The following is a 56,090-nucleotide window of genomic DNA, read 5'->3' on the forward strand; positions in this document are numbered from 1 at the left end:
AAGTCCCCGCAGTCGCTGGCCCGCAAGCTCCGCAAGATCGCCGGGACCGAGTTCAACAAGCTGCCGATCGAGGATGTCGTGCGTTACACGCTTGTCGTACCCGAGCCGAACGACCTGGTGCCGGCGTCTCTTGACGCGCACGACTCGCTGGAAGGCCGGGGCTGGGAGATCAACGGTGCCGTTCACTCGTACGCTGACGGAAGCAGGTACAAAGGGCTGCACCTGTTCATGCAGAAGTACGGCCAGCGCGTCGAGCTGCAACTCCACTCCCGTGAGTCGATCGACGTCAAGAACCGAACGAGGCCGCTGTACGTGATCGAACGAGACAATGAGCAGCCGCGAGACAAGCGCGCTGAAGCCCGCAACACGGCCATCGCACTGTCGGCTCAGATGCGGAAGCCCGCCGGGATCGATGATCTAACCACCCTCGGCGGGGTGCCGGTCGAGGTCAGAGTCTACGGTGGAGCAGGCCGCACACCGGCCGGACGGGGCAAGCGAACCGGGCACGTGCCGACGGCGCAGGCCGCTCCGAATCAGTCGATCGACTACAACCGGAAAGGTGGGATGGCACGATGACGCGGCTGTTTCTCGTGAGTCAGGGTGAGCGGCGGATCTGGGTAGCGGCGTTGGTGGATGAGGATGTGTGGACGTACGTCGCCAACACCGGAAAGTTCCATCGCAACGAGGGTGTGCGGGACGACTACTTCGTGAATGGCGAAGCCCAGTACGCCGACATCGGGATCGCGGAGGCCAAACGGCTGATCGCCGCCGGCGTCGGGCAGGTCGATGCCGATCAGAACCCGGACTCGGTCCGGGACTGGCAGCGGGACGAGGATGCAATGGACCCCGAAATCGTGTTCGCGTCGATGGCCGCGGACCTCGCCTGACCGCCGGCAGTCTGATGAGGCTCTACCTGGTCAAGGAAGAGGAGCGGTTGGTGTGGGTTGCGGCCTTGGCGCATGAGGTTATGTATTCGTACGTCGCGAACACTGGGAAGTTCCACAACAACAATGCCTTGCGCAACGACTTCTACATGGTGCGCGACCTCACCTACGAACCGATCGGCCCGGCGGAGGCCCGGCGACTGATCGATCAGGGAGTCGGCACGCTCGACGAGGCGCGCTCCGCGACGTCCCTCGCCAAGTGGCGCGCAGACCCGAACCCGCTCGCCCTCGCCGATGTGCTCGCCATGGCCGCCGGCTCCAACGACTAGGACCTACACGATGACGCGGTTGTTCTTGGTCAAGGATGGAGACAAGGACCTGTGGGTGGCGGCGTTGGTGGAAGAGGATGTTTGGACGTATGTCGGGAACACCGGGAAGTTCCACTACAACGAGGGCGCCCGGCATGACTACTACTTCCTCAACGGGCTGCAGTACGTCGACATCGGGATCGCGGAGGCCAAGCGCCTGATCCAGGCCGGCGTCGGCACCGTCGACGAGGACGAACTCCCGGACTCCGCCCGCCGCTGGCGCGAGGACACCAAGGGCATGGACCCCGAGGTCGTGTTCGCGTCGATGGCTGCCGATCTGGCGTAGCCGAGGACATTGGGGAGGTTTCCTGCCTGATTCGGGTAGGTGATCCTCCCCAGATGGTCGGCTCCACAGGCGCCGGCCGCTGAGGCTGGCTAGGCGGTGTTGTAGAGCTGGGTGATGACGGATTCGATGGTGGGTTCGGAGACGGAGAGGTCTACCAGGGGGTAGTTGGCGGCGATTTCGGCGAGGAGGGGGGCGGCGCTGGTGTTGGTGGGGAAGGTCAGGTGCTGGCGGGGGCCGTCGGTTTTGATGACTGTGGCTCCCGTGACCTGGATGGGGGGCAGGGTTGCGGCGAGGTCTACGACCAGGGTGCGGGGGGCGGACTGGCTGGACTTCAGGCCGTCGAGGGTGCCGTCGAAGATCTGGTGGCCGTGGTCGATGACCATGACCCGGGTGCACAGGGCCTCGATGTCGTCGAGGTCGTGGGTGGTGAGGATGATCGTCGTACGGCGCTCCGCGTTGACCTGCGCGAGGAACTCGCGGAGTCGCGCCTTGCTGATCACGTCCAGCCCGATCGTCGGCTCGTCCAGGTAGACGATCTCGGGATCGTGCAGCAGCGCGGCGGCGATGTCACCGCGCATCCGCTGCCCCAGCGAGAGCTGGCGGACGGGGACGTCCAGGAGATCGCGTAGATCGAGCAGTTCCACGAATGTCGCCAGGTTCTCCCGGTGCCGTGCGAGCGGTACGTCGTACATCTTCTGCAGCACCGCGAACGAATCCTTCAACGGCAGATCCCACCAGAGCGTGGTGCGTTGACCGAAGACGACGCCGATGCGGCGGGCGAGTTTCAGCCGGTGCCGCGACGGGTCCACCCCGGCCACGCGGATCGTGCCACCGGACGGCACCAGGATTCCGGTGAGCATCTTGATCGTGGTGGACTTCCCGGCCCCGTTCGGCCCGATGTAACCCATCACCTCCCCCGGTTCGACGCTGAACGTCATACCGTCCACCGCCCGGACTTCCCGCCGGGTACGGCGCCATCCGGACCGCGACGTCACGGTGAAGGCACGCGAGACGTCCGCCAACTCGATTACAGCCACGACCTCAACTCCCTGTACTGCGATAGCGACGAAGGCCGGCCCGCCACGCCAGCGAGGACAGCGCGACCATCACCGCCGCGACCAGCGGCGACAGCAGGCCGATCCAGGACGGCAACCCGAGCGGGGCCGGCTTCCCCAGTACGTAGAGCACCGGGTAATAGTTGACGAAGGCAAGCGGTACGACGAACGTGACGGCCCGCACGATCTCCTTGCCGAAGACCGTCAACGGGAACTGGGTCAGCGCCTGCCCGCCGTACGTGACCGAGTTCGCCAGCTCCGCCGAGTCGATCGCGACGAACTGGAACGACGCGCCGAGCACGAACAGTGCCGCGAAGATCACCGTCCCGGTGACCAGCGACACCGCCAGCATGATGCCGCGGGCAACGGTCCAGTCGATGTCGACCTTGCTCAGGGCAAAGACCAGGACGGTCCCGGCCTGCAACGGGCGACCGAGCCGGCGCAGTGCGAACCCGTCGGCCGCGGCCTGCAGGAAGGCCGGCACCGGCCGGATCAGGTACGCGTCGAACGCCCCGGTCCGGATCCGTTCGCCGACCCGTTCGATCGACCCGGTGAGCAGGTCGGCCATCCCCAGCGCCGTCGAGGATGTTGCGTACAGCAACGCCATCTCGCCGAGCGAGAACCCGCCGAACGCCGTGATGTGGCTGAACATGATCAGTACCGCGACGAAATCGGTCAGGTTGACCAGCGTCGAGCTGACCAGCATCAGCACGAACGACGCCGGGTACGCCAGCACCGACCGGATCCACATCACGATCAGCAGCCAGTACTGCGCCGGCGCCCGGATCACTCGTTCAGGTCCTGTCTGGTGATCCAGCGCCGTAGCGAGGAGGTGCTCGGTGCGGTGCATCGGCGTGCGGGGGCGAAGGTCTCGATGCGGAGCATCGTGGCCTTTGCACCCGTGCGGCGAGATGCCGTGCCGAGTGCCCCGCAGTAGGCGATGGATCACCAGACAGGGCCTAACCACCCTGGATCACCACCTTCCGGGTCGCCAGCGTGGTCGCGAGCTGCCCGGCCAGCAGCAGTACCAGCAGCCAGCCGAACTGGAACAGCAGCGCGGCGCCGGTCCCGCCCGGGTTCCGGCCGAGCCAGATGTCGATCGGTACCTGCATGGTCGCGGCCCACGGCGTCGCGCGGGCGATCACCCCGAGCCAGCCCGGGAACGCGACCAGCGGCAGGATCGTCCCGGCGAAGAACAGCGACAGCACCAGCGCGAGCTGCTCCATCCCGCGCGAGTCGGTGATCCAGAACCCGGACAGCGCGACCAGGTACCGGATCGCGAAGCTGACCATGATCCCGAGCAGCAGACCGAGCACGACCAGCGGCCACAGCGCCACGCTTGAAGGGAACTTGAGGTCGAAGACCAGCGCGCCGACCAGCAACGGCGCACCGCCGCGGGCCAGCAGCTGGAACGTTGCCCGCCCGAGGTCGACCGACAGCCACCACAGCAACAGCTGCGTCGGCCGGTAGAGATCGACCGCGATCGCGCCGCTGCGGACCCGCTCGCCCAGCTCGCTGGTCGTGCTCGCGCCGAAGATCCCGACCGGCATCAGCAGCCCCTGCTGCAACCACACGAACGTCAGCGCGTCCGAGACGTCGTACCCGCCGAGCCCGGGCCGCTCGTGCCAGAGCGTCAGGTACACGCCGCAGAGGATGAACCCGAAGACCGAGTTCGTGAAAATGCCCGACACGGTGGCGATCCGGTACGTCGAGAAGCGCCGGAACGACCGTACGGCGATCGCCCAATACACGCCCACTGCAACCTCCTCTCGAACTCCAGGTGATGTCCGAGAGGCACAGCGGCACGCAGAACCGCCCCGGATCAGGAAAGACCCGGGGGTTCGGACACCACTGTGACGGCATGGCTGAACCACACCGATTGTCAAGGCAGAAGAGGGACGGTACGCCGGGCCGCGGGACGGCGTCAACACAAATAACCGGTCCGGACGTGGGACCCCTCAGACCCACGCCCGGACCGGTGTCCGGAAGGTACAGGAACCTACAGGGTGTCGCTCTTGAGCAGATGAGCGAGGTGGGTGGCGAACGGCGCCGGGTGGCTGGAGTACCCGCCGTGCCCGCCCGGGAACATCACCACCGGCCAGCCGAGATGATCCGCGATGACCTCGATCGGCCGCCCCGGAAGATGCATGTACGACTCCAGCCCGGCCGCCGGGACGATGCGGTCGGCGACCCGCTTCAAGGCGTCCAGATCCGGCTCGTACCGCGTGAACGGCAACAGCTTGTGCTCGTAGAAGTTGGCCGCGTTCGCCTGCATCCGCTCCGCGAGTTCGCGGTACTCCGGCAGCAGGTCCTCCATCGGCGGCATCGCGTCGTCGTCCAGCCCGGTGCCCATCATGAACACCACGTCGGCCGCGGTCAGGCCCTCTGCGCGGTAGGTCTCGTACACGTCGGCGAAGAACGCCCGCGCGTCGTCCGCGTCGGATTCCGGCAGCACCTCGGTGCACGGCGGCTCGTGCGCGACCAGCATCCGCACCCGCTCGGGGTGGCGGGTGATCAGCTCGAGACCGGTGATCGCACCGGAGCTGCTGCCGAAGACGTACGCCGGTTCGCTGCCGGCGACCGTGTCGATCAGGGCCAGCGCGTCCGCGGCTGCCTGGACGAGGGTCTCGTCCGTCGCGTCACCGACGTACCCGCTGCGTGAGTTGCCCCGCGGGTCGTACGTCACCACGGTGTACTCCGCGGCGAGCTGCCCGACCATCCCGGAGAACACCCCGGCGTCGGTCCCGCCGCCCGCGATCAGCAACAGCACCGGCCCCGCGCCGGTGACCTCGTAGTGCAGCATTGCCCCCGGCACCGCCAGCTTGTTCACAGTCTTCGCACCCATCGAGCGAGCCCCTTTCATTCCCCCTCAGGCTCCACCCACCCACTGGCACCCCACGCACACGGCGCTGGCACCGATGTCAGCCGGCCTCTTCCAGGGGGATCTGTGATGGCTCGTCGAGGCCTGCCCAGGGGTCGCGGGTGGGGGCTTCGCGGCGGCCTTGGGGGCAGATTTTCGCGAAGTCGCACCAGCCGCACAGCGCGGACGGCTCCGGCGGGAAGGCCTCGTCGGCCTCCGCGGGGGTCAGTCCCTCGGCCCACTTCGCTTCGGCGGCAGCTGCGTCGTCGGCCATCGCCTCGGCGCGTTTCTGGTGCCGGCCGAGGGACGCCTCGTCGTGGTCCGCGGCCGCGACGGTGTTGGTCGGCAGGTGGTGGAGCTCGACGCGCGTGCACGGCTTGTGCAGGACGCGGCGCGCGCCGAGCACGTACAACGCCATCGCCAGCGAGGACCGGGCGTCGACAGCGGTCAGCGGGCGGCGACCGGTCTTGTAGTCGACGATCGCCAGCTCGGTCCCGCCGCTCCCGTCCCGCGCCGGTCGCTCGTCGATCCGGTCGACGCGTCCGCGCAAGGAGGCCCGTTCGGTGGTGAACGCGACAGTGCGCTCCACTCCGCGAGGTTCGTAGTACGGATCGGTGTCCCGCAGGTACCCGATCACCATCTCGGTCGACCGGTCCCGCCAGTCCAGCGACTGCTGCTCGTCGCGGAACCCCTCGCTGCGCCAGCTCGACCGCATCTTCGCGACGACCTCGTCCGGCGTACGGCGGGACGCGGGCCAGCGCCCGAAGAAGTCCGCGAGCACCTCGTGGACGATCGCACCGACCGTGTTGTGCGCCCACGGCGGGCCCTTGGGCGGCCGCGGCGTCTCCAGGTACGTGTACCGGTACTTCCGCTTGCAGTCCGCGAACGTCAGCAGTTTCGTCGGCGTCGCGACGAACAACCGCTTCGGCATCCCGGGAAGCACCGTCATCCCGCCTTGATGAAGTCGGTGACGGCGTCGGCCACGAGCTGTACGGCGATGGCGCTCAGCAGCAGGCCCGCGATCCGGGTGACGAGCAGTACGCCGTTCTCCCCGAGGATCCGCATGATGATGCCGGAGAACCGCAGCGTCAGCCACATCACCAGGTGGATCAGGATGATGCCGACCGAGATCGCGACGACGTCCGGCAGCGACCCGTTCGCCCGCTGCACGAACACCATCGTGGCGACGATCGCACCCGGGCCCGCGAGCAACGGCGTACCGAGCGGGACGAACGCGATGTTCACGTTCTTGGTCTGCACCGGGTCCTCGGCGGTGTCGGTCAGCAACTGCAGCGCGATCAGCAGGAGCAGCAGACCGCCGGCGCACTGCAGCGCGGGCAGCGTGATGCCGAGGTGGTGCAGGATCTGCTGACCGAACGCCGCGAACGCGACGATCACACCGAACGCGACCAGCACCGCCTGCCAGGCCGCCTTCTTCCGCACGGCGCGGGACTGCCCGGCGGTGAGCGAGATGAAGACCGGCACGGTGCCCGGCGGGTCCATGATCACGAACAGCGTGACCACGACCTCACTGAGCAGCCCGAGGTTGATGACGCTGTTCACGGCAGGTAGGCCTCGGGAACAGTGGCGTCGGAGGCGGCGGCGTTGGTCTTGGCAACGTCCAGCAGGCGGTCGAGCTGCTCGGGCTCGGTGGAGTTCACACCCAGGTCGTGGTCGATCTTGCCGAGGCCGTGGTGGTCGCTGGAGCCGGTGTAGATGATGCCGAGGTTCCGGGCGATGGCCCGCAGCGCGTCCCGCGACTCCGGCGAGTGGTCCTGGTGGTCGACCTCGATACCGGCGAGGCCGTGGTCAGCGACCAGACCCGCCAGGTTCTCCTCGGTCATCACCTTGTAGCTCGACCGGCCCCACGGATGCGCGATCACCGGCACACCGCCGGCCTCCCGCACCAGGTCGATCGCGTGCCCCGGCTCGAGCGCGTAGTGCGGGACGTGGCCGGCGCGGCCGTCGGCGAGGAACCGGTCGAACGCCTCACTCCGGTTGGCGACCGTCCCGTTCGCCACCAGCGCGTCCGCGACGTGCGGCCGGCCGACCGACGGCGTACCGGTCGCCTGGGCCAGCACCTCGTCGACGGTGAGCGGTACGCCGATGCTGTTCAGCCGGGCGACGATCGTCGGGATCCGGTCGGTGCGGCCCTCGCGCACCACCTGCAGGTCCTTCGCGAGCGGGGCGTACGTCGGGTCGGGGAGGTAGCCGAGCAGGTGCACGCTGATCCCGTTGAGCTTGCAGGAGATCTCCAGCCCCGGGACGAACCCGATGCCGAGCTCCTCGGCGGCCCGCCGGCCGTCCACCCAGCCGTCGGCGGTGTCGTGGTCGGTGAGCGCGATCACATCGAGCCCGGCCTGCTGCGCGTGCCTCATCAGGACGTCCACCGGGTCGGTGCCGTCCGAACGGTTCGAGTGGGTGTGCAGGTCGATGCGCACGAGCTGGCCGTGTCCTTTCCGATGGACTGTCACGGCTGATGCTATCCGCGTTCACCTCGACGGCCTGGCACTTGTGCACAGAAGCCCTATCCTCGGGGTGCATGGAGCGCGTCGACTGCGTAGGTGCCCTGGTGTACGACGAGCAGCACCGGTTGCTCGTCGTACGGAGAGCGCATGATCCCGGCCGGGGACTCTGGTCGATTCCCGGCGGCCGGGTCGAGTCCGGCGAGGACGATCCGACCGCGGTCGCGCGTGAGGTCGCGGAGGAAACCGGCCTGACCGTGAAGGTCGGCGAACTGGTGGGCGAGGTCGAACGGCCCGGTCCGCGCGGCCAGCTGTACGTGATCCGCGATTACGGGGCGACTGCCGTCGGCGGCACGCTCACGGCCGGTGACGACGCGACCGACGCCCGCTTCGTGACCCGGTCGGAGTTCGCGGCGCTCCCGACCACGACGCTGCTCGTTTCCACGTTGGAGCAGTGGAACGCCCTGCCCGGCTGACAGGTGCGGGACCTTCGCGTAAAAGCTCAAGACGCACCACACCCTGTTCAGCAAGACTCAGCAGATGGACGACGCTGATGTGGTACGCGCGATCGAGGAGAACTCGGCTGAGTTGCTGATGGCGATGGGTGCTGCGGGTGGTGGGTCGCAGCGCGTCGACGACCGCGCGGAGTGGACGATCGGTGGTTCGCCGATCGACTATCACAACGCCGTGGTGCGGGCCTCCGCGGCCGAGGTGGTGGCCGAGTCCCTGGCGGAGTTGAAGAAACACGACGTACCAGGGACCTGGCATGTCGGTCCGTCGATGCCGATCTCCGCTGACGACCTGACCGCAGCGGGGTTCGTCCCGGCCGGGAGCGAGCCGGGGATGGCGGTGCGGATCCCGGATCTGATCGCGCCCCGCGCCGTACCGGGTCTGTCGGTGACGCGGGTGCAGGACGACGAGGCGCTGGCGGTCTGGGAGGCGACGCTCGGTCAGGGATTCGGCGAGGGCGAACGCGAGGCGCGGTGGGTCGCGTCGGTCTACCGGAAGCTCGGGTACGACGACCCGTGGCAGCACTACCTCGGCCGGCTGGACGGCGTACCGGTCGCGACGGCGACGGTGTACCTCGGGGCGGGCGTCGCCGGCCTGTACTTCGTGATGACGGTGCCGGAGGCCCGCCGGCGCGGGATCGGAGCAGCAATCACGTACGACGCCCTGCGCGCGGCAACCACGGAATACGCCGTACTCGAATCCTCGTCGGCGGGCCGGCCCGTCTACGAATCCCTCGGGTTCCGCGAGCACTGCACCGTCAACCTCTACGAGTGGGCGGGCTGAACAACCTCACCGGCCTGGTTGATGTTGGCGGTGTCGCGTTCGCGGAGCAGGAGGATCGCGTCGAAGAGGACGACGAGTGCTGTGAGTCCGTGAACTCCGAGCGCCGTGGCCGCGGGGCCGTCGTGGGTGAAGACGGTGATCATGTCGATGATCGGGACGAGCGAGGTGATCGCGAGTACGACGCCCGTCGCGCGCCGCTGGCGGAGCGCGAACAGGGCCAGGATGCTCAGCCCGAGGGCGATATCGCGGATGCCCTTCACCGCGAAGTACCCGGCCGCGGTACCGGTCGGCCACGGATCGATCCCGAAGTTCGCCGCGGCGCCGTGCCCGTCGAACAACCCGTTGAACAGGAACTGGGCTCCGAACGTCAGCGGAAAGATCCCCAGCAGAACCGTCAGAACAGTGGTGAAGCGACGCATCGCATATCTCCCAACTCACAGGGCTCCGGGCACTTCCCGAGCCAGAAATCTAGCAGCGCTAGATTTCCTAGCGATGCTAACCCTAACGCCATGAGATTGTCTAGCGCCGCTAGATTGTCTAGCAATGCTAGGATCCGGGCATGCCGACTCAGTCACGCCGTGAAAGGGCCCGCGCGGAGCGTCACGAGCTGATCCTGCGCACCGCGCGCGAGCTCGCCGAGTCCATCGGCTGGGGGGCAGTCACGACCCGCCGCCTGGCCGACGCCATCGACTACAGCCAGCCGGTTCTCTACGGCCACTTCGAGAACATGAACGCGATCGCCGACGCCGTCGCCATCCAGGGCATCGAGGAACTGATCGCCGTACTGCGTGTCGCGCGCACGACCGCACCGAATCCCGCGGCCGGCCTCAGCGCACTGGCCAAGGCCTATCTCGAGTACGCGTCCAACCACCCGGCCGTGTACGAGGCGATCTTCGTCCGTCCGACCGACCTGGAATTCGCTAGCGCTGATAGCCCGCTGCTCCTGAAGACGGCCTTCGCCGAGTTCCAGGCCGCGATCGAGCCCTTCGCCGCCGGCGACGACCCCGAAACCCTCACCGAGGTCCTCTGGAGCGCCCTCCACGGCCAAGCCACCCTCGCCCACGCCCGCCGCCTACGCCCCGACCAACGTGACGGCCGGGTTGAACTCCTCGTAGCCCGTCTTTCCGGAAAGAATTCGCCACCGAGCGCGAAATAAGTTCCGGAAAGCGCCGGTCGCCGGTTCCGCGACAGCGGCGGCCGCCGGCGTCCGGCAGCGCGGGTCGCCGGGTTGTCCACAGGGGGTACGGCGGGCGCGGACGGAATCCGTCATCCTGGGGCGCGTGGAGTGGTGGTGGACGCAGCCGTTGTGCGCGAAGGGGATCGATGCGCTGATCGACGTGCAGGGCGGGATCGTCTCGCGCGCCCAACTCCTCGCGGCAGGCTGGTCCGAGCCGCGCATCAGAAGACCCTTACGCAACAGGCGCTGGCGAGCGGTGCATCCCGGCGTGTACGTCACTCACACAGGTCCGATCGGGTACACCGAGCGCCTACTGGCGGCCCTGTTGTACGCCGGCCCCGACGCGGCGTGGAGTCATTACACCGCCGCGGAGCAGCTGGGACTGATCAAGCCGGATCCGGAGCGCCGCGTCCACGTGGCCATCCCGGAACACCGTAAGGTCCGACCGCGCGCCGGCCTCGTCATCCATCGCGACGAGCACTGGGCCGCCCGTCTCGCCGCAGTCGCTCCACCGCGACGTACGCCCGCGGAAGCGGTCCTCGACATCGTGGGGATCGCGCCGTCGCTGGACGAGGCGGCCGCGGTGATCGCCGAGGCGTGTCAGAGCGGCCGCGTCGGCGCGGAGGACATCCTGAGTTCGCTGGCCGATCGTCCCAGACTGCGGCATCGCGGGAGCCTCCGGTTGATCATGAAGGATGTCGTCGCGGGATCACACTCACTGCTGGAGATCCGCTACGCACGGGACGTCGAGCGTCGCCACGGGTTGCCCAGCGGGCAACGGCAGCGCTCCGTCGACGGCGAGTTCACGGACGTGCACTACGCCGGGTTCGGCCTGAACGTGGAACTCGACGGCCGCCTTCATCTCGTGCCGCAGCAGCGGTGGCGCGACCTCGATCGGGACAATCGCGCCACGCTACGGACCGAGGCAACCCTGCGCTACGGGTGGTTCGACATCACGAACCGCTCGTGCGATGCCGCCGTACAGGTGCTTCAGGTGCTTCGTCGTACGAACCCGTTCCTCGATGCCACACCCTGCTCGCGCGGATGCCCCATCTCGGCTTTCCGGAACATTTCTGCCAGCTAGTGCAACAAATGTTCCGGAAAGTGAGTCAGCTGTTCCAGCGGTGGATGGCTGGGGAGCCTCGTTCCCAGCCGAGGGTCGAGATGGTGGCTGTGTTGAGGACGAAGTGGCGGCCTTCGGTGACGTCGAGTTCCAGCCAGCGGGCGGTGAGGCCGCGGAGCGCGTGGGAGTGGCCGAAGACGAGGACGTCTCCGGGTACGGCGGCGAGGCGGGCGTTGACGCGGTCCAGGCGGGTGGCGACGTCGGCGGCTGTTTCGCCGTGGGGTACCGGTTTGTCCCAGACCGTCCAGCCGGGGACGGTCTCGCGGATCTCGGCGGTGGTGATGCCTTCGTAATCGCCGTAGTTCCACTCGACCAGGTCGTCGTCGACCTCCGCGTCGGGGAAGCCCGCGAGTTCCGCCGTACGCCGGGCGCGCTGCCGCGGTGACGTCAGCACCAGGTCGAAGGACTCCCCCGCCAGCCGTTCCCGCAGACTCGTCGCGATCCGTTCGCCCTCGGGTGTCAGGGGGAGGTCGGTGACGGACGTGTGCCGGCCTGACCTGCTCCACTCGGTTTCCCCGTGCCGGACCAGGAAGACCCGGTCCTTCCGCTCCTGTGTGGTCACACCTGCATCCTCGCAGACCGCAGATCCGTCCGCGCCGAACCCTTGACCGTTCGATCGATCCAAGGCATCGTATCGAAACTGTAAGCGCTTCCACTTTTCCGTCAGGAGCGAACCCAGTGCCTCCCGGACCCACCGGCCGGCCGGCGACGATCTACGACGTCGCGGCCCGCGCGAAGCTGTCGATCGCGACGGTTTCGCGTGTCCTGCAAGGGACCGGCCCGGTGTCGGCGAAGGCGCGGGCGCGGGTGGACCAGGCGGCGCAGGAGCTGAACTACGTACCGCTACGGGCCGCGCGGAGTCTCGCCGTACAGCGGCACGAGGCGCACGGGCTGGTGCTGCCGGATCTCGCCGGTCCGTTCTACGGCGACCTCCTGATGGGCTACGAACGCTGGGCCGGCGAACACGGCCAGAGTGTCGTCATCACCGTCACGCACGGCAACCCGGATCCGCGACGCACCGTGATGGACCTGGCCGGGCGGGTCGACGGGATCGTTGTCCACGGCAACGCTCTCGATCTGCCCACGGTGCAGGGGCTGCGGAAGGCCGGCGTACCGGTGGTGCTGATCGCGCATCCGCCGGTCACCGGGTGCGACTCGGTGCGGAGCGAGAGCGCGGCGAGTGCCGAGCAGCTCACGACCCGACTGCTCGACCATGGGCGGGAGAAGCTGCTGTTCGTCGGTGATCCGGCCAGCTCGTACGACGTGTCCGAGCGGTACGCCGGGTTCGCGAAGGCGCATGAGCTCCGCGAACTGCAGGTGCCGAAGCCGATCCGGGTGCCCCTGACGGAGGAAGCTGGACGGACGGTCGCCGAGAAGATGCTCCAGGCAACCACCCGCTCGGGGAAGACGAGCGGGAGGCCCGATGGGTTGGTCTGTGCCAACGACGAGTTGGCGTTGGCTGCGTTGAGCGTGTTGGTCGCGAACGGGGTCGGGGTGCCTGGGGAGATTGTTGTGACCGGGTGGGACGACGTGATGGCGGCTCGGTACGTGTCGCCGGGGTTGACGACTGTGCGGCAGCCGATGGCCGAGTTGGGGCGGGTGGCCGCGGAGCGGGTGCACGAGCGGGTGACCGGAGTTCGGACCCGGGCGCGCAACGACGTACTGGCAACAGAACTGGTGCTGCGGGACAGCTGTGGCACCAACCGGGGGATGCAGAAGTAACCGAGTGAGGAGACAGCACATGTTCACCCACAGCATCCGCCGCCGGCTGGTGATCGGCAGCGCTGCACTCACCGCGACAGCGCTCGCGCTGGCCGGTTGTGGACGGTCCGAGGACACACCGAGCGGCGGGTCGCAACCGACCACCACCGTCAGCGAAGGACCCGCGACCGGGAACCTGACCGTCTGGGCGATGGGCACCGAGGGCGAGAACCTGCCCAAGCTGATGGAGCAGTTCAAGCAGGCCAACCCGGGCGTCAACGTGACCGTCACGCCGATCCCCTGGGACGCCGCGCACAACAAGTTCACCACCGCGATCACCGCGAACACGCTGCCCGACGCGGCCATGGTCGGTACCACCTGGATGGGCGAGTTCGCCGACCTCGGCGCGCTCGACCCGACACCGCAGGGCTTCGACAACTCCGGCTTCTACGAGGGCGCGCTCGACACCACGAAGGTCGGCGGAACGCAGTACGGCGTTCCCTGGTACGTCGAGACGCGGCTCGTGTTCTACCGCAAGGATCTTGCCGCGAAGGCCGGCTTCAGCACTCCCCCGACGGACTGGGACGGGCTGAAGGCGATGGCCAAGGCCATGAAGGAGAAGGCCGGCGCGAAGTACGGGATCAACCTGCAGCCGGGCGGCGACGGGTCCTGGCAGACCGTGATGCCGTTCGCGTGGTCGGCCGGCGCGAACATCACCGGGGACGACCAGAAGGAGTTCACCTTCGACACCCCGGAGATGCAGGAAGGGCTGAAGTACTACCAGAGCTTCTTCACCGAGAAGCTGGCCGGTACCGACCTGCCGCCGAACCAGACCGAGGCGCAGTTCGTGAACGGTCAGGTGCCGATGTTCATCTCCGGTCCGTGGATGGCCGGGTCGGTGGCGAAGGCCGGTGGGGACGCGATCAAGCCGAACATCGGGGTGTTCCAGATCCCGAAGAACAAGACGGCGACGTCGTTCGTCGGTGGGTCGGACTTCGTGGTGTTCAAGGCGTCGAAGAACAAGGACAGTGCCTGGAAGCTGGTCAAGTTCCTGTCGGATCCGAAGACGCAGGCCTCGTGGTTCAAGATGTCGTCGGATCTGCCCGCGGTGAAGAGTGCTTGGGAGGACCCGAGTATCGCTTCGGATCCGTTGCTGCCGGTGTTCGGTAAGCAGTTGGAGGATGCGAAGGCGCCGCCGGCGATCGTGAACTGGGAGCAGGTCGCCAAGGCGTTCGACACCGAGGTCGAGAAGATGGCGAAGTCGGGACAGTCGCCGGCCGACACCGCCAAGGCCATTCAGACCAAGGCATCCGCCATCGGCACGGGCGGTAGCTGAGCATCATGAGTCAACGGACAGCACCCGACGAGGCGCAGCGCGTTTCGTCGGGTGCAAGGAAGGGCGGACGCTCCGCACCGGCGGGTGGAGCGGGCCGGCGGTTGGATCGGCAGACTGCGGCTGCTTGGATTCTCGTGCTGCCGTTCGTGGCGTTGTTCTTGGCGTTTACTGCCGGGCCGGTGCTCGGGTCGTTCGGGATGTCGTTCACCGATATCAAGCAGCGGGATCTGCGGACGCCGTTCTCGGTGAACGGGGTGGGGTTCGACAACTATGTGAAGGCGTTGACGGACGAGACGTTCGGTAAGGCGGCGTTCAACACGGCGTACTTCGTGATTGTCGGGGTGCCGTTGACGCTGGTGGTGGCGCTGGGCGCGGCGGTGTTGCTGGATCGTGGCGTCAAGCGGTTCCAGGCGCTGTTCAAGGTCGGCTACTACCTGCCCGTGGTGACGTCGATCGTCGCGATCGCGGTGATCTGGCGGTTCGTGCTGTCACCGGACAACGGTCTGCTGAACACCGTGCTCGGCTGGGTCGGGATCGACGGACCGAACTGGCTGGCGTCCAAGACCTGGGCGATGCCGTCGCTGATCGCGATGGCGGTCTGGCGGAACTTCGGCTCCGCGATGATCATCTTCCTGGCCGGTCTGCAGGGCATCCCGGAGTCGGTCGAGGAGGCCGGCCAGATCGACGGTGCGAGCTCCTGGCAACGGTTCCGGCACCTGATCCTGCCGTTACTGCGGCCGACGATCCTGTTCACCAGCGTCACCACCGGCATCGGCTATCTGCAGTTCTTCGAGGAGCCGTTCGTGATGACGCAGGGCGGGCCGCTGGACAGCACGATCTCGGTGTCGATGGCGACGTACGACCAGTTCGGGTTCGGCAACTACGGGCTCGCGACGTCGATGGCGTACATCCTGTTCGTCGTCATCGCGGTCGTCACGTTCATCCAGTTCCGGCTGCTGAGGGAGAAGTGATGCGCCGTACCTGGTGGATCTATCTGATCGGAGTGCTCGGCCTGGTCGCCGTCGCGGCGCCGTTCCTGTGGATGGTGCTCGGCAGCTTCAAGACCCAGGGCGAACTGCTACGGGTCCCGCCGACCTGGTGGCCGAACGAGCCGACCAACCAGAACTACGCAGACCTGTTCAGCAAGGCGAACTTCCCGCGCTACTTCCTCAACTCGACGGTGGTCGCGCTGGCCGTCACGGCCGGCAACCTGATCTTCTGCTCGATGATCGGCTACGCGCTGGCGAAGCTCAACTTCAAGGGCCGCAACGCGTTGTTCGTGCTGGTGATGGCCACGCTGATGATTCCCGGCATGGTCACGTTCGTCCCGTTGTTCGTCCTCGTCACCAACGCCGGGCTCGCGAACTCGTACCCCGGCCTCATCCTGCCGTTCCTGGTCTCGCCGTTCGGGGTGTTCCTGATGCGGCAGTTCTTCCTCGGGCTGCCCGACGACCTGATCGACGCCGGCCGCGTCGACGGCACCAGCGAGCTGGGCATCTTCGCCCGGATCATGCTGCCGCTGACCCGGCCCGCGCTGGCCACGCTCGGCATCCTCACCTTCCTCGGCTCCTGGAACAACTTCCTCTGGCCGCTGGTGATCGCCCAGACCGAGGACAAGTACACGCTTCCCGTTGCCCTGGCGCTGTACTCGACCGGCCAGAACGCGCAGAACTACGGCCTGCTGATGGCCGGCGCGGTCGTGGTCGTCGTACCGGTGCTCGTCATGTTCCTGGCGTTCCAGCGGCATGTGACCAAGGGCATCGCCATTACCGGACTGAAATAGGAGACCTCAGATGACCGCCATCATCAGTCGCCGTACTGTCCTCGCCACCACCGGAGCCCTCGCGTTCGCCGGCGCCGGATCACCCGCGTACGGCGGGACGCCCGCACCTGCCGAACTACTCGAAGGCGGCTGGGTCCCGAGCCGCGCCGACAAAGCTCTGGTGGGGCGATGGGCCCGGGACACCTGGCGCAGCCTCGTGGCGATGACCGACGAAAAGACCGGGCTGCCGGCCGACAACATCGGCGAGTCGGTGACGAACCCGGTGCGCAGCAAGTACACCTCGCCCACCAACATCGGCGGCTACCTGTGGAGCACGGTCGTCGCCAAGCACCTCGGCATCATCTCGCCGCAGGAGTCGCTGCGCCGGATCACGCAGACGCTGACGACGATGAAGAACGTCGTCCATCACGAGCCGAGCGGCATGTACTTCAACTGGTACGACGAGGCGACCGGTGAAGTGCTGCGCGTCGACCCGGACGGCACCCGGCCGATCACGCCGTTCGTGTCGAGTGTCGACAACGGATGGTTCGCGTGCGCGCTGATGGTGGTCCGCAACGCCGAGCCGCGCGCCCGTGCCCTCGCGGACTCCCTGCTGAACAAGATGAACTTCAAGTTCTACTACAACCCCGCGGCCCGTCCGGGCGGGCTGATGCGCGGCGGATTCTTCGAGACCCCGCCGCCGGACGAGGAAACCGACCAGGGCAACCACGCCGGCGTCGGCCCGGACGTGTACTACCGCAAGTTCCACTACGACACCTGCAACACCGAGGCCCGGATCGCCGGGTACGTCGGGTTCGCGCTCAACCAGGTCCCGCACACGCAGTACTTCGCGACGTACCGCACGTTCCCGGACAGCTGCGACTGGTCGTGGGTGGAGCAGAAGCCGAAGGGCGTGCACCGCACGTACCTGGGGCTGGACGTCTTCGAGGGAACCTACGAGTACCGCGGGATGCGGCTGGTGCCGTCCTGGGGCGGCGACATGTTCGAGTCGCTGATGCCCGACCTGTTCGTCCCGGAGGCGACCTGGGCGCCGCGTAGTTGGGGCATCAATCACCCGCTCACCGTCCGCGCCCATATCGAGCACGGTCTCGACGACGCGAAGTACGGCTACTGGGGCTTCTCCCCCGCGTCGAACCCGAAGGGCGGGTACTCCGTCTACGGTGTCGACGCGATCGGGATGGACCCGGGCGGCTACCCGTCGGACCTGGAGGCGACCAACTACGACGCCGGCTTCGAGGGCTGCCGCGAAGGCGTCAACCCGAACCCGGCGTACGGCGACGGCGTCGTCACCCCGCACGCCGCGTTCCTGGCGATGGCGTACGCGCCGCGGCAGGCGATCGACAACCTGAGCAAGATCGAGAAGAACCTGCACGCGTACGGCGGTGGCGGGTTCTACGACTCGGTCGCGGTGAAGTCGGGGCTGATCGCCAAGCGGTACCTGTCCCTCGACCAGGCGATGGTGATGGGTGCTATCGGCAACGTGTTCGGTGAGAACCTGATCCGGCGCAGCTTCGCGAGCCGGACGGTGGAGAGCAGGATCCGGCCGCTGATCGCGATGGAACAGTTCGAATCGGGAGTCGCGTAGATGCCGGACGACGCCCCCTTGGACGCACGGACCGACTGGGACCAGCGGATCGCGCTGCGCAGCGATGAACAGCGCGAGTTCGCCTTCCCGGAGCTCGATCCGCCGAAGGAGGTCACGGCGGTCGGCGGCGTCGGCCAGGTGACGATCGACTGGTCGCCGGTGGACGGCGCGGTCGGCTACCTGATCTTCCGGGGGACCGGTGAGCGCGGTCCGCTGGAGCCGGTCGATCATCACAGCGGCGACGTGCTGTCGGTCCCGTCGCCGCCGTACGTGGACACCACGTGCACCCCGGGGACGCCGTGCCGCTACGCCGTCGCGAGTGTTCCCGAGGTGACGACGCACGGGCGGCCGAGTCCCACCGTCGGCGCGGTGCCGCTGGTCGCTGGTGGGTCTGTGCCGGGCGTGGTGGTGACCGTGGATGCGGTTGCCGAGGGCACCGAGTTGCAGCGGCCGTGGGAGCCGATGGTCGGCAGCGAGCGCTTGAGTCAGCTGCTCTGCAAGGACCTGACCGGCGGCCACGAGATCGGCAGGGAACTCGAGGACGCGCTGCGCCGGATGCACGACGAGATCGGCGTCCGCACGGTCCGCGCGCACGCGATCTTCCACGACGACACGCACGTGATCGATGGCGATACCTACGATTTTTCGACCGTCGACAAGATCTACGACAAGCTGCTGGCGATCGGGCTGCGGCCGGTGGTCGAGCTCGGGTTCATGCCGCGGGAGCTGGCGAGCGACCCGGCGAAGACGGTCTTCGAGTACGGCGCGATCATCTCGCCGCCGGCGTCGTACCAGCGCTGGCACGACCTGGTCCGCGCGCTCGTCCAGCACCTGGTCGACCGGTACGGCCTCGACGAAGTGCTGACCTGGGACTTCGAGGTCTGGAACGAGGCCAACCTCGAGGTCTTCTGGTCCGGCACCAAGACCGAATGGCTCCAGCTGTACGACGTGTCCGCTGCCGCCGTGAAGTCCGTCGACCCGCGCCTCGCGGTGGGCGGCCCGTCGTCGGCCGCGGCCGGCTGGGTGGACGATCTGCTCGCCCACGCCAAGGCCCACGGCACACCGGTCGACTTCGTGACCACGCACACGTACGGATCGCCGCCACTCGACGTGCGGGCGTCGCTGGAGCGGCACGGGTACGGCGATGCGCGCATCCTCTGGACCGAGTGGGGCGTGACGCCGCGGCACTTCAACCCGATCAACGACTCGGTGTTCTCCGGCGTGTTCCTGCTGCGCGGCATGCGGTCCGCGGCCGGGCGGATCGACGCGCTCTCGTACTGGGTCGCATCCGACCACTTCGAGGAACTCGGCCGGCCGCCGCGGTTCCTGCACGGCGGCTTCGGCCTGCAAACTGTTGGTGGGCTCGCGAAACCCCGCTACCACGCGATGACGCTGCTCAGCCGGCTCGGACCGGTCGAGCTGCCGGTCAGGTACGACGGTGACGGCGGCGGGAGCCTGGTGGAAGCCTGGGCCTCCCGAGACCGCGACCGCATCGCCGTACTGCTGTGGAATCTGACCCTCGATCAGACCAAGTCGTCGGGGGCGCCGGAACTGACCAGGACGGTCCAGGTCCGGCTGCCCGGCGTCGACCCGTCCTGGGAAGCGACGGCAACCACGCTGGCCATCGGCGCAGGTGACATTGCCACAGCCGCAGCAGGTCTCGGCGACTGGCCGACCGATGCCGAGCTCGCCGACCTGGCCGAGCGCAGCCGAATGGTCAGTACTCCACTGGAGTTGCACGCCGGAGCGGTCGAACTGTCCCTCCCGATGCCGAGCGCAGTTCTCGTGGAGCTGACTCCTCGTCGAGGTTGACCGCCTCCTGAATCCAGCGCTCCACGCCGGCGATGTGCACCGTCGCCCAGGACCTGGCCACCTCCGGCTCCCGCCCCTCGATCGCGTCGAGGATGGCCCGATGCTCGGCCAGCGTCCGGGTGACGGCGTCGCTCTGCGTCAGCCCTCGCCAGATCCGTGCCCGGTACGTCGGCTGCCGCAGACTGTCGATCATCGACGCCAGCGCCCGATTGCCGCTTCCCAGCGCCACCACCTTGTGGAACTCCACGTCGCTGGTGAGCAGATCCTCGACCGACGGCTCCGGCCCGAGATCGTCCAGCAGTTTGCGCAACGCGGTGATGTCCTCGTCGGGCATCCGCAGTGCCGCCCGGGCCGCGGCAGCAGGCTCGAGGATCCGCCGTACCTCGAAGAACTCCAGCACCGACGCGTCCTGGTGCAGGTCGAGGACGAACCCCATGGTCTCCATCAGCAGCGCCGGGTCGAGGCTGGTCACGAACGTGCCGTCGCCCTGCCGGACCTCCAGCACCCGGATCAGGGCGAGCGCCTTCACCGCCTCGCGCAGTGAGTTCCGGGACAGGCCGAGGCGGGCAGCCAGATCGGCCTCCCGCGGCAAGCGATCGCCGGGCCGCAGTTCACCGGCCACGATCATCTGCTTGATCCGATCGATCGCTTCGTCGGTGACGCGCATCGCCTCACCTCCTGAATCTGCTGAGACATCCGATGTTCCTGCACGATACATCGGATGTCTAGGGCCGAATTGCCGGTTCAGGCCAGGAATTATGGGGCTGAGGTGTTGACTGCGCCGAATGCTTCCGACTATAGATCGGATGACTAAGCGCATCCCCTGGAGGTCAGCGATGAAAGCATCACCGGCGCGGACACGCCGCTGGGTCACCGCCGCTCTGTCGGTTCTGGCCCTGACCGCCGTGGCCGCCTGCGGGGGCAACAACGGCAGCAGCGGTAGTAGTTCGGGATCGGCCGACAAGGCAGACCTGACCTGGTCGTTCTGGGTCGCCGGCGCCGAGGACCAGGCCGCCTGGCAGAAGGTCGCTGACCAGGCCCACACCGATCACGCAGGGATCACCGTCAAGCTCCAGGGCGCCCCGTGGGACAGCTACTGGTCGAAGATCGGGACCACGCTGGCCGGCGGCAAGGCACCCTGCATCATCGGCATGCAGAGTCTGCGGATGGCGTCGTACGCCGGCGCGATGCTGCCGCTGGACGACCTGATCAAGAAGTACGGCCTGAAGCCCGAGGACTTCGACAAGCCGATCATGGACGGTCTGAAGGCGGACGGGAAGCAGATCGCGATCCCGTACGACTCGGGCCCGATGGTGATCTTCTACAACAAGGACATGTTCAAGGCCGCCGGCGTACCCGACCCGAAGCCTGGCTGGACGATGGACGAGTTCAAGGCTGCTGCGAAGAAGTTGACCGCCGCCGGTAAGACCGGCCTGGTGACGACCCCTGGCGACCTGGGCACGATGTCCTGGATCCGCACCATGACAGGGGCCGAACCGCTCGCCGACGGCAAACTCAACTTCACCGACTCGAAGTTCGAGCAGGGCTTCTCGCAGTACGCCGACTTCGTCAAGACCGACAAGATCGCCCCGCAGGTGCCGGGCGGCAACCCGGACTTCGAAACCCAGCAGTTCACCGGCGGCAAGGCCGCGATGCAACTGAACGGGCCGTGGTCGCTGATCGACACGAAGGGCAAGGTCAAGTTCAACCTCGGCATCGCGCCGATCCCGGCCGGTCCGGACGGCTCGAAGACCTACACCGCCGGCTCGGGCTTCGGCATCTCCCGGTCCTGCAAGACGCCGGACGCCGCCTTCCAGGCGATCATGTCGATGACCAGTGAGAAGCCGCTGACCACGCTGGCCCAGGCCGGCCGCGCGTACCCGGCGCGCACCGTCGCGCACCCGGCGTGGTTCACCGCCGCGAACATCGACGGCGCAAAGGAGACCATCGACTACGCCTCCGAGCACTCGATCCCGCTGGTCACCTCGAAGAACTGGGTCCAGGTCGCCGACCTGCTCAACCGCTTCGGAACGCAGGCCCTGAACGGTGAGATCCCGCCGGACCAGGCCCTGAAGACCATCCAGGACCAGGCAGGCGCAGGCTCGTAATGGCTGCCGTCAACACAACGGTCGCCCCGACCGGTACGCCGCCTTCACGCGGCGACCGGGCGGGGCGCCGCCCCGCGTTGCGCCGAGACGGCCGGTACGCGTCGGTCTTCCTGACACCGAGCCTCGGCGGGCTGGCCCTGTTCACGTTGTTCCCGACGGCGATGGCACTGGGCATCAGCCTGTTCGACTGGCCGGTGTTCGGGGAGCGCACGTTCCAGGGCTTCGGCAACTATTCGCACCTGCTGCACGACCCGGTGTTCCGCCGCGTGGTGCTGAACACGGTTCTGTTCGTCGTGCTGTACGTCCCGCTGAACGTGGTCGTCTCGCTCGGGCTCGCGGTCTGGCTGGGCCCGCAGATCAGGGGCCGGCAGGTGTTCCGGGTGCTGTTCTTCATCCCGGTGATGACGCCGATGGTGGCCAACGTGATGGTCTGGCGGCTGCTGTTCCAGCCCGGTGGGCTGATCGACGGCGGCCTGCAGAGCTGGTTCGGCATCGACGCGCCGAACTTCCTGGGCTCGTCGAACTGGGCGATGCCGGCGATCGTGGCGATGTCGATCTGGCAGGGCTTCGGGTACAACTTCCTGGTCTTCTCGGCCGCGATCGACCAGGTTCCGCAGTCGCAACTGGAGTCCGCGCAGATCGACGGCGCCGGGCCGCTGCAGCGGTTCCGCTACATCACCTGGCCGATGATCACGCCGTCGATGTTCTTCGCCACCACGATGACGCTGATCACCTCGTTCCAGGTGTTCGCGCAGCCGTTCATCCTGACCCAGGGCGGCCCGGGTGTGGCCACCCAGACCATTGTCATGTACGTCTACAACCAGGGCTGGCAGTTCCTCCAGATGGGACTGGCGTCGGCGGCCGGATGGGTGTTGTTCGTGATCATCATGGGCATCACCGCGATCCAGTTCGTCGGGCAGAAGCGGTGGGTGAACTACGATGTCTGAGACTTCTGTGGTGGCCCGCCGCGTTCGCAGCAGCGTCTCGCACGTGCTGCTGATCGTCGTCGCGATCGCCTTCCTCGGCCCGCTGGTGTACGCCGTTTCCACGTCGCTGAAACCCGCCGACGAGGTGTTCACCCCGACACCGCACCTGTTCGGCTCCGAGATCCGCTGGAAGAACTACGCGGACGCGTTCACGTTCGCTCCGTTCGGTCGCTACTTCCTGAACAGCCTGCTGGTGGCGGTGGCCGGCACCCTGGTGGTGGTCGCGGCCTCGAGCATGTCGGCGTACGCCTTCGCCCGGTTGAAGTTCAGGGGCCGGGAGCAACTGTTCGTCCTGTTCCTGGGGACGTTGATGGTGCCGCAGGAAGTGCTGATCGTGCCGATGTACTGGCTGATGCAGGCACTCGGCTGGGTGGACAGCTACTGGGCACTGATCCTGCCGTGGGCGTTCACCGCGTTCGGCACGTTCCTGCTCCGGCAGTTCTTCCTGACCATCCCGGCCGAACTGGAGGAGGCGGCCCGGGTCGACGGGTGCGGTCCGTTCGGAACGTTCCTGCGGATCATGCTGCCGCTCGCGCGGCCGGCCATCGCCGTACTCACCGTCTTCACCTTCATCAGTTTCTGGGGCAGCTTCCTGTGGCCGTTGATCATCATCAACAGCGTCGAGGACAAGGGCACCGTGCCGCTCGGCCTGGCGCAGTTCGTCGGCCAGCAGGGCACCCAGTGGAACCTGATGATGGCCGCGTCGATCATGGCCATGCTTCCCACCGTGCTGCTTGTCGTCCTGCTGCAGAAACACCTCGTCCGCGGCCTGCTCGTCACCGGGCTGGGCGGCCGTTAAACCCTTAAGGAGATTGCTGATGACCGACGTGCCTCCCGCGGCCTCTGTCGAGAAGTTCCGCGACTGGCGGTTCGGCCTGTTCGTCCACTGGGGCCTGTACTCGCTGCCGGCCCGGCACGAGTGGGTGAAGAACCGCGAACGGCTGACCGACGAGGACTACCAGCCGTACTTCGACCACTTCGAGCCCGACCTGTACGACCCGTCCAAGTGGGCCCGCGCCGCCCGCGAGGCCGGCATGAAGTACGCCGTACTCACGACCAAGCACCACGAGGGCTTCTGTCTGTGGGACTCCGAGGTGTCCGACTACACCGTCGCGCACACGGCCTGGGGTGCGGGCAAGGATCTGGTCAAGCAGTTCGTCGAGGCCTGCCGGGCCGAGGGCCTCGGGGTCGGGTTCTACCACTCGCTGATCGACTGGCACCACCCCGAGTTCCCGATCGACCTCGTGCATCCGCAGCGCGACGACGAGGAGGCGATCGCGAAGGCGGCCGGGCGCGACGTCCAGGTGTACGCCGACTACCTGCACGCGCAGACCCGTGAGCTGCTGACCAACTACGGGCCGATCGACATCATGTGGTTCGACTTCTCCTACCCGGGCCGGCAGTACCCGGACGGGCGGGACGGCCACGGCAAGGGCCGGGACGACTGGCGCTCGGTCGAGCTGATGGCGATGGTCCGGGAGCTGCAGCCGGACATCCTGATCAACGACCGGCTGGACATCCCGGGTGACTTCGTGACGCCGGAGCAGTACCAGCCGGACGGTCCGATGGAGCGCGACGGCGTACCGGTGCTGTGGGAGGCGTGCCAGACGCTGAACGGCAGCTGGGGCTACGACCGGGACAACCTGGACTGGAAGTCACCCGAACTGCTGGTGAAGATGCTCGTCGACTCGGTCTCCAAGGACGGCAACCTGCTGCTGAACGTCGGGCCGACGGGTCGCGGTGAGTTCGACCCGCGGGCGCTGGCGACGCTGGCGTCGATCGGTGAGTGGATGCGGCTGCACGAGCGCTCGATCCGCGGCGCCCGGCCGGCCGAGTACACGCCGCCGGTGGACGCCCGCTACACGCAGAAGGGCAACCGGCTGTACCTGCACCTGTTCTCGTGGCCGATGGGGCACGTGCACCTGGCCGGCCTCGGCGGGAAGGTGAAGTACGCCCAACTCCTGAACGACGCGTCCGAGATCAAGCGCATCGAGAACGACCCCCATCAGCAGGCGCAGAACACCACCATGGGCGGCGTCTCGAGCGACGTACTCACCCTGAAGCTCCCGATCCAGAAGCCAAACGTCCTCGTCCCCGTGATCGAGCTGTTCCTGAGCTGAACTCATTTGATGGGTTGACCCACCCGGTTCGGGGTTCCTGACCCTGGTTCCGGGTGGGGAACCCCTCATCTGGTGGGTCAGCCAAGCAAATTGGTGGGTCAGCCAGGCAAATGCGGAGGGGCGGAAGCGGCGGGGCGGGTGTGGGGCGGCGGGTTTGGGGCGGGCGGGGTGGTGGCTTAGGTGGCTGGGGTGGGGCGGCCGGGTTGTTCGCCGCCGCGGGCCTCGAGGTACGAGTTCTTCGGGACCATGACCTTGCGGCGGAACAGGCAGACGACGGTGCCGTCCTGCGTGTAGCCCTTGGTCTCGACGTACACGACGCCGCGGTCGTCCTTGGACTTGGACTCCCACTTGTCCAGGACGAGCGTCTCGCCGTAGATCGTGTCGCCGTGGAAGGTCGGGGCGACGTGCCGCAGCGACTCGATCTCCAGGTTGGCGATCGCCTTCCCGCTCACGTCCGGGACCGACATCCCGAGCAGGATCGAGTAGATGTAGTTGCCGACCACAACGTTCTTCCCGAACTGGGTCGTCCCCTCCGCGTAGTGCGTGTCCAGGTGCAGCGGATGGTGGTTCATGGTGAGCAGGCAGAACAGGTGGTCGTCGTACTCCGTCACCGTCTTGCCCGGCCAGTGCTTGTACACCGCACCGACCTCGAACTCCTCGTAGCTGCGCCCGAACTGCATGTCGGTTCCTCCTCGGCTGCTGGGCTCCCCATGCTGCCGGTCCGGGCGCATCCGGGCCGTGGTCTGGCTCTCACCGGCAGGAGAGATAGGTCACCCCCCCTAGTCGATCGGCCGCTGGGTGGTCTGCTGGGCCTGGTGGTCCGGGAGCAGCGGGTGGACCTCGCCCTTCAGGGCCAGCTTGGCGAGGTGGTTGCGGGCCTCTTCGGCGAACTTGAAGTCGCACAGTACGTCGTACGTCGTCGCGACCACGGCCGTCCGCGAGGTGAAGTCCCGTCGGCCGGCCGACTGCGCGTAGCCGAGGCCGCCGAACACCAGGCCGAAGAAGGCGCCCAGCACGACGCCGGTCAGCACCGCCGCGATCCAGTTGTTGGTGGTGAAGAGGCCCAGCAGCAGGCCGACGAACAGCCCGAACCAGGCGCCGCTGGCCAGGCCCGCAGTCAGCGCGCGGCCCCAGGTCAGCCGGCCGGTGATCTTCTCGACCTGGCGCAGGTTGTTGCCGACGATGGTCGTGTGCTCGACCGGGAACTTCTCGTCCGAGAGATAGTCGACAGCTCGCTGTGCCTCCCGGTAGGTGTCGTACGTCCCGATCGTCAGGCCGGTCGGCCTGGGGTCCATCGAGGGCATGCCCTGGGTGGTCATCGTCGTTCCTCTCCACGTGCTTCCACCCCCATCATTGCCGACGGCTGGTTACCGCGTCTTGATAGCCTCGCCGGTGATGACCGGGCGACGATGGGACATGGGCGCGACACGCCGCGTGGGACGAGTGTTCGCCCGGCGTGCCGGCGGTGCCGGACGCCCCCCGGACGACGTGGTCACCGGCAAGCTCGAGGGCGCCCTGGTCGACTGGGGGCTGTACCGCGACGGCGTCCGCGACACCCGCGTCAACTCCTACACCGAGGCGCTGGTCCGGGCGCAGCGCGGGCAGGGGTTCGTGTGGATCGGCCTGTTCCAGCCGACCGACCACCAGCTCGCCATCATCGGTGCGGAGTTCGGTCTGCACCCGCTGGCGCTGGAGGACGCGTACGAGGCGCACCAGCGCCCCAAACTGGAGCGGTACGGCGAGACGCTGTTCGCAGTGTTCAAGACGGTCACGTATGTCCCGCACGACGACCTGACCGCCACCAGCGAGGTGGTCGCGACCGGTGAGGTCATGGTGTTCTGCGGACCCGGCTTCGTCGTCACGGTCCGGCACGGTGAACACAGTGAGCTGACCGGGCTGCGGCAGGAGCTGGAACGGGAGCCGCAACGGCTCGCCGCCGGCCCGGGCGCCGTACTGCATGCCATCGCGGACCACGTCGTGGACCGGTACCTGGAGGTCGCGGACGCCGTACAGGCCGATATCGACATGATCGAGACGTCGATGTTCACGCCGCGCGGCTGGCGGAACATCGACCGGGTCTACCAGCTGAAACGTGAGGTCCTGGAGCTCAAACGGGCCGTGGCGCCGCTGACGGGTCCGATGCGGGCGCTGGCCACGCTGCGGCACCCGCTGATCGCCGACGAGACCAAGAACTACTTCCGCGACGTCGACGACCATCTGCAGCGGGTGAAGGAGCAGGTGATCTCGTTCGACGAGTTGCTGAGCTCGATCCTGCAGGCCGGGCTGGCCCAGGTCCAGGTGGCCGAGAACGAGGACATGCGGCGGATCTCGGCCTGGGTGGCCATCCTCGCGGTGCCGACGATGATCGCCGGGATCTACGGCATGAATTTCGATTACATGCCGGAACTGCGGATGAAGTACGCGTACTTCGTCGTACTCGGAGTGATGGTGACCGCGTGCACCGTGCTTTACCGGTTGTTCAAGCGGAACCACTGGCTCTGAGCCCTTGGCAACCTTTTGCCATGGCCAGGACTACTCCCGGATTGGAATGTTCAAACGGTTGTCGCCGGATCCGCTGCCTTGATTGAATTCCCGAATCGCATTCGGTCAGGAATTGATTACTTTCCGCGACCGATAAGGACGGGAGGGGATCGCGGTGCTTCGTATTCATTTCACGCCCCGCGACCTGACCCGGGTCACCGTCGCCACCACGCCGGCACCGCTCTGGGAGGTGCTGCTGAGCCTGCACATGCTGCAGCACTCGGAAGGCCGGCTGATCTTCGAGGACTGGCGGCGCCACGTGCGGGCCACAGTCGCACCGGACCAGATGCGGCTGCTGCTCGAACTGACCCCGCCGAAGGGTTACTCCCCCGACTTCCTCACCCCGGCGGAGCCCGCACCGGACTTCGACACCGCCCTGGAGCAGGCGCTGGCGACACCGCGGCAGCAGATCCGCAGCCAACTCGACCTGCTCGCGCAGTCCCGGCCGGCCTCCCCTTGGACACGGGAGCTGGCCCAAGGCGGCCGTTCGTCGATGGAGAAGCTCGGACGGGCCATCCGGACGTACCACGACGCGGCGATCGCGCCGTACTGGAAGTCGATCGGGACGCACGTGTCCGCCGACCACGCCCATCGAGGGGAGGCGCTGGCCCAGCACGGCGTGGACCGATTGCTGTCGTCACTGCATCCGCGGGTCCGGTGGGTCGCACCGGTGCTGCAGGTGCTGGACATGAACGACCGAGATCTGTATCTCGATGGCAGGGGAATCGAGTTGCAGCCTTCGGCGTTCTGCTGGCAGGTACCGACCAAGCTGCGGGACCCGGACCTCAAACCGATCCTGGTCTACCCGATCCAGCATGCGCCCGGGATCCTGCGGCAGGCGCCGATGGAGCCGCCGCCGTCGAGTGATCCGCTGGGTTCCCTGCTCGGGTCGACCCGGGCCGCCGCGCTGCAGGCGACCGTCAGCGGCTGTACGACGACGGAGCTGGCGAGACTCTGCCGGATCTCCCCGGCCGCCGCGAGCCACCAGGCGACGGTGCTGCGGGAGGCCGGCCTGATCACCACCCGCCGGGCCGGCGCGTCAGTGCGCCACGAGATCACCCAACTGGGCATCTGGCTGCTCTCCGGCCACGGCTCCGGCCGTTCCCGGGAGCCGACGCCACCCTGAGCCCCTGCCCCGCCGCGCGCTGGGCCGACCGGCACCGCCCCGCCTGTCGACCCAGCACGCCGGGCTCTCAGACACCCTCTTAGAGCTTGTAGTCCTCCAGTAGACGGCGGCCGATGATCATCCGCTGGATGTCCGCCGTACCCTCGCCGATCAGCAGCATCGGGGCCTCGCGGTACAGGCGTTCGATCTCGTACTCCTTGGAGAACCCGTAGCCGCCGTGGATGCGGAACGAGTCCTCGACGACCTGGGCGCAGTACTCGCTGGCCAGGTACTTCGCGACACCGGCCTCGAAGTCGTTGCGGGAGCCGCTGTCCTTCTTGCGGGCCGCCTTCACCATCAGCTCGTGCGCGGCCTCCACCTTGACCGCCATGTCGGCGAGCCGGAACAGCACCGCCTGGTGCTCGGCGATCTTCTTGCCGAACGTCTCACGCTGCTGCGCGTACGAGATGCCGAGCTCGAACGCCCGCCGCGCCACCCCGCAGCCGCGCGCGGCCACGTTCACGCGCCCGACCTCGACGCCGTCCATCATCTGGTAGAAACCCTTACCCGGTACGCCGCCGAGGATCTGGCCCGCGTCGATCCGGTAGCCGTCGAACACCAGCTCCGTGGTGTCGACGCCCTTGTAGCCCATCTTCTCGATCTTGCCGGGGATCGTCAGGCCCTTGTCGACCTCGCCGAACCCGGGCTCCTTCTCGACCAGGAACGTGGTCATGTTCTTGTAGACCGAGTCCTGACCTTCGTCGGTCTTCACCAGTACGGCGACCAGGTTGCTCGAACCGCCGTTGGTCAGCCACATCTTCTGGCCGTTGACGACGTACCCGTCGCCCTCGCGAGTGGCCTTGGTCTTGATCGCGGCGACATCGGATCCACAGCCCGGCTCGGACATCGAGAACGCGCCGCGGACCTCGCCGGTCGCCATCCGCGGCAGGTACTTCCGCTTCTGCTCGTCGGTGCCGTGCTGGAGCAGCATGTACGCGACGATGAAGTGCGTGTTGATGATCCCGGACACGCTCATCCAGCCGCGGGCGATCTCCTCGACGCACAGCGCGTAGGTGAGCAGCGACTCGCCGAGGCCGCCGTACTCCTCGGGGATCATCAGGCCGAACAGACCGAGTTCCTTGAGCCCTTCGACGATCGCGAGAGGGTACTCGTCGCGGTGCTCGAGCTCGGTCGCGACTGGGAGGATCTCGGCCTCGACGAAGGCCCGGACCGTCTTCAGGATCTCTTCCTGGATGTCGGTCAGCCCGTCGGTCTGCTGCAACCTGCTCATCTGCGTCTCCTTCGCGCCGGCTTACCCGCGAGTATCCAGATACGAGTGTGACACTGGCTGTGACACCGACCACCTACAGAAGGTCGCGTGCCTCACTCGTCGTCGCGGTCGGGGCGCGGAAGTGACTGGCCGATGGTGAAGAAGAGCGAGGCGATCTGCTGGGTCGGCTGCCAGCGATGGCGTTGCTGTGCCTCGACCAGCCGCTGGCGCGCCTCGTAGAAGTGCTTCGCGGCGGACTCGGTGTCGCCTTGGTCGAGAGCCTGAGCAGCCTGGTCCAGGTCGTTCGCAGCCTCCCGTGGCGCCCTGCTACGGCTGCCCTCCTGCGTCGCGCGGACCTGTGCGGCCAGGGACCGCATCCGCTGCACCAAGACCGCCTGCGGGTTCTGCGTGGGCTTCTGCGTCTGCTTCTGGGTGGGCTTCTTCGTCGGGGTCGTCTTGGTGGGCGTCGGCTTGGGCTTCGGCGTGGTCTTGGGCGCCGCTGTGGCCTTCTGCACCGGAGCAGACGGCGTGCCGCCGGCCTGTGCGGGCGGATCGTTCGACACGCCGGCCCGCAGCATGAGGGCCGCCACCACACCTGCCACAACCACCGCAGCAGCCACACCCGCCTTGGCCAACGGGAAACCACTGCGGGTCGCCCGGTGCGCCGGCTCGTCCGAGTCCTGCTCCCACTTGCCCACACCGAGCACCTCGCCGGCGTCCGCAGGTGGGGTGAAGGCCAGCACCTGGGTCTGGCTGGCCGGTGCGAGCAGTGCGGCCACCTCTTGCTCCGACGACGGGCGGTCCGCCGGGTCCTTGGCCAGCAGGTGCGTCACGAGGTTCGACAGCTCAGCCGGTACGTCGGCACGCGTCACAGGCGGAGGCGGTACGTCGAGATGCTGCCGCATGACCACGTCGACGGTCGGCCCGGTGAACGGCGGCGTACCGGTCAGGAGCTCGTGCAGGACGCAGCCGAACGAGTACCAGTCGCTGGCGGCGGTCGCGGGCTCGCCACGGACCTGTTCCGGCGACACGTACGACGCCGTACCGAGCAGGACGCCCAGTCCGGTCGTCTCGGTGCCGGCGCTCTTGGCGATACCGAAGTCGGTCATCTTGAGCGTGCCGTCGGGAGCGAGCAGCAGGTTGCCAGGCTTCACGTCGCGGTGCACGATCCCGGCCGCGTGCGCCGCGTCCAGTGCGCGGGCGCCCTGCCGGGCGATGTCCTCGACCAGTGCGGCGGTTGGGAGTCCCGACGTACGCATCAGCTGGGCCAGATCGGGGCCTGGGACGAGTTCCATCACCAGGAACACGTGGTCGCCTTCGGTGCCGACGTCGTACGTCGCGACGACGTTCGGATGCGTCAATCGAGCGGCTGATTGAGCCTCGGCGCGAAACCTCTGGACCGCGTCCATCGGGTCGCCTTCGAGGCTGCGCAGCAGTTTCACCGCGACCTGACGGGCCAGGACCGTGTCCTGTGCCTGCCACACCTCACCCGCACCGCCCCTGCCCAGCAGGGTCAGCAACCGGTACCGACCTGCCAGTACCTCGCCGTTCACACAAACACCTTCCGCAGCGGACCGCAACACCTTAGGCGGGAAGCTCCGGATCTTCGAGTCCACGGCGGAAACCTTCAGAAAGCTCTGCAGAGAGCGAGCGAAGTACTACGGTGTGCTGATGAAGCGATCACTCACCGCCCTGATCGCGGCCGTTCTGGTCGCGACAACGCTTTCCACGACCTCCGCCTCCGCTGCACCGGCCGCGAAACCGGTGGCGAAGTGCGAGTTCACGCCGACGCCGGAGAACCCGGCGGCCAAGCCGGTCCGGATCCCGTCGCCGGTCGCCCGCGCGAAGGGCACGGTCGACGTGTACTTCGTCACCAACTACGGACCGTTCGTGGTGCGGATGGACCGCGCCAACGCGCCGTGCGGCGTACACAACTTCGTGCACCTGGTGAAGAGCCGGTTCTACGACGCCACGCAGTGCTTCCGGCTGACGAACTCGACCCGGCTCGGGGTCCTGCAGTGCGGTGACATCTACCGCCAGGAGGAGGGCGGACCGGGGTACAAGTTCCCCGACGAGGTCACCGGGAAGGAGACCTACCCGCGCGGCACCGTTGCCTACGGCAACCAGGGCCCGGGTACCAACGGCTCGGAGTTCTTCGTCGTGCACTCGTTCGCCAACATCGCCCCGAACTACACGGTCCTCGGTCACGTGATCGCCGGCATGTCCACCTTCGACCGGATGGTCGCGGCCGGTATCGCCGACCCCGACCAGGACGGCCCGCCGGTCAAGCCGATCCGCATCTACAAGGTCTGGGCCCGCTGAGGGGGAGGGTAATTCGGGCGGTACGCCGCTAGCTTGAGGGTGTGGGTACACGCGGACGGCCCCGGCATCCCGACGTACTGACACCCGCCGAGTGGCAGGTGGTGCACGCGGTGCGGCACGGGATGCCGAACCGGGAGATCGCGCGACGGCGTGGAGTCAGCGTCGACGCGGTGAAGTTCCACGTCGCCAACGCGCTGCTGAAGCTCGGCCTGGACCGCCGGGCCGAGCTTCGCACCTGGCGCGGTGTGCCCGCCGACAGCGCTCTTCGAGGAGGCCAGGACATGAGCGTGCAACTCGGCGCGATCGGGCAGATCGCCCACCCGTGCAGTGACATCGAGAAGGCGGTCGAGTTCTACCGCGACGTACTCGGACTCCCCCACCTGTACACGTTCGGCGACCTGGCGTTCTTCGACTGCGGCGGGACCCGCCTGTTCCTCAGCGCCAACGACGCCCCACCCGGGAAGCCGTCCTGCCTGTACTTCCGCGTCGAGGACATCAACACCGCCTACGACGAACTCCGGGAGCGCGGTGTGGAGTTCGAGGGCGCCCCGCACCTCATCCACAAACACGACAACGGAGTCGAGGAATGGATGGCGTTCTTCCCCGACCCCGACGGCCACCTGCTGGCGATCATGGCCCAGACCGCCCCCGCCGACCTGGCATGATCGGCGGGTGACTCTCGAGGGTGCGAGTTTGAGCCGGCTCGAGCGGGCTGTGTGTGCCGTGGTGGGGCTCGCCACGGGAGGAGCCGGCGGCGTCGCTGTGTTCGTCGACGGAAGCAACGTCGGCGGCGTACCGCTGCTGATCGGTGTCGGAGCGCTCTTCGGGTACCTTGCGGTGTCCGGCCAGCGGCTGAGCCAGGTCAAGGTCGGGAACAGCGAGGCGTCGTTCATCGGCAGGATCCTCCGTGATCCGACCGTCTCCGACGAAGCCAAGGCCGAGGTCGCCGAGCGCCTGGACGAAGTTCCGCTGCCGTCGGGGACTCAGCGGGCGGTCAACGAGATCCTGGACGCGCGGGCAGCCGCGGACGCATACCGCCGGCAGGTGATCGGAGCCGTCGAGCGCCTGGCCGGTGCCGAGATCACGGCCCGGGCGACCGAGGACCAGCCACCCCGGCACTGGGATCTGCTGCTCGGTTCCGGCGATCGGATCGCCGTGGAGATCACGTGGCGTGGCCGTCCGCAGACACCGGACCAGGTGACCGAGATGCTGCAAATGACCGCGGCACACAGCTTCGAGGCGTACGGATTGATCATCACCAACCAGCCGGTGCCCGGCGGAGCCCGTTACGAACCGCAGGACGAACTCTGGCTGGGCGTCTCCTGGAGCAGCCCAGCCGACGACGTGAATCTCGCCGCCGCGCTGCAGGAACTGCTCCGCGCCTCGCGCGCCGACTAGTCGGTCGGCGGGACCCAGACGTCGGTGCGGGTGAGGCCGGCGGCGCGGCCCTTGGCGGAGATGACCAGGGCCATTTTGCGGCTGGCTTCGTCGATCATCTCGTCGCCGAGCATGACCGCGCCGCGGCCGCCGCCGGCTGCGGAGGTGTAGTGGTCGTAGGCGTCGAGGATGTTCTCGGCGTGGTCGTAGTCGTCCTGGCGTGGCGAGTAGACCTCGTTCGCGGCGGCGATCTGGTCGGGGTGCAGGACCCACTTGCCGTCGAAGCCGAGCGCGGCCGAGCGGCCCGCGACGCGGCGGAAGCCGTCGACGTCCTTGATCTGCAGGTACGGGCCGTCGATCGCCTGCTTGCCGTGCGCCCGCGCGGCCATCAGGATCTGCATCAGGATGTAGTGGTAGGCGTCGCCGACGTCGTACCCGGGCGGCTGCTCGCCGACCACCAGCGACTTCATGTTGATCGACGCCATGAAGTCCGCCGGGCCGAAGATGATCGTCTCCACCCGCGGCGACGCGGTCGCGATCGCGTTCACGTTGGTCAGGCCGAGGGCGTTCTCGATCTGCGCCTCGATCCCGATCCGGCCCGGCTCGTACCCGTGCACCTTCTCCAGCTGGGTGAGCAGCAGGTCGAGCGCGACCACCTGTTCGGCGGTCTGCACCTTCGGCAGCATGATGCAGTCCAGGTTCGCGCCGGCGCCGCCGACGACCTCGATCACATCGGCGTAGGTCCACTCGGTGGTCCAGTCGTTCACCCGGACGACGCGCAGCTTGGTGCCCCAGCCGCCCTCGTTGAGCGCGGCGACGATGTTCTTGCGGGCATCCGGCTTCGCGATCGGCGCGACCGAGTCCTCGAGGTCCAGGAACACCTGGTCCGCGTCCAGCCCCTTCGCCTTGGTCAGGAACCGCGGGTTCGACCCCGGGGTGGCCAGGCACGACCGCCTGCTGCGCAAAACCTGTTCCGCCATCGGGGGACCTCCACTCGGTTACTCGCCGGTCACCGGCAGCGTACGGCGTCTGCCGCCGCTGACTCGGTGACCCGGCTCACTTCCTTTCCGAGTGTGTCCCGATTCACCGTGTGGTGATGCCGTACGCGCGGGTGATGGTCTGCTTGATCGTGTTCCCCGCGGCGTCCACGCCCTCCGTACGCAGGCTGACCGCACTGGCGCTCCTCGGGTGCTGCAGTACGGCGGTGTACTCGCTCCGACCCGACTTCGTCGTCCGCACCGACTGCCACGTGGCCCCGTCGTCGTAGCTGACGGACAGCTTCAGGCTGGTCAGCTCTGGGTCGCTCCCGAGGTACGAGTGGTGGTAGCCGCTGATGGTGATCCTGTTATCGCGCCCCGCGGGCAGAGTGTTGTTCAGACGCAGCCCAAGGTCGTAGCCCAAGTACAGCTGGCTGTTGGCCGCACAGCTGCCCTTGTCCTGTCCTAGCCGGGTGATCGTGTCCCAAGTCCCGCAGTGCACCCCGTACCCCTTCGGCGGCCGGTATGGGAAGCCGTCGGTGGGCTTGGCCGTGGTGAACGTCCACTCCGACGCGACGGTCCGCGACCACTTCTGCAGCTTGTACGGCGCGGGGTACGTCTCGGTCATCCGGTAGCGGCCCGGTGCGTCGGGCAGAACGAAGTACGGCACGCCGATGACCGCGATGAAGAACACCCAGAAGCCCTGTTCGACAGGGATCTCCTGGCCGTCCGGTCCCCAGAGCTTGATCTGCGTCTGCGGCTCGCCGCGCAGGATCTCGGGGATGTAGTACGTCTGCGTGCCCGTGGCCAGTCCGTCGCTGCTCTGCGTGTGCCAGGGCATGAAGATGTTGCCGCTCCGGCACGCCTGACACAGCTGCCAGGTGTAGTCGTTGTCCTCGGGCGTCACGGTCCGCAGCGCCGAGTGCACCAGCGGCTGCTCGCCGAACGTGTCAGTACGTCGACCCGGCCGCGTGAGCACGTCGCCACGGCTCTGGACCCACCCGGTGCGGTGGAACGCCTCCATGTCGGCGGGAGCGTCGTACGTCAGGCCGGCGCCTCTGCTGCGTCGTACGTCGTCCTGGATCGGGCCGACGTACTCGGTCAGCGTGCCCGGTCCGCGCATCGTCAGCTTCACACTGCCCAGACTGCGGCCGTACTTCTTCGCAGCGTTCCAGCTCAGCGCGACCGTGCCGGGTGCATCGCCGTGGTAGCTGCTGTCGAAGCGGTACACGTCGCGTGGGCTGACTGTCTTCTGCACTAGCGGCACCCGTCCCTCGACGGGGTAGGACATCGCGTAGACGTACGGCATCGCCGCCTTGCCTCGTACAGTCACCACTCGCGGCAGGTGGGCCCGTAGCGCCTGCCCTTGCTCGGCAGGGATCGTCAGCACCGGGATCGGTACTGCGACATCGTCGACCGGAACCGCCCGGCCACGTGCGCCGTACAGGAGCACACCAGCCGCGCCGGCCTGGTGCGCGGCCTGAGCTCTCGCCAGTACACCGGATTTGCAGGACCACGCGGCGGCCGGGCAGAGGTCGGACACGTCGAGCAGCACGACCGCACCGCGCGCCGGCGTACCGAAGACGAGCGGGAGCACCTTCGTACCGTCGAAGCGTGGGTCCTCTGCTTCGAGACTCACGTACTTCGCGTCGAGAGTCCTGCCACCGGCGTACATCGCTACCGGCGGTGTGGTGAGCAGCCGGTCGTCACGCCACAGGAACCCGCCAACCGTGACTTGCTGCGTTGGTGTGACCCACAGACCCCACTCCTTCTTGTACAGCGAGGAGGCACTGACCCGGAGCGTCCACATGCCAGTTGCTGACGTCTGAGTCCACCCGACCTGGCTGTCGACCGGCACGGAGGCCAGTGGGGTCCGCGTACTCACCCTGCTGGCAGTGCTCGCGTCCAGTACGACGTTCTGGTCGGAGCGCACGTCGACCTGCGGACTGGTCAGGAGCGTGACCTGCGGGTTGCCGGCCGCGTCACGCCAGTTGATGGACGTCTGGACGCTGTACGTGCCCTCGTCGAGGGTGCCGCTGATGTTCTGCGCTCCCCCGGCGTACCCGACGTTGTTGGTGATGTCGAGGTCGTTCTGGTCGTCGGTGCGCAGGAAGTACCAGGTGTTGTACTGCACGTCGGTCGCACCGGCCGGGAGCTTGATGGACCCGGTCAGCTTGTGCCGCGCCGCGTGCGTGTACGCCGCTACGGCGTTACGCAGCTCGGTCTGACCAGCGGTCGCGACGATCGAGCCCTGGTACCAGGTGCCCGGACCGCTGGGGTCGAACGTCGCTGTGACCGGTGCGGACCCGTTGGCGGGAACCGTGACCGTGGCAGGCACCTGCAACGCGTTCGGCGGCGCCGTGCCTTCGGTCGCCTTGATGGACGCGGTCAGCTGCAGCGTGACGGGCTGAGCGGTGGTGTTGACGTACGTGATGGTCTTCGTGGCAGGTACGTCGTACGGCTCCGGGAGGATGCCGAAATCCAGGTTGCCCGTGCTGTAGACGCCTTGTGTGACCGCACGGGCGACGTCGACGCGACCAGAGCCGACCTGGTACGCCGTACCGTCGATCTGCTTGCTACTGCTGATCAGATGGCTCTTGAGCTGCTCACCCGTCCAGTCGGGGTGCTGTTGCGCCAGCAGGGCCGCCGCGCCGGCGACGTGCGGTGTGGCCATGGACGTGCCGCTGAGGCTCGTGTACTTGTCGCCGACGAGCGGGCCGAGCGACGTACCTGCTGCGCGAGCAGCCACGATCGAGACACCGGGCGCGGAGATGTCCGGCTTGAGCCCGTAGTCGACTCGTCGCGGCCCCTGGCTGGAGAACGAGGCCCGCTGGTCCTGCTTGTCGACCGCCGCGACAGTCAGCGCCGCGTCCGCGACCCCTGGCGCACCGAGCGTCCCGGCCGCGGCGTCGTTGCCCGCCGCGATCACGAACAGCGTGTGGTACTGCGCAGTCAGGTCGTTGACGGCCTGGCTCATCGGGTCCTTGCCGTCGGTGCAGCAACCGCCGAGACTCATGCTGATGACGTCGGCACCCTGCGAGGCCGCCCACTGCATGCCCGCGATGATGCCGGACTCGAAACCACCACCGCTGTTGTCGAGCACCTTCCCGACCAGCAGTGTGGCGTCCGGTGCGACGCCCTTGTACTTCCCACCGGATGCGGCGCCGGACCCGACGATGGTGTCGGCCACGTGGGTGCCATGGCCGTGCTTGTCGGTGGCGTCCGACCCAGGTACGAAGCTCACTGCCTCGGTGACCTTGCCGGCGAGGTCGGGGTGGGTCTGGTCGATCCCGGTGTCGAGTACGGCGACCTTGACGCCCTTGCCGGTGTAGCCGGCCTGCCACGCGGCCGGCGCACCGATCTGCGGCACGCTGACGTCCAGACTCGCTTGCACCTTGCCGTCGAGCCAGACGCTCGCCACACCGTCCAGTGTGCGAGCCGTCGGGGTGTCGACGGCCGCCCAGAAGCCACGCGCCTGCGACTTGCCGAGCGTGACGGCCTCCGAACGAATACTGGGCAGTGCCTTCACGCGACGTGTGCCTGGCAGTGCGGACGTGCTGCTGCTCTGGAGAATCAGGGGCAGTGTGGTGCTCTTGCTGTCGGTGTAGCCGTACTTCGTCAGGTAGGCCACGTCGAACAGCCGCCGGTCGAGGCGGCCCGTTCTGATCAGCTCGGACGCGTCGGACGGGTAGACGTAGTACCGGTCGCCTTGGTGCAGTTCGGTGAAGACGACCGGGCGGCCGTTCTCCCGTGGCGTCGGTGTGACGTCGGCGTCGAGCGGCGTACCGTCGGCGGTGAACCGGTACGTGACCTGGTCGCCGGTGATCAGCGTGACCTGCTCGCTCCCGGCCGCTTCCGCGACCTGCTGTGCGGCCGGCGGGACAGGAGGCGTGTCAGCAGCCCTTGCGGTGGTAGAGCCGAGCAGGAGTGCGAGAGCCGACAGCACTGCGACGGGGGCGCGCCATCCGATCCTGGGGCCTCCCGGCCTGGACTGAGGAGCGGAGGGAGCGAAGCGACCGGAGCGACGAGGGAAGGCCGGGAGTAACAGCCCCAGGATCCGCTGCGCCGGAGGCGCAGCATTCAACACAGTCATGGCGCTGAGGCTGTCAGGGGTGCGACATGTCCGGAAGCGGTCTGGCTGTGCAGTTCCCGCCAATGGCGGAAACCGGAGATGATCGGTCAGTGCTCGAGTCACTCGGTCTGAACCGCGAGGAGCAGGCCCTGTACGAGGAACTCGTGTCCCGACCTCCGGTCCGCGCAACAGAGCTGGCCGGGTCCAGTGCGCTGGCCAAGCTGGTCGACCTCGATCTCGTCACCCTGATCAACACAGATCCGCCGAGGTACGTCGTACTGCCGCCGGACACCGCCCTGGACGTGCTGGCCCGACGGCGCGAGCGGGAGCTGGCGGATGCCCGTCGGAAGATGGTGGAGCTGACGGTGCGGTTCCACGGGAGTACGGCGCGACGCGAGCCGGCCGACCTGGTCGAAGTGCTGCACGGTGACCAGGAGATCGCGCAGACCATGAGCAGGTTGTTGCTGGGCGCACGGAACGAGGTGTGCGGCTGGGACGCGCCGCCGTACCGCGACGACCCGAACCAGGTGAATCAACTGGAGATCGACCAGCTGAAGCGCGGTGTCTCGTTCCGCGTGATCTATGACCGTCGCGGTTCGGTGGACCGGCCGGGGCGGCTGGCCGCGCTGATCCAGGGCATCGCGGACGGCGAGCAGGCCCGGGTCGGCGACGTACCGATGAAGCTGATCGTCACCGATGCGCCGATGGCCTTCGTCCCGTTCGACGTCCACGCGACGCGTCACGAAACCGCGCTGCTGATCCACGACCCGGTGATGGTGGAAGGTCTGGCCGCGTTGTTCGAGCTGTACTGGCGCAAGGCCGTCCCGTTGGCGACGTACGACCCCCAGCCGCCGGCTACGGACCGTCCGACGGCGGCAGAACGCGAGCTGCTCGCTCTACTGATGTCCGGCTTCACCGACAACGAGATGGCGGTCCATCTGGGCTGGAGCGAGCGGACCGTCCGCAAACACATCGACGGGATGCGGCACCGCCTCAACGCCGACACGCGCTTCGAAGCGGGCTACCAGGCCGTACTGCGGGGCTGGCTGGGACACCGTGGGTGACCTGACGGCGCTGGGCCTGTCCCCGGATGAGGAGGCGATCTACAGCGCTCTCGTCGCGTCTGGCCCCTCCGACAACGAGCAGAACGCCCTACTGACCAGCCTGATCGCCAAGGGCCTCGTCAGTCGCGTGGGCGAGCGTTACGTGGCGGTGGCGCCGGACATCGCGTTGGAGGTGCTGCTGCTGGAGCAGGAGCGCCTACTGCGTGACGCACGCGCACACATCGACGACCTGTCAGCGGCGTACCGCAAGCACACCGGGACTCCGACCGCGACGCTGGTCGAGCTGGTGACAGGTGGTGGGGCAGTCCGGCAGCGGATCGACCAGGTGCAGGCAGCGGCCCGGACCGAGCTGCGTCGACTCGTCAAGGCGCCGTACGGCGATCCGCCTGTGCAGCGGGCTGAGTACAGGACCGTGTATGAGCACGGCGTACTCGATGCGCATGGCAACGAGACCGCACGAGTGCTGCCGGCACTGCCGATCCACCTGTACCTGGCTGACGATCGGCTGGCGCTGGTACTGCTGAGCGCGGAGTCCGCCGTACTGGTGCAGCCGTGCGGTCTGTTCGATGCGTTCGTCGAGTTGTTCGAGGCGTTGTGGGAGGGCGCGCTCCCGGTGAAGGCCGACGGCACCCTCGTCAAGCTCCTCCTCGCAGGTCTGACCGACCAGGCCATTGCCCGGCAGCTGGGGGTCAGCGAACGGACGGCACAGCGGAAGATCGCGGCGCTGATGCAGGAGCTCGGCGCACGGACCCGGTTTCAGGCTGGCGCTCAAGCTGCGATCAAGGGTCAATAATGTGCCTGTGAGCACCGAGGAGATCGCTGGCGTCATGAAGAAGGCCGGACTCGTTTGGCTGGCGTGGGACGGCGGGCGACCGGTGCCGGCGTGGTTCTCCACGGTCGAGGGGCAGTACGTCGTCCTGGCGGACTCAGCCGACGGCGCGGAGCAGCCGCTGCCCGGACTCGCAGCAGCCGCCGCGGTCGAGGTCGTCGTACCGGCCAAGCCGGCCACGAACCGTCTGGCGAGCTGGAAGGCGACGGTGCGGCGGCTGGAGCCCGGGAGCGACGAGTGGACAGCAGCCGCGCAGGTACTCCGCAGCGAGCGGCTGAACGCAGCCGAGCTGGACACTCAGCTGCAGCGGTGGAGCACCGAGGCGGACATCCTCGTACTGGAGCCCACCGGTGAGATCAGCGAGTCGGCCGGGCGGTACGACGCCAGACCGCGGACCGAGGCCCCGGTACCGACCCGGGCCACGACCCGCGGCAAGGCACCGACCACACTGCACCGCCCAGTACGCCGCCGCCCCAAGCTGAGCTAGCCAGGGTTCCGCCGAGACTCAGGTTCGACGGGTTAGCCTTCGACCATGAGCGGATCACCGTCGCGGGTATACGTCGCCCGGTTGGCGGGTCTGCCGGTGTACGACCCGAACGGGGACCAGGTCGGCAAGGTCCGGGACGTGGTGGCCATGATGCGCCAGGGCGACCAGCCGCCCCGCGTGCTCGGCCTGGTCGTCGAGGTGTTCACCCGGCGGCGCATCTTCCTGCCGATGACCCGGGTCACCTCCGTCGACATCGGCCACGTCGTCACCACCGGTCTGGTCAACATGCGGCGGTTCGAGCAGCGCACGACCGAAGTACTCGTCCTCGGCGAACTGCTCGACCGGACCGTCACCATTGCCGACACCGGCACCACCGCAGTGGTGTACGACATGGCGATGGAGCAGTGGCGGACCCGGGACTGGCTCCTGACGAAGGTGGCGGTCCGGGAGGGTTCGAAACGGTTCCGGCGCCGCGGACAGACCCACGTGCTCGACTGGATCGACGTGACCGGCTTCACCCAGGACGAGGAGGGACAGGGCGCGACACACATCCTGGCCGCGTTCGAGTCCATGCGGCCGGCCGACCTGGCCGGCGTACTGCACGATCTGTCCCCCAAGCGCCGCAAGGAGATCGCCGTCGCGCTGAACGACGAGCGGCTGGCCGACGTACTCGAGGAGCTTCCCGAAGACATCCAGGTCGAGATCCTCGACGGTCTGGACACTGAACGGGCTGCGGACGTCCTGGAGGAGATGTCCCCGGACGACGCGGCCGACCTGATTGCCGAGCTGCCTACCGAGACAGCCGAGCGCCTCCTCACGCTGATGGAACCTGAGGAAGCAGAAGACGTACGGCGGCTGCTGACCTACGAGGAGCGCACTGCCGGCGGCATGATGACGTCCGAACCGGTCATCCTGCCCGTCGACGCCACTGTGGCCGATGCCCTCGCCCACGTACGCAACGCGGAGCTCAGCCCCGCACTGGCCGCGATGATCTACGTGTGCCGGCCACCGCTGGAGACGCCGACCGGACGGTTCATCGGAATCGGCCACATCCAGCGCCTGCTGCGCGAGCCCCCGTCCGAGCTGGTGTCCGCGGTACTGGACACCGATCTGGACGGCCTGCGGCCGGACGACAGCCTGCAGACGGTCAGCAAGTACCTGGCGACGTACAACCTGGTCGCCGCACCGGTGCTCGACGACGAGGGCCGGCTGATCGGTGCGGTGACCGTCGACGACGTACTGGACCATCTGCTTCCGAGTGACTGGCGGGAGCACGACCACGCGGATCACCTGGAACAGTCAGAGCTCCCCGAGCCGCAGGAGGTGGATCACGATGCCCCGTGACGACCGCAGCGCGGACGACCGCCGCCAGCGCGGCAGCAACGCCGCCGAGGAACGCCGGCTGATGCGGAGCACCAACCGCCTCGACATCCCGCGCGAGCTGCGCCGCACGATCGCCTTGCGCTCGGCGTACGACGCGGACGCGTTCGGGCGGCTGTCCGAACGGATCGCGCGCTTCCTCGGCACGGGACAGTTCCTGGTCTACATGACCGCGACCATCCTGTTCTGGGTCGGCTGGAACATCTTCGCGCCGGAGAGCGTGCGCTTCGACCAGTACCCGTTCATCTTCCTCACGCTCGCGCTCAGCCTGCAGGCGTCGTACGCCGCTCCGCTGATCCTGCTCGCCCAGAACCGCCAGGAGGCCCGCGACCGGGTGCAGTACGAGCGCGACCGGGACGTCGACGCCCGGACCCGGGCCGACATGGAGTTCCTGGCCCGCGAGGTGGCGGCGCTGCGGATGGCGGTCGGCGAGGTCGCCACCCGCGACTTCCTGCGCTCCGAGCTCCGCTCCCTGCTCGCCGACCTCGACACACGCGAGGGCGACCGGGTTTGACTGCGAGCTACCCTCGCTAGCAGGTAAGAGGTCGCGCGAAGAGGCGGCGCGGAGCAGGCGCCAGCTCTTCGCGGGACCTCTCAGGAAGGACGTGGGATGAAGACTCGATTCGCGCCTGATCGCGGGCTGTCCAGCCGGATGCTGATCACCAGTTTCCTGCTCGGACTGCTGTACGTCGGCTTCGTGGCGCTGCTGATCGCACTGACCCGGAGCGCGGTGCTCGCGGTGCTGATCGCCGGCGGCATGCTCTTCGCGCAGTACTGGTTCTCCGACCGGATCGCGCTGTTCGCGATGCACGGCAAGATCGTCACACCCGAGGAGGCGCCGCAGCTGCACGGCGCGATCGACCGGCTGTGCGCGCTCGCCGACATGCCGAAGCCGCGGGTCGCGATCGCCGACGTCGACCTGCCGAACGCGTTCGCCACCGGTCGCAACCCGAAGAACGCCGTCGTCTGCGTGACCACCGGCGTCATGCGCCGCCTGGACGCCGACGAACTGGAGGGCGTGCTGGCGCACGAGCTCTCGCACGTCGCGCACCGGGACGTCGCGGTGATGACGATCGCGTCGTTCCTCGGCGTACTCGCCGGCCTGATCACCCGCTTCGGCCTGTACGGCGGCCTGGGGCGGAACCGCGACCAGAACGCGGCGGTGATCATGCTGACGATCATCGGGGTGTCCATCGCCGTGTACGCGATCTCGTTCCTGCTGACCCGGGCCCTGTCGCGGTACCGCGAACTGGCCGCGGACCGGGCCGGAGCGATGCTGACCGGCAGACCCTCGACGCTGGCATCGGCATTGACGAAGATCAGCGGGGACATCGCACAGATACCGTCCCGCGACCTGCGCCAGGCGCAGGCGTTCAACGCGTTCTTCTTCGCGCCGGCGATCACCGGCAAGAGCCTGTCGTCGCTGTTCTCCACGCACCCGTCGCTCGAGACACGCCTCGACCGCCTCGGTACGCTCTCCCGCGAGCTGGGCGAGCAAGCTTAGACACATGGGCCTTCTCGACATCCTGCTCGGCCGGAGCAAAGCCGTCCCGCCGAATCTCGATCAGTTGTTCTCGCTTCCGTCGGCCGCGATCACCTTGGAGACCGCGGCCGGCTTCCGTCCGACGGGCAGTGGCTCGGTCTGTTTCAAGGCGGCCGAGGGCGGTGGGTTCACCGCACTGCGCGAGGAGGTCGACAAGCTGCTCGCGCTGGACAACGGCAAGTTCACCAGTACGACGGACTCGTACGGCTTCACCTGGCTGGTCCGGCAGACGGCCCCGGACGATCTGGAGACCCTGGTCACCGACCTGCACGCGGTCAACACGTCCCTGGTCGACGCGGGCTTCGGCAACGCCTTGCTGTGCACCCTGGTCGCCTTCACCAACGGCAGCCAGTCCGTGGGCCTCGTCTACCTCTACAAACGCGGCTCCTGGTACCCGTTCGTCCCCGTCGGCACCGACCGCCGCGACAACGCCCAGGAACTACAGATCAAGTCCGTCGTCGGCGCGGACCTGAACTTCGAATCGGACCTCTCCCGCTGGTTCCCCATCTACGGCGCCCCCGGCCTGTGAACCGCCCGCACCCGCTCGCCCCACCCGCACCGCCCCAGCCAGCACTTTTCGAGGGGATATCCGGCTCTTGTGATGCATGTGTGGGTGGGTTGGGCTGATCCGACTCCGCCTCGACCGACATAGCGCAGTCGCCCGTGGTCCTCGAGTCGTGGATTTCGGCGACCAAAGCGCAGCCTAGATCCACGACTCGCTGTTCCGGCGGCCAACCAAACGCCACGACTCGACGCGAGCAGTCGAGGTTGTCCGGCGCTTGTGACCCGGCTCCCGGGGCACCTGGCCGGCGGTGACCACGATCGTCGTGGAGTTGGTGGCTGGTAGGAGGATTTTGCTGGGATAGCGCCAGAAATCCTCCACGGACGTGACGGAAACCCTCCACCAAGGCGGTCGGCCGGCGAGCAAGGGCAGTAGGACCTTACGTCGCGGCGGGCGGGCCGCGCCGTGAGCCGGTCGCGCCTCCCCCCACGGATCAGTTCACAAGGATCGGTTATCCCCTCGCGTGCAGGGTTCTCCCCTCGCATATCAGTAGACAGCTCCAACACGAGGGGTTATCCACTGATGTTGGGGGTTCTCCGGTGGTGTACCAGGGGAGAACCCCCAACTGGAGCGGATATCCCCTCGTTGTGGGAGGGGCTGAAGGTAAGGGTTACCTTCCCGGAGGTACGTCACAGGGACCGTGGTCGGGTGGATGTGGGTGAGCACGTAGCCTGGGGGCATGGCTCCCACTGCTGATCAGGTGACCACGGCGCTCGGTGGCGTGATGGATCCGGAGATCAAGAAGCCGATCACGGATCTGGGGATGGTCGAGACCGTCGTCGTCCGCGAGGACGGCGTGGTCGCCGTACGCATCCTGCTGACCGTCGCCGGCTGTCCGATGAAGGACACGCTGCGCAGGGACATCACTGCCGCGGTGAGCAAGCTGGACGGTGTCACCGGGGTCGAGATCGACCTGGGTGTGATGTCCGCCGAGCAGCGCGCGGCCCTGCAGACCCAGTTGCGCGGCGGTGTGGCCGAGAAGGAGATCCCGTTCTCCCGGCCGGACTCGCTGACGAAGGTGTTCGCGATCGCGTCCGGCAAGGGCGGCGTGGGCAAGTCGTCGGTGACCGTGAACCTGGCGGTCGCGATGGCCCGCCAGGGCCTGTCGGTCGGCGTCCTGGACGCGGACATCTACGGACACTCGGTGCCGGCGATGATGGGGGTCGCGGACGAGCGGCCGACCGCGGTGGACGACATGATCATGCCGGTGCCCGCGCACGGCGTGAAGGTGATTTCGATCGGCATGCTGAAGCCGAAACGCGACCAGGTGGTCGCGTGGCGCGGCCCGATCCTCGACCGGGCACTGGTGCAGATGCTCGCGGACGTCTACTGGGGCGACCTCGACGTACTGCTCCTGGACCTGCCGCCCGGCACCGGTGACATCGCGATCTCCGTCGGGCAGCGGCTGACCAGCGCCGAGGTGATCGTCGTGACGACCCCGCAGGAGGCCGCCGCGGAAGTGGCCGAGCGGGCCGGCACGATGGCGCAGATGGTGCACCAGCGGGTGGCCGGCGTGGTCGAGAACATGTCGTTCCTGCCCTGCCCGCACTGCGGTCCCGAGCACCGCATCGAGATCTTCGGCAGCGGCGGCGGCACCCGCGTCGCGGAGACCCTGTCCGCGCGGCTCGGGTACAGCATCCCGCTGCTCGGCGAGATCCCGCTCGACGAGCGGCTCCGCTCCGGCGGCGACCTCGGCCAGCCGCTCGTGGCCGCCGACCCCGACACCCCCGCGGCGCAGGTCCTCGACAAGATCGCCTCGACCCTGGGCGGCAAGCCGCGCGGCCTCCTCGGCCGCCAGCTCGGCCTCTCCCCCGCGGGCCGCTGACGGTGGATCACCCCGTGCTGGAGACGGCGCGGTTGCGGTTGCGGAGGTGGCGTGACGACGAGCTGCAGCGGATCTCCGCGGCTCGCACCAACCAGGCGACCGCGCATTTCCTGCCGTTCATTCCGCAGCCGTTCACCGTGGAGGACGCGCGGTTCTGGCTGAAGGACCTGGCCGAGCAGGCAGCGGCCGGGACGCGGTTCAATTGGTGCGTGGCGGACGCCGCGACGGATCAGGGGCTGGGCAACATCACGCTGTTCGGCATCCATGTCCGCGGCGCGGTCCGGGACGCCGAGGTGGGGTACTGGATGCATCCCGAGGCGCAGGGCGGCGGGGTGATGAGCGAGGCGATCCGGCGGGTCGCCCAGTGGTACTTCGCTCCCGCGAACGCCGGCGGGTTCGGCGGCCGACGGATCGTCATCCGTACGGCGGCCTCCAACACGGCGGCCCGCCGTACCGCGGAGAAGGCCGGCTTCCGGCATGTCGGCACCGAGCGCGCCGCCTTCGAGATCGGCGGCGGAGTCGACGACAAGGTCACCTACGACCTACTGATCACCGACTGACCAGATCCGGCCGGATCAGGTCGACTCGGGGTCGTACGGCGGCTTCGCGCCGGCCGGGAGGCGTTGCGGGGCACTGTCTGCGAAGTTGGCGACGGGCTTGTCATCGTCGTCGTCCATCGGCTCGAGCAGGTGCTTGCGGACGAAGTTCTTCGGGTTCAGGTCCTGCAGCTCGAGGTCGGCGTACTCGGGACCGAGCTCGTTGCGCAGGTCGTTCTGCGCGTTCGTCACCATCTGACGGACCTGGCGCAGCAGGCGTCCCGCCGTCCGGGCGAACTCCGGCAGCCGATCCGGCCCGAAAACGAGTACGGCGACGATCGCGATCACGACCAGTTCGAGTGGCCCGATGCCGAACATGTCCCCACCTCTCCGTACTTCGTCCCGGACGGCGCCCAGCCTATCCCGGCCCTGGGTAGCACCCGTCAGCCGATCTGCTGGGCGAGAGTGAGCGTAACCGTCCGGGACCGCCCGCCGCGCTCGTACGCGAGCCGCACGGCCTCACCCGGCTGGTGGGTGCGGATCGCGACGATCAGCACCTCGGCACTGTCGACCGGCTCGTTGTTGATCGAGGTGATCACGTCACCGACGCGCAGACCGGCCCGCGCGGCCGGCGAACTCGGGCTCACCGCACTGACCCGGGCGCCGCCCTCGAACGTCATGTCCACACTGGCCCCGATCACCGGGTACGACGCCTTGCCGGTGGCGATCAGCTGCTGCGCGGTCCGCCGGGCCTGGTCGATCGGAATCGCGAACCCGAGCCCGATACTCCCGCTCTGCCCCTCCCCGGAACCGCGGACGGTGGCGATCGCGGAGTTCACGCCGATCACCCGCGCGTTCATGTCGACCAGCGGACCACCGGAGTTGCCCGGGTTGATCGCGGCGTCGGTCTGCAGGGCGCTGATGTACGACGCGGCCTCGGCGGGATCGTCGCCGGTCGTCACCGGCCGGTTCTTCGCCGAGATGATGCCCGAGGTGACCGTGCCGGCCAGCCCGAGCGGCGAGCCGATCGCGACCACGTCCTGCCCGACGACCGCCTGGTCCGACCGGCCGAACTGCACCGACGGCGCGGTCAGGCCGGCCACCTGCACGACGGCCAGGTCGTACGCCGGGGAGCGGCCGACGAGCCGCGCGGTCGCGGTCTTGTTGTCGTTCGTGACGACCTGGATCGAGCCGCCCTTGGCCGCCGCCGCAACGACGTGGTTGTTGGTCAGGATGTGCCCGACGTTGTCGATCACGAACCCGGACCCGGTGGCGTCGGAGTTGTCCGAGCCTTCGACCTTCAGCTGCACCACGCTCGGCAGGAGGGTCGCGGCGACCGCGGACACCGAGCCGGTACGGATCTTCGGGTCGGCTCCGGTGCCGACCGGCGGCTCGGGCTGCTGCGCGATCGGGGTGTCGTTGCCGCTCAGCGCGACGACGGCCGTGGCCGCACCCGCGCCGGCCAGGACACCGATGACCAGCGCGACCAGACCGGCGATGGTGACGACCCGGTTGAGCTTCTGCGGCTCCGACGCGTACGAGCGGGCCTGCTGCTGGTGCCAGTCGGCTGGTGGCGGCGGCACGTACGCGGGCCGGTACTGCGGCTGCTCGGTCGGCCAGGCCTGCCCCTGGTACACCGGACGGAAAGTCTGCTGCTGCGGCTCCGGCCGCCCGAAGCTGCGCTGCGAGGTGGACCGCGCCCCGTTCGTCAGCGCCGCGTTGGTCGGGCCGTTCGTCAGGCCGCCGTTCGTCTGCCGGTACGCCGAGTCCGAGCCGGGTGTCCGCAGCGGCATCGCGCCCGCGCCGGGAGCCGGCGGGGTCAGACCGGTCAGCGGCGGACCTGCCGCGGAGCCGTTCCCGTCGGGTGCGCCCGCGGTGGGCAGGACCGCGGTCGGTTCCGCGGTCGCCGGATTCGGAACTGTCGGCTCGGCGTCGTCGCTCGTCACGGTGCCCGCCTCACGTCGTCGTCGTGGTCGTCGGTGGAAGCCCTCCCGGAGGTAACCGGGACACACTTCCACCTTTGATTATCCCAGCTTCGGCGAGAGTGCACCCATCGGAGTGAGCCAGGTCGCGATTTTGGCCAGCCCGGACCCCACTCGCTGGATCGCACTGAGCTCCGTCGGCAGCTCGTGCGGGAAGGATCTGACCACCTGTCCGAGCTGGTCGGGCGGCAGGTCCCCGATCAGCGTGTAGACGATTCCGCCGGACGACCAGACGACGTACGACGGCATGCCGTACCGCAGGTACACCCCCGGGCTGTCGGTGCTGCTGAAGCCCTGGACCGCGGCCGGATCCAGCGTGCCGCGCTGCTCGAACAGGGAGACGTTGAACAGCCCGTCCGAGTACGAGAACTGCAGAGAGCCGTTACTGGTGTCCTGGTGGACGTCGTACAGCTTGAGCGACGCTGGCAGCTCCGGCGCGCAGACCCAGCCCTCGGACCGCAGGTTGTCCACCTTGCCCATGCCCAGCGACTCGACACCGCTCGGCACGGTCGGCGGCAGGTGGCCGATGAACTCCGAGCCCTCGATCTCCAGCTCGGTGAACACGGTCGCGCGCACCATCGTCTTGCCGTCCGCGCTGAACAGCTGACGCTGCAGCAGCAGCCCGGTCGCCTTGTCGATCCAGAACTTGGCCGCCAGCGTCTCGTCGTCCCGCAGCGCCTCCACGAGCACAGCGGTCCGGCCGATCAGGTCGGTACAGCACTTGTCGACCAGGTGGTACGTCGCCTGCAGCAACGCCAGCGGTCCGCCGTCGATGGCGGCGTCCGCGGTGGTGGCGCGCTGCACGAACGCCTTCGCACCAGGTGCGGACGAGCCGAGCACGCTGATCTCGGAGCCCTGCGACGCCGCATGCAGGATGTCCAGCATCGCGGAGCTGGCGCCCTGCGGTCCCCAGGCGGTGATGATCTGCGTGCCGTGGTACGAGACCTGGTTCGGCGCGACCGCCGCTCGCTGCAGCCAGCTGACCGCCGTAGGCGAGTCCGCCTTCGGCAGTGCCGGCACGACGGCTGCCGCGGACGTGGGCAGGCCGAAGCCGATCAGGGCGGTGCTGACCAGGACGGCGAGCCGGGAGAGGCTCACCGGTCAGCGCCCTGTCAGGGCCACCGGGCGCAGCGTCGGGTTGTTCAGCCCGGCGTACCCCGCGCCGTTGTAGGAGTTCAGCAGCGCGACCGGGTCGGCGAACGGCGCTCCGCCGCTGGTGCTCGCGTGGTCGGACGAGAAGCTGGCGACTGGCGGTTGCAGCGTCGGCGGCTGCTCCGAGCGGGACGGGTCGCCGACAACGAACGCCGTACCGAGCAGGGAGGCAACCGCGGCAGCTGAGCCGGCTGCACCCAGGACGCCGCTACGACGGCGGGAGCGGGTGCCGCGGGCGGCTCCGGGTCGGGTGCCACCTGTGCGCCCGGCCGGGAACGCGGACCGCTGCGGGAACAGGCTGACCGGCGTGACCACCGGCCGGACCTCTTCACGAGGCTCGGTCGAGAACGACGAGACACCCATCAGGCGCTGCATCAGGTCGGTCGATGGATCCGGCGACTCGAGCGCGGCGATCCGCGCCTTCAGCCGCCGCTGCGCGTCCACCTCGGAACGGCAGCTGTCGCAGCCGACCAGGTGGCTCAGGACCTTGTCACGGGAGTCGTGGTCGAGCTGGCCGTCGACCACTGCACTCAGCTTGTCCAGCGGGTGCGTCATGCGAGGTCACCTCCGTCGCCGAAGAGGCCGCCGTCGACCGGCGGGCCGCCGACCCGGGTCTGGCCGGACCGCGGGGCCCGGTGCTCCAGGTGCTTGCGCAGCATCGACCGGCCGCGGTGGATCCGGCTGCGGACGGTGCCGAGCTTCACGTCCAGGACGTCCGCGATCTCGTCGTACGTCATGCCCTCGATGTCGCACAGCACCACGGCCGCGCGGAAGTCCTCGGGCAGCGCGTCGAGCGCGTCCTGCACGTCGTGGTCGAACAGGTCGGAGTCGAGCTTCTCGGCCGGGCCCTCACCCTTGGCCGGGAGCCGGTCGTGCGCGTCCTCGGGCAGGCCGTCGAAGCGGATCCGCTGCTTGCGGCGGGCGCCGTCCAGGAACAGGTTCGTGGTGATCCGGTACAGCCAGCCCTCGAAGGTCCCCGGCGTGTACGACGACAGCGAGCGGAACACCCGGACGAACACTTCCTGGGTGAGGTCCTCGGCGTCGTGCTTGTTACCGGTCAGCCGGTACGCGAGCCGATAGACGCGCGCGGAGTGGGTGCGGACGATCTCGTCCCACGACGGCAGTACGTCCGGGACGTCCGGCACCTGCTGGGGTGCGGGGACCGTCGACGTGTCGAACGGCTTCACCGCAACGCCTCCCTGGGTCCTCTCGGCAATAAGCGTGAAGGCCATGGTGCCGCGGTCACCGTCCTCTGCGCACGTCGGGAAAACCCGGGCTGGACCCTGGTTTGTTCGTACGACGGCTCAACGCGGCGCCCCGGCCGGAAGTTCCCGGCCGGTGCCTTCACTACACAAGACGCCTGAGAAGTCATTTCGGTTGAATCACTCCTCGTCGATGACGGCGATCGGGTCGCCGTCGCGGACGACCTCGCCCTCGACGACCTTCAGCTCGACGATGGTGCCGGCCACCTCGGCCAGCACCGGAATCTCCATCTTCATGGACTCCAGGATGACCAGGGCGTCATCCGGTCCCACCGTGTCTCCGGCCTTGGCGGTGACCTTCAGCACGTTGGCCACCAGCTCGGCCAGCACGGTGTGACTCAACTCGCACTCCTCCCACTCCCGGAATCCCCACTCCCGATCCTAGGCGTGACGGAACAAGGCCCGACTACTGGGCGTGCTGCCGGGCCCGGTACGACGCGACGCGGGTCCGGCTCGAGCACCGCGGTGTGCAGAACCTCCGCGGCCGCTTCTCCGCCGGATTGGCGAACACCCGCTCGCAGTCCACCGCCGCGCAGACCCCGAGCGCCTCGAACCCGTGACCGGCCGCGAACGTCGCCAATCCGAGCGCGGTCGTCGCCGCCATCCAGTCGGCCCAGGTGGCTCCGGGCCTGGCCACATGCAGGTGCCACGGCGACCCGTCGTGGTCGGACAGATACGGGCGTACGGCGTACTCCTCCAGCAACTCGTTGAGCATCCGGGCCGCTGCGGGCGGGTCGGCGTGGAAGACCTCGCGGACCCGCGCCCGGACCTCGCGGACCGCGACCAGGTCGTCGTCGGCCAGCGTGATCGGGTCCGACTCACCGTGCTCGAGAAGGAACGCGCGGACGTCGGCCGGCGACGTCAACTGCTCCGGGTCGCGGGTGCGCGTGTTGACCAGGTCGACCGCGAGCCGCACCTGCCGGTCCGGCGACTGGATATCCACTGGACTCCCTCCTCCGTAACGCCTTTATGATCGTAACGCGTAACAGCCAGCTGTGCGTTACAGGAGGTCAGGGGTGGCGAGCTACTACTTGGCGGCAACGCTGGCCCGGCTTGCCGACGAGATGGTGGCGTTCACGCTGGTGCTGCTGGTGCTGGAGCGGACGGACAGTCCGGCGCTGGCAGGAGTCACCGGAGCCGCCTTTGCGCTCCCGGCGGTCGTGACCGGGCCACTGCTCGGTGCCTGGCTGGACAGGACGCCGTACCGGCGGAGCGCGCTCGCACTGAACCAGGCTGCTATCGGGGTGGTCATGCTCAGCCTGTTGGCCGTGGTCGGGCACAGCCCGCACTGGATCACACCGGCGCTCGCAGCGGTCGCCGGCGCGACACTGCCGATGGCGAGCGGCGGATTCACCAGCATGTTGCCCAGCCTCGTCCCGTCCGACCGGCTGGCTCGCGCCAACTCGTTCGAGGCCGCGAGCTTCGGTGCCGCAACCATCACCGGTCCCGCGACCGCTGCCACGGTCGCAGCCACCTTGTCGGTAGAAGTCGCTGCTGTAGCCATCGCCGTCACCGCCGCCCTCAGCATCTGCGCCATCAGCCGCCTGCCCGCGCTGCCGCCGTTGCAGACCGCTGGAGAACCCTTCCTGCCGGCAGTCCTGGCCGGCCTGACCCATCTGGTCCGCACACCGCGATTGCGGGCCTCCACTGTGACCACGACCCTGCTCATGGGCGCCACAGGCTTCCTGCTGATCGCCCTGCCGCTGCACATGTCTTCACTCGGCATGCCCAAGTCAGCGGCCGGCTACCTGTGGACAGCCATCGAACTCGGCAGTGTCACCACCGCACTCCTGCTCACGCGCCTCCAGGCCCGCTGGCGCCCCGAGCAGGTCGTCATCGTGTCGGTCGCGGCCTACGGCCTCGCCCTGGCCAGCTGGCCTCTGGCCACCAGCTTCGTTGTCCTGCTACTCGTGGCCTTTGGCAGCGGCCTCTTGGAAGGCCCCACCCTCCCTGCCATGTTCGCCGCCCGCCAGCAGTACAGCCCGGAGTCGCTGCAAGGCCGCGTCAGCACGTCAGCCGCCAGCCTCCGAGTCGGTGCCGCTGCGGTCGGCCAGGCCACCGCCGGTTTGCTGGTCCCGGTAGTCGGTACGCACAAGGCTCTGACGGTCGTCGCCCTGGCTCTACTCGTGGCCGCCGGGCTCGGCGCCCTCACTGCACGAAAGGCACCGCCACATGTCTCTTGACGCCTGGATCCACGGCTGGACCATCTCCCGCGGTACCCCGGCACCCGTGAAGGTCCGGAGCGGCTACCGCGTCGACGTCGGCTTGCCCGGTCACCAGGTCCGCTACGTGCTACCGACGTACGACGCCGGTCTGGTCGACGGGCTCGGCGAGCCTGACACCTGGCTCAAGATCTGCGGGCAGGTCTCACTGGGCGTGCCGTGGCAGGTGCAGCCGGTCGAGTACCTGATGAGTCGCCCACTGGCCAGCGCAGGAGCGAGTGTGGCTGCGTCGTACGAACTAACGAGTGTGCGGCGGGACAGTGTGGTCGACGTCGTCGTACGCGCCGCTGACGGCTCGGTGGCGGCACGCGGGAAGGCAGCGCTCACCGGAGAGGCTGCTGTCTTCGACCAGATCGAGACGTCTCCGCAGCACCGGCGGCGCGGCCTCGGCCGGAGCGTCATGGCCGCCCTGTCCGCAGCAGCGCAGTACGCCGGTGCGAACACCGGCGTACTGGTTGCGACTGAGGACGGACGGGCGCTCTACACCGCGCTGGGGTGGACGCTCGAGTCCCCGATGACTGCCGCGGTCAGTCGAGGATGACGGAGCGGGAGAGGCTGCGCGGCTGGTCGGGGTTGAGGCCGAGAGCCAGGGACTTGGCGACCGCGACGCGCTGGGCGACGACGAGGGACGCCATCGGGTCCAGGTCGGCGTGGTGGACGATGGTGGCGCCCGTGGCGTTCACGTCGTCCAGCAGGCCCGCCGGCGGCTCACCGAAGACCCAGACACCGCGGCCGGGCTGCGCGATCGCGATCGGACCGTGCCGGTAGTCCATTGCCGGGTATGCCTCGGTCCACGCCGACGCGGCCTCACGCTGCTTGAGCGCGGCCTCGTGCGCCAGGCCGACCGTCCAGCGGGTCCCGATGTACGTGACCTGCTCGAGCTTGGCCAGGTCGTCGACGTCGATGGTCAGTGCGGTCTGAGCGTCCGCAGCGGCCTTGGACAGGTCCTCGCCGAGCGACGCGCGCAGCAGCGCCAGCGTGGTGGTCGCGAACCGGGTCTGCACCACGGACTGCTCGTCGGCGAAGTCCAGCATGATCGTGTGGTCGGCCAGCTCGACGATCGGCGAGTCCACGGTGGCGGTGATCGCGATCGTCGGTACGTCGGTGGCGCGGATCAGGTCGAGTACTTCGGTCGTCGTACCGGAGCGGCTGATCACGACGATCGCGTCGTACGCCCGGCCCGCCGGGAACTCGGATCCGGCGAACGCGTCGGTCTCGCCCTGGCCGAGGTCCTCGCGCAGCGCGGCGTAGGCCATCGCCATGAACCAGGAGGTGCCGCAGCCGACCGCGGCGACCCGCCGGCCGGGTTTCGGAAGCGAACCGCCGTACTGCGCGAAACCGTCCGAGACCTGCCGCCAAAGGTCCGGCTGAGTGGCGATCTCAGTGCTCACAAATGGCTGCTGCGTCATGTCGTCTCCGCACTTCTGATGGTCGAAACTGCTCGAACGTGATCGAATGGTGCCAACCAGCCGCCACCGGGCTGACCGATTGTGTGAAGGAGGAGCCCCGGGTGAAGCGTTATGAACGCCTCAACACCTTGCTCGAGTCGCTCGCCGAGAAAGGCGCCATCGACGTCGACGAGCTCGCCGAGCAGTTGCACGTGTCCGCGGCCACGATCAGGCGTGACCTGGACCATCTCGGCAAGCAGCAGCTCCTCACCCGGACCCGCGGCGGCGCGGTCGCCAACGCGGTGTCGTACGACCTGCCGCTGCGCTACAAGACTGCGCGTTTCGCGTCCGAGAAGCAGCGGATCGCGCAGGCGGCGGCCACGCTGGTGCGCCGCGGCATGGTGATCGGGATGAACGGCGGCACCACCATCTCCGAGGTGGCGCGGACGCTGGCGACCCGGCCCGAGCTGTCCGCGGAGCACGGCGAGCCCGCGTTCACGCTCGTCACCAACGCGCTGAACATCGCCAACGAGCTGATCGTCCGGCCGCACGTGAAGATGGTGCTGACCGGCGGCGTGGCGCGGCCGCAGTCGTACGAGATGATCGGCCCACTGTCGCACCGGATCCTGTCCGACCTGTCGCTGGACATCGCGTTCATCGGCGTCGACGGGATCGACGAGACCGGCGCCACCGCTCATCACGAGGGCGAGGCGAACATCAACCAGCTGATCGTCAGCCGGGCCGCGAAGGTCGTCGTGGTGGCCGACTCCTCCAAGCTCGGGCAGCGGGCCTTCGCCCGGATCTGCGAGCTGAGCGAGATCGACACGCTCGTCACCGACGCCCAGGCCGACGAAAGCCAGCTCGCCGTCTTCAAGGAAGCCGGCATCGACGTCATCCGCGCCTGACCTCACTCCGCACCTCCCTCACCAGGTGAGTCACGTCTCGTGTGGACGATCATATCTGATTGTGGGGCCGTTGTTATGAGCAGGAGTGCGCAACCTCCGCGCGTGCAGCACGGAAAGCGGACCTCCAACCGCTAGGCTTCGGTTCAGCATGGGTACCGCAGCCGCACAGCACTCCGCCGACCACTCCGCCGATCACTGGGAGGACGCCATCGCCACCGGCATCGACCCGACGTCCTGGGCGTACGCCGAGGACTACATCGGTGAGGACGAGGTCGTCACCGGTGCACGGGCGAGCGCCGCGGACAGCGGTGTCGCCCCGATCGGCCCCGGCGCGGCCGCCGCGCTGA

60 protein-coding genes (2 of these 60 running past the window's edge) are annotated in these 56,090 nt (G+C 68.2%); 36 read left to right on the forward strand and 24 right to left on the reverse strand.

The genetic code is table 11. The annotated features are described in order from the left end of the window. The 4 genes in view from E0H50_RS05860 to E0H50_RS05875 are tightly spaced (at most 14 nt apart) and all read left to right on the forward strand, a layout consistent with a single transcriptional unit that may run on beyond the window. On the forward strand, nt 1–576 hold the 3' portion of the coding sequence (locus E0H50_RS05860) for a hypothetical protein (protein WP_131285534.1). Its footprint begins 249 nt before the window's first position; 576 of the gene's 825 nt are visible here — the last part of the coding sequence; the start codon falls outside the window, past its left edge; it ends in the stop codon at nt 574–576. Continuing rightward, nucleotides 573–887: a hypothetical protein gene (locus tag E0H50_RS05865; protein ID WP_131285535.1), complete on the forward strand. Its 315-nt coding sequence runs from the start codon at nt 573–575 to the stop codon at nt 885–887. Before E0H50_RS05860 ends, E0H50_RS05865 begins: the two co-directional genes overlap by 4 nt. Nucleotides 888–901: 14 nt before the next feature. Continuing rightward, complete coding sequence (locus tag E0H50_RS05870; RefSeq protein WP_131285536.1) at nt 902–1,213, forward strand: hypothetical protein; 312 nt, start codon at nt 902–904, stop codon at nt 1,211–1,213. Between the two features lie 10 nt (nt 1,214–1,223). Next, on the forward strand, nt 1,224–1,538 hold the full coding sequence (locus tag E0H50_RS05875; RefSeq protein WP_131285537.1) for a hypothetical protein: 315 nt from the start codon (nt 1,224–1,226) through the stop codon (nt 1,536–1,538). A gap of 89 nt (nt 1,539–1,627) precedes the next feature. Here the strand turns inward: E0H50_RS05875 and E0H50_RS05880 are convergent, their stop codons facing one another. From E0H50_RS05880 to E0H50_RS05910, 7 genes are all read right to left on the reverse strand, one after another. Then, nucleotides 1,628–2,575, reverse strand: coding sequence for an ABC transporter ATP-binding protein (locus E0H50_RS05880; RefSeq protein ID WP_131285538.1), 948 nt, complete (start codon nt 2,573–2,575; stop codon nt 1,628–1,630). A gap of 4 nt (nt 2,576–2,579) precedes the next feature. Continuing rightward, a complete protein-coding gene (locus E0H50_RS05885) occupies nt 2,580–3,383 on the reverse strand; it encodes an ABC transporter permease (RefSeq protein WP_238150799.1) in 804 nt (267 codons plus the stop codon). A gap of 169 nt (nt 3,384–3,552) precedes the next feature. Further along, a complete protein-coding gene (locus E0H50_RS05890; protein WP_131285540.1) occupies nt 3,553–4,350 on the reverse strand; it encodes an ABC transporter permease in 798 nt (265 codons plus the stop codon). 242 nt (nt 4,351–4,592) lie between these two features. Continuing rightward, nucleotides 4,593–5,438, reverse strand: a complete 846-nt coding sequence (locus E0H50_RS05895) for an alpha/beta fold hydrolase (protein WP_131285541.1) — start codon at nt 5,436–5,438, stop codon at nt 4,593–4,595. Between the two features lie 76 nt (nt 5,439–5,514). Further along, entirely contained in the window at nt 5,515–6,402 is an 888-nt protein-coding gene (locus E0H50_RS05900) for a RecB family exonuclease (RefSeq protein WP_165547008.1), read from the reverse strand. Continuing rightward, nucleotides 6,399–7,016 carry a MarC family protein gene (locus E0H50_RS05905; protein ID WP_131285542.1) on the reverse strand — a complete coding sequence of 206 codons (618 nt, stop codon included), beginning with the start codon at nt 7,014–7,016 and terminating at the stop codon, nt 6,399–6,401. Before E0H50_RS05905 ends, E0H50_RS05900 begins: the two co-directional genes overlap by 4 nt. After that, on the reverse strand, nt 7,013–7,894 hold the full coding sequence (locus E0H50_RS05910; RefSeq protein WP_131285543.1) for a PHP domain-containing protein: 882 nt from the start codon (nt 7,892–7,894) through the stop codon (nt 7,013–7,015). Before E0H50_RS05910 ends, E0H50_RS05905 begins: the two co-directional genes overlap by 4 nt. Before the next feature lie 101 nt (nt 7,895–7,995). Here E0H50_RS05910 and E0H50_RS05915 point away from each other — a divergent pair, with 101 nt between their 5' ends. Both E0H50_RS05915 and E0H50_RS05920 read left to right on the forward strand, forming a co-directional pair. After that, complete coding sequence (locus tag E0H50_RS05915; protein ID WP_131285544.1) at nt 7,996–8,394, forward strand: NUDIX domain-containing protein; 399 nt, start codon at nt 7,996–7,998, stop codon at nt 8,392–8,394. A 64-nt stretch (nt 8,395–8,458) separates the two neighbouring features. Beyond that, a complete protein-coding gene (locus E0H50_RS05920; RefSeq protein WP_131285545.1) occupies nt 8,459–9,211 on the forward strand; it encodes a GNAT family N-acetyltransferase in 753 nt (250 codons plus the stop codon). Here the strand turns inward: E0H50_RS05920 and E0H50_RS05925 are convergent. Further along, entirely contained in the window at nt 9,193–9,630 is a 438-nt protein-coding gene (locus tag E0H50_RS05925; RefSeq protein WP_131285546.1) for a DUF4267 domain-containing protein, read from the reverse strand. The two genes, E0H50_RS05920 and E0H50_RS05925, sit on opposite strands and share 19 nt — an antisense overlap. 140 nt (nt 9,631–9,770) lie before the next feature. Between E0H50_RS05925 and E0H50_RS05930 the strand changes: the two genes are divergently transcribed. Both E0H50_RS05930 and E0H50_RS05935 read left to right on the forward strand, forming a co-directional pair. Then, nucleotides 9,771–10,367: a TetR/AcrR family transcriptional regulator gene (locus E0H50_RS05930; RefSeq protein ID WP_131285547.1), complete on the forward strand. Its 597-nt coding sequence runs from the start codon at nt 9,771–9,773 to the stop codon at nt 10,365–10,367. A gap of 124 nt (nt 10,368–10,491) precedes the next feature. Continuing rightward, nucleotides 10,492–11,472: a hypothetical protein gene (locus E0H50_RS05935; RefSeq protein WP_131285548.1), complete on the forward strand. Its 981-nt coding sequence runs from the start codon at nt 10,492–10,494 to the stop codon at nt 11,470–11,472. Nucleotides 11,473–11,497: 25 nt separating this feature from the next. Here the strand turns inward: E0H50_RS05935 and E0H50_RS05940 are convergent, their stop codons facing one another. Continuing rightward, complete coding sequence (locus E0H50_RS05940) at nt 11,498–12,073, reverse strand: histidine phosphatase family protein (protein ID WP_131285549.1); 576 nt, start codon at nt 12,071–12,073, stop codon at nt 11,498–11,500. A gap of 116 nt (nt 12,074–12,189) precedes the next feature. On the opposite strand from E0H50_RS05940, the gene E0H50_RS05945 reads away from it, so the two are divergent. The 6 genes from E0H50_RS05945 (at nt 12,190) to E0H50_RS05970 (ending at nt 19,728) form a co-directional block, all read left to right on the forward strand. Beyond that, nucleotides 12,190–13,233 carry a LacI family DNA-binding transcriptional regulator gene (locus E0H50_RS05945; RefSeq protein WP_131285550.1) on the forward strand — a complete coding sequence of 348 codons (1,044 nt, stop codon included), beginning with the start codon at nt 12,190–12,192 and terminating at the stop codon, nt 13,231–13,233. Nucleotides 13,234–13,252: 19 nt separating this feature from the next. Further along, nucleotides 13,253–14,548: a sugar ABC transporter substrate-binding protein gene (locus tag E0H50_RS05950; RefSeq protein ID WP_131285551.1), complete on the forward strand. Its 1,296-nt coding sequence runs from the start codon at nt 13,253–13,255 to the stop codon at nt 14,546–14,548. Nucleotides 14,549–14,649: 101 nt separating this feature from the next. Then, complete coding sequence (locus tag E0H50_RS05955) at nt 14,650–15,519, forward strand: carbohydrate ABC transporter permease (RefSeq protein ID WP_131285552.1); 870 nt, start codon at nt 14,650–14,652, stop codon at nt 15,517–15,519. Beyond that, on the forward strand, nt 15,519–16,331 hold the full coding sequence (locus E0H50_RS05960; RefSeq protein ID WP_131285553.1) for a carbohydrate ABC transporter permease: 813 nt from the start codon (nt 15,519–15,521) through the stop codon (nt 16,329–16,331). The genes E0H50_RS05955 and E0H50_RS05960 overlap by 1 nt, the downstream gene beginning before the upstream one ends. 10 nt (nt 16,332–16,341) lie before the next feature. Continuing rightward, complete coding sequence (locus tag E0H50_RS05965; RefSeq protein WP_131285554.1) at nt 16,342–17,916, forward strand: glucoamylase family protein; 1,575 nt, start codon at nt 16,342–16,344, stop codon at nt 17,914–17,916. Beyond that, nucleotides 17,917–19,728 carry a GH39 family glycosyl hydrolase gene (locus tag E0H50_RS05970; protein WP_131285555.1) on the forward strand — a complete coding sequence of 604 codons (1,812 nt, stop codon included), beginning with the start codon at nt 17,917–17,919 and terminating at the stop codon, nt 19,726–19,728. On the opposite strand, the gene E0H50_RS05975 is transcribed toward E0H50_RS05970, so the two are convergent. Continuing rightward, a complete protein-coding gene (locus E0H50_RS05975) occupies nt 19,634–20,395 on the reverse strand; it encodes a FadR/GntR family transcriptional regulator (RefSeq protein WP_131285556.1) in 762 nt (253 codons plus the stop codon). The two genes, E0H50_RS05970 and E0H50_RS05975, sit on opposite strands and share 95 nt — an antisense overlap. Nucleotides 20,396–20,564: 169 nt before the next feature. Here E0H50_RS05975 and E0H50_RS05980 point away from each other — a divergent pair, with 169 nt between their 5' ends. The 4 genes from E0H50_RS05980 to E0H50_RS05995 are packed head-to-tail and all read left to right on the forward strand — an operon-like array spanning nt 20,565 to nt 24,942. Next, complete coding sequence (locus E0H50_RS05980; protein WP_165547009.1) at nt 20,565–21,836, forward strand: ABC transporter substrate-binding protein; 1,272 nt, start codon at nt 20,565–20,567, stop codon at nt 21,834–21,836. Beyond that, the gene (locus E0H50_RS05985) at nt 21,836–22,783 is read left to right on the forward strand and encodes a carbohydrate ABC transporter permease (RefSeq protein ID WP_131285558.1); all 948 of its coding nucleotides are present in this window, start codon (nt 21,836–21,838) and stop codon (nt 22,781–22,783) included. Before E0H50_RS05980 ends, E0H50_RS05985 begins: the two co-directional genes overlap by 1 nt. Then, nucleotides 22,776–23,621: a carbohydrate ABC transporter permease gene (locus E0H50_RS05990; protein ID WP_131285559.1), complete on the forward strand. Its 846-nt coding sequence runs from the start codon at nt 22,776–22,778 to the stop codon at nt 23,619–23,621. Before E0H50_RS05985 ends, E0H50_RS05990 begins: the two co-directional genes overlap by 8 nt. A gap of 19 nt (nt 23,622–23,640) precedes the next feature. Further along, nucleotides 23,641–24,942 carry an alpha-L-fucosidase gene (locus E0H50_RS05995; RefSeq protein ID WP_131285560.1) on the forward strand — a complete coding sequence of 434 codons (1,302 nt, stop codon included), beginning with the start codon at nt 23,641–23,643 and terminating at the stop codon, nt 24,940–24,942. A 176-nt stretch (nt 24,943–25,118) separates the two neighbouring features. On the opposite strand, the gene E0H50_RS06000 is transcribed toward E0H50_RS05995, so the two are convergent. Together E0H50_RS06000 and E0H50_RS06005 are read right to left on the reverse strand one after the other, a co-directional pair. Continuing rightward, nucleotides 25,119–25,622 carry a MaoC family dehydratase gene (locus E0H50_RS06000; RefSeq protein ID WP_131285561.1) on the reverse strand — a complete coding sequence of 168 codons (504 nt, stop codon included), beginning with the start codon at nt 25,620–25,622 and terminating at the stop codon, nt 25,119–25,121. A gap of 99 nt (nt 25,623–25,721) precedes the next feature. After that, entirely contained in the window at nt 25,722–26,261 is a 540-nt protein-coding gene (locus tag E0H50_RS06005; protein WP_131285562.1) for a YflT domain-containing protein, read from the reverse strand. A gap of 76 nt (nt 26,262–26,337) precedes the next feature. On the opposite strand from E0H50_RS06005, the gene E0H50_RS06010 reads away from it, so the two are divergent. Both E0H50_RS06010 and E0H50_RS06015 read left to right on the forward strand, forming a co-directional pair. Continuing rightward, nucleotides 26,338–27,444, forward strand: coding sequence for a magnesium and cobalt transport protein CorA (locus tag E0H50_RS06010; RefSeq protein WP_238150800.1), 1,107 nt, complete (start codon nt 26,338–26,340; stop codon nt 27,442–27,444). 154 nt (nt 27,445–27,598) lie between these two features. After that, complete coding sequence (locus tag E0H50_RS06015) at nt 27,599–28,609, forward strand: ArsR/SmtB family transcription factor (RefSeq protein ID WP_131285563.1); 1,011 nt, start codon at nt 27,599–27,601, stop codon at nt 28,607–28,609. Nucleotides 28,610–28,688: 79 nt separating this feature from the next. Here E0H50_RS06015 and E0H50_RS06020 read toward each other — a convergent pair whose 3' ends face one another. Both E0H50_RS06020 and E0H50_RS06025 read right to left on the reverse strand, forming a co-directional pair. Beyond that, nucleotides 28,689–29,879, reverse strand: a complete 1,191-nt coding sequence (locus tag E0H50_RS06020; protein WP_131285564.1) for an acyl-CoA dehydrogenase family protein — start codon at nt 29,877–29,879, stop codon at nt 28,689–28,691. Nucleotides 29,880–29,971: 92 nt separating this feature from the next. After that, nucleotides 29,972–31,411 carry a serine/threonine-protein kinase gene (locus E0H50_RS06025; RefSeq protein ID WP_131285565.1) on the reverse strand — a complete coding sequence of 480 codons (1,440 nt, stop codon included), beginning with the start codon at nt 31,409–31,411 and terminating at the stop codon, nt 29,972–29,974. Between the two features lie 118 nt (nt 31,412–31,529). Here E0H50_RS06025 and E0H50_RS06030 point away from each other — a divergent pair, with 118 nt between their 5' ends. From E0H50_RS06030 to E0H50_RS06040, 3 genes are read left to right on the forward strand one after another with little or no spacing between them, the layout of a single operon-like run. Continuing rightward, nucleotides 31,530–32,180, forward strand: coding sequence for a peptidylprolyl isomerase (locus E0H50_RS06030; protein WP_131285566.1), 651 nt, complete (start codon nt 31,530–31,532; stop codon nt 32,178–32,180). Nucleotides 32,181–32,221: 41 nt separating this feature from the next. Then, entirely contained in the window at nt 32,222–32,845 is a 624-nt protein-coding gene (locus tag E0H50_RS06035) for a VOC family protein (protein ID WP_131285567.1), read from the forward strand. 7 nt (nt 32,846–32,852) lie between these two features. Continuing rightward, a complete protein-coding gene (locus E0H50_RS06040) occupies nt 32,853–33,578 on the forward strand; it encodes a hypothetical protein (RefSeq protein ID WP_131285568.1) in 726 nt (241 codons plus the stop codon). On the opposite strand, the gene E0H50_RS06045 is transcribed toward E0H50_RS06040, so the two are convergent. Beyond that, nucleotides 33,575–34,537, reverse strand: coding sequence for an HpcH/HpaI aldolase/citrate lyase family protein (locus E0H50_RS06045; protein WP_131285569.1), 963 nt, complete (start codon nt 34,535–34,537; stop codon nt 33,575–33,577). The two genes, E0H50_RS06040 and E0H50_RS06045, sit on opposite strands and share 4 nt — an antisense overlap. Before the next feature lie 103 nt (nt 34,538–34,640). Continuing rightward, nucleotides 34,641–38,480 carry a S8 family peptidase gene (locus E0H50_RS06050; protein ID WP_165547010.1) on the reverse strand — a complete coding sequence of 1,280 codons (3,840 nt, stop codon included), beginning with the start codon at nt 38,478–38,480 and terminating at the stop codon, nt 34,641–34,643. Nucleotides 38,481–38,716: 236 nt separating this feature from the next. On the opposite strand from E0H50_RS06050, the gene E0H50_RS06055 reads away from it, so the two are divergent. The 9 genes from E0H50_RS06055 (at nt 38,717) to E0H50_RS06095 (ending at nt 46,856) form a co-directional block, all read left to right on the forward strand. After that, on the forward strand, nt 38,717–39,670 hold the full coding sequence (locus E0H50_RS06055; protein ID WP_131285571.1) for a helix-turn-helix transcriptional regulator: 954 nt from the start codon (nt 38,717–38,719) through the stop codon (nt 39,668–39,670). Next, nucleotides 39,663–40,463, forward strand: coding sequence for a helix-turn-helix transcriptional regulator (locus E0H50_RS06060; protein ID WP_131285572.1), 801 nt, complete (start codon nt 39,663–39,665; stop codon nt 40,461–40,463). The genes E0H50_RS06055 and E0H50_RS06060 overlap by 8 nt, the downstream gene beginning before the upstream one ends. Before the next feature lie 7 nt (nt 40,464–40,470). Then, complete coding sequence (locus E0H50_RS06065) at nt 40,471–40,986, forward strand: hypothetical protein (protein WP_238150801.1); 516 nt, start codon at nt 40,471–40,473, stop codon at nt 40,984–40,986. Between the two features lie 45 nt (nt 40,987–41,031). Further along, entirely contained in the window at nt 41,032–42,330 is a 1,299-nt protein-coding gene (locus tag E0H50_RS06070) for a magnesium transporter MgtE N-terminal domain-containing protein (protein WP_131285573.1), read from the forward strand. Further along, nucleotides 42,320–42,880 (forward strand): DUF1003 domain-containing protein, encoded by a 561-nt coding sequence (locus E0H50_RS06075; RefSeq protein WP_420323234.1) that lies wholly within the window; start codon nt 42,320–42,322, stop codon nt 42,878–42,880. The genes E0H50_RS06070 and E0H50_RS06075 overlap by 11 nt, the downstream gene beginning before the upstream one ends. 96 nt (nt 42,881–42,976) lie before the next feature. Then, nucleotides 42,977–43,870 (forward strand): zinc metalloprotease HtpX, encoded by an 894-nt coding sequence (gene htpX / locus E0H50_RS06080; RefSeq protein ID WP_131285574.1) that lies wholly within the window; start codon nt 42,977–42,979, stop codon nt 43,868–43,870. A 4-nt stretch (nt 43,871–43,874) separates the two neighbouring features. After that, entirely contained in the window at nt 43,875–44,438 is a 564-nt protein-coding gene (gene pspAB / locus E0H50_RS06085) for a PspA-associated protein PspAB (RefSeq protein ID WP_131285575.1), read from the forward strand. A gap of 712 nt (nt 44,439–45,150) precedes the next feature. After that, complete coding sequence (locus tag E0H50_RS06090; protein WP_131285576.1) at nt 45,151–46,296, forward strand: Mrp/NBP35 family ATP-binding protein; 1,146 nt, start codon at nt 45,151–45,153, stop codon at nt 46,294–46,296. A 14-nt stretch (nt 46,297–46,310) separates the two neighbouring features. Beyond that, a complete protein-coding gene (locus tag E0H50_RS06095) occupies nt 46,311–46,856 on the forward strand; it encodes a GNAT family N-acetyltransferase (protein WP_238150802.1) in 546 nt (181 codons plus the stop codon). A 15-nt stretch (nt 46,857–46,871) separates the two neighbouring features. Here E0H50_RS06095 and E0H50_RS06100 read toward each other — a convergent pair whose 3' ends face one another. The 7 genes from E0H50_RS06100 to E0H50_RS06130 form a co-directional block, all read right to left on the reverse strand. Continuing rightward, nucleotides 46,872–47,210: a sec-independent translocase gene (locus E0H50_RS06100; RefSeq protein WP_131285578.1), complete on the reverse strand. Its 339-nt coding sequence runs from the start codon at nt 47,208–47,210 to the stop codon at nt 46,872–46,874. Nucleotides 47,211–47,275: 65 nt separating this feature from the next. Beyond that, nucleotides 47,276–48,778: a trypsin-like peptidase domain-containing protein gene (locus E0H50_RS06105; RefSeq protein WP_131285579.1), complete on the reverse strand. Its 1,503-nt coding sequence runs from the start codon at nt 48,776–48,778 to the stop codon at nt 47,276–47,278. Nucleotides 48,779–48,856: 78 nt separating this feature from the next. Further along, a complete protein-coding gene (locus tag E0H50_RS06110; protein WP_131285580.1) occupies nt 48,857–49,912 on the reverse strand; it encodes a transcriptional regulator in 1,056 nt (351 codons plus the stop codon). Between the two features lie 3 nt (nt 49,913–49,915). Beyond that, a complete protein-coding gene (locus E0H50_RS06115; protein ID WP_131285581.1) occupies nt 49,916–50,521 on the reverse strand; it encodes an anti-sigma factor family protein in 606 nt (201 codons plus the stop codon). After that, nucleotides 50,518–51,198, reverse strand: a complete 681-nt coding sequence (gene sigE / locus E0H50_RS06120; protein WP_131285582.1) for an RNA polymerase sigma factor SigE — start codon at nt 51,196–51,198, stop codon at nt 50,518–50,520. The genes E0H50_RS06115 and sigE overlap by 4 nt, the downstream gene beginning before the upstream one ends. Before the next feature lie 150 nt (nt 51,199–51,348). Beyond that, a complete protein-coding gene (locus E0H50_RS06125) occupies nt 51,349–51,570 on the reverse strand; it encodes a biotin/lipoyl-binding carrier protein (RefSeq protein WP_131285583.1) in 222 nt (73 codons plus the stop codon). Between the two features lie 64 nt (nt 51,571–51,634). Beyond that, nucleotides 51,635–52,171: a CGNR zinc finger domain-containing protein gene (locus E0H50_RS06130; RefSeq protein ID WP_131285584.1), complete on the reverse strand. Its 537-nt coding sequence runs from the start codon at nt 52,169–52,171 to the stop codon at nt 51,635–51,637. A gap of 73 nt (nt 52,172–52,244) precedes the next feature. Here E0H50_RS06130 and E0H50_RS06135 point away from each other — a divergent pair, with 73 nt between their 5' ends. Beyond that, the gene (locus E0H50_RS06135; protein ID WP_238150803.1) at nt 52,245–53,411 is read left to right on the forward strand and encodes an MFS transporter; all 1,167 of its coding nucleotides are present in this window, start codon (nt 52,245–52,247) and stop codon (nt 53,409–53,411) included. Beyond that, the gene (locus E0H50_RS06140; RefSeq protein WP_131285585.1) at nt 53,401–53,991 is read left to right on the forward strand and encodes a GNAT family N-acetyltransferase; all 591 of its coding nucleotides are present in this window, start codon (nt 53,401–53,403) and stop codon (nt 53,989–53,991) included. Before E0H50_RS06135 ends, E0H50_RS06140 begins: the two co-directional genes overlap by 11 nt. On the opposite strand, the gene E0H50_RS06145 is transcribed toward E0H50_RS06140, so the two are convergent. Beyond that, on the reverse strand, nt 53,978–54,841 hold the full coding sequence (locus E0H50_RS06145) for an SIS domain-containing protein (protein WP_238150804.1): 864 nt from the start codon (nt 54,839–54,841) through the stop codon (nt 53,978–53,980). The two genes, E0H50_RS06140 and E0H50_RS06145, sit on opposite strands and share 14 nt — an antisense overlap. A gap of 119 nt (nt 54,842–54,960) precedes the next feature. Between E0H50_RS06145 and E0H50_RS06150 the strand changes: the two genes are divergently transcribed. Both E0H50_RS06150 and E0H50_RS06155 read left to right on the forward strand, forming a co-directional pair. Then, complete coding sequence (locus tag E0H50_RS06150) at nt 54,961–55,743, forward strand: DeoR/GlpR family DNA-binding transcription regulator (protein ID WP_130384025.1); 783 nt, start codon at nt 54,961–54,963, stop codon at nt 55,741–55,743. A 148-nt stretch (nt 55,744–55,891) separates the two neighbouring features. Then, on the forward strand, nt 55,892–56,090 hold the start of the coding sequence (locus E0H50_RS06155; RefSeq protein ID WP_131285588.1) for an O-methyltransferase. It continues 503 nt past the right edge of the window; 199 of the gene's 702 nt are visible here — the first part of the coding sequence; its start codon is at nt 55,892–55,894; its stop codon lies beyond the right edge, outside the window.

It is taken from the genome of Kribbella sindirgiensis (assembly GCF_004331435.1).
Taxonomy (GTDB): Bacteria; Actinomycetota; Actinomycetes; order Propionibacteriales; family Kribbellaceae; genus Kribbella; species Kribbella sindirgiensis.

Coding starts and splice junctions, on each gene's coding strand:
- E0H50_RS05990 (WP_131285559.1), top strand. CDS start 22,776: ATGTCTGAGACTTCTGTGGTGGCCCGCCGCGTTCGCAGCAGCGTCTCG.
- E0H50_RS05870 (WP_131285536.1), top strand. CDS start 902: ATGAGGCTCTACCTGGTCAAGGAAGAGGAGCGGTTGGTGTGGGTTGCG.
- pspAB (WP_131285575.1), top strand. CDS start 43,875: ATGGGCCTTCTCGACATCCTGCTCGGCCGGAGCAAAGCCGTCCCGCCG.
- E0H50_RS06010 (WP_238150800.1), top strand. CDS start 26,338: ATGACCGGGCGACGATGGGACATGGGCGCGACACGCCGCGTGGGACGA.
- E0H50_RS05915 (WP_131285544.1), top strand. CDS start 7,996: ATGGAGCGCGTCGACTGCGTAGGTGCCCTGGTGTACGACGAGCAGCAC.
- E0H50_RS05865 (WP_131285535.1), top strand. CDS start 573: ATGACGCGGCTGTTTCTCGTGAGTCAGGGTGAGCGGCGGATCTGGGTA.
- htpX (WP_131285574.1), top strand. CDS start 42,977: ATGAAGACTCGATTCGCGCCTGATCGCGGGCTGTCCAGCCGGATGCTG.
- E0H50_RS06115 (WP_131285581.1), bottom strand. CDS start 50,521: ATGACGCACCCGCTGGACAAGCTGAGTGCAGTGGTCGACGGCCAGCTC.
- E0H50_RS06070 (WP_131285573.1), top strand. CDS start 41,032: ATGAGCGGATCACCGTCGCGGGTATACGTCGCCCGGTTGGCGGGTCTG.
- E0H50_RS06000 (WP_131285561.1), bottom strand. CDS start 25,622: ATGCAGTTCGGGCGCAGCTACGAGGAGTTCGAGGTCGGTGCGGTGTAC.
- E0H50_RS05930 (WP_131285547.1), top strand. CDS start 9,771: ATGCCGACTCAGTCACGCCGTGAAAGGGCCCGCGCGGAGCGTCACGAG.
- E0H50_RS05960 (WP_131285553.1), top strand. CDS start 15,519: ATGCGCCGTACCTGGTGGATCTATCTGATCGGAGTGCTCGGCCTGGTC.
- E0H50_RS06030 (WP_131285566.1), top strand. CDS start 31,530: ATGAAGCGATCACTCACCGCCCTGATCGCGGCCGTTCTGGTCGCGACA.
- E0H50_RS06020 (WP_131285564.1), bottom strand. CDS start 29,879: ATGAGCAGGTTGCAGCAGACCGACGGGCTGACCGACATCCAGGAAGAG.
- E0H50_RS06045 (WP_131285569.1), bottom strand. CDS start 34,537: ATGGCGGAACAGGTTTTGCGCAGCAGGCGGTCGTGCCTGGCCACCCCG.
- sigE (WP_131285582.1), bottom strand. CDS start 51,198: ATGGCCTTCACGCTTATTGCCGAGAGGACCCAGGGAGGCGTTGCGGTG.
- E0H50_RS05895 (WP_131285541.1), bottom strand. CDS start 5,438: ATGGGTGCGAAGACTGTGAACAAGCTGGCGGTGCCGGGGGCAATGCTG.
- E0H50_RS05970 (WP_131285555.1), top strand. CDS start 17,917: ATGCCGGACGACGCCCCCTTGGACGCACGGACCGACTGGGACCAGCGG.
- E0H50_RS06100 (WP_131285578.1), bottom strand. CDS start 47,210: ATGTTCGGCATCGGGCCACTCGAACTGGTCGTGATCGCGATCGTCGCC.
- E0H50_RS06005 (WP_131285562.1), bottom strand. CDS start 26,261: ATGACCACCCAGGGCATGCCCTCGATGGACCCCAGGCCGACCGGCCTG.
- E0H50_RS05900 (WP_165547008.1), bottom strand. CDS start 6,402: ATGACGGTGCTTCCCGGGATGCCGAAGCGGTTGTTCGTCGCGACGCCG.
- E0H50_RS05950 (WP_131285551.1), top strand. CDS start 13,253: ATGTTCACCCACAGCATCCGCCGCCGGCTGGTGATCGGCAGCGCTGCA.
- E0H50_RS05975 (WP_131285556.1), bottom strand. CDS start 20,395: ATGCGCGTCACCGACGAAGCGATCGATCGGATCAAGCAGATGATCGTG.
- E0H50_RS05925 (WP_131285546.1), bottom strand. CDS start 9,630: ATGCGTCGCTTCACCACTGTTCTGACGGTTCTGCTGGGGATCTTTCCG.
- E0H50_RS05995 (WP_131285560.1), top strand. CDS start 23,641: ATGACCGACGTGCCTCCCGCGGCCTCTGTCGAGAAGTTCCGCGACTGG.
- E0H50_RS05965 (WP_131285554.1), top strand. CDS start 16,342: ATGACCGCCATCATCAGTCGCCGTACTGTCCTCGCCACCACCGGAGCC.
- E0H50_RS06140 (WP_131285585.1), top strand. CDS start 53,401: ATGTCTCTTGACGCCTGGATCCACGGCTGGACCATCTCCCGCGGTACC.
- E0H50_RS06075 (WP_420323234.1), top strand. CDS start 42,320: ATGCCCCGTGACGACCGCAGCGCGGACGACCGCCGCCAGCGCGGCAGC.
- E0H50_RS05980 (WP_165547009.1), top strand. CDS start 20,565: ATGAAAGCATCACCGGCGCGGACACGCCGCTGGGTCACCGCCGCTCTG.
- E0H50_RS05875 (WP_131285537.1), top strand. CDS start 1,224: ATGACGCGGTTGTTCTTGGTCAAGGATGGAGACAAGGACCTGTGGGTG.
- E0H50_RS05985 (WP_131285558.1), top strand. CDS start 21,836: ATGGCTGCCGTCAACACAACGGTCGCCCCGACCGGTACGCCGCCTTCA.
- E0H50_RS06090 (WP_131285576.1), top strand. CDS start 45,151: ATGGCTCCCACTGCTGATCAGGTGACCACGGCGCTCGGTGGCGTGATG.
- E0H50_RS05920 (WP_131285545.1), top strand. CDS start 8,459: ATGGACGACGCTGATGTGGTACGCGCGATCGAGGAGAACTCGGCTGAG.